Origin of the sequence: Acetobacterium bakii, assembly GCF_001263355.1 — a bacterium.
Lineage (GTDB): Bacteria > Bacillota > Clostridia > Eubacteriales > Eubacteriaceae > Acetobacterium > Acetobacterium bakii.
The window spans coordinates 1-45,181 of sequence record NZ_LGYO01000039.1 but is presented as its reverse complement, the minus strand read 5'-3'; the positions used below and the strand labels follow the sequence as shown (position 1 = coordinate 45,181).

Annotated in this window: 42 protein-coding genes and 2 pseudogenes; 5 read left to right on the top strand and 39 right to left on the bottom strand. The window is 39.1% G+C overall.

The features are described 5' to 3' along the window. The first annotated feature begins 76 nt into the window (after positions 1 to 76). On the top strand, positions 77 to 418 hold the full coding sequence (locus tag AKG39_RS21000) for a DUF1638 domain-containing protein (protein ID WP_479714967.1): 342 nt from the start codon (positions 77 to 79) through the stop codon (positions 416 to 418). Continuing rightward, on the top strand, positions 372 to 698 hold the full coding sequence (locus tag AKG39_RS20995; RefSeq protein ID WP_479714966.1) for a DUF1638 domain-containing protein: 327 nt from the start codon (positions 372 to 374) through the stop codon (positions 696 to 698). The genes AKG39_RS21000 and AKG39_RS20995 overlap by 47 nt, the downstream gene beginning before the upstream one ends. 357 nt (positions 699 to 1,055) lie before the next feature. Here the strand turns inward: AKG39_RS20995 and AKG39_RS14450 are convergent, their stop codons facing one another. The 9 genes and pseudogenes from AKG39_RS14450 to AKG39_RS20915 all read right to left on the bottom strand — a co-directional run. After that, positions 1,056 to 2,285 (bottom strand): hypothetical protein, encoded by a 1,230-nt coding sequence (locus AKG39_RS14450; RefSeq protein WP_242852625.1) that lies wholly within the window; start codon positions 2,283 to 2,285, stop codon positions 1,056 to 1,058. Further along, positions 2,248 to 2,793, bottom strand: coding sequence for a hypothetical protein (locus AKG39_RS20535; RefSeq protein ID WP_050741114.1), 546 nt, complete (start codon positions 2,791 to 2,793; stop codon positions 2,248 to 2,250). The genes AKG39_RS14450 and AKG39_RS20535 overlap by 38 nt, the downstream gene beginning before the upstream one ends. A gap of 194 nt (positions 2,794 to 2,987) precedes the next feature. Next, entirely contained in the window at positions 2,988 to 3,653 is a 666-nt protein-coding gene (locus tag AKG39_RS14440) for a hypothetical protein (protein WP_050741113.1), read from the bottom strand. Continuing rightward, positions 3,613 to 4,878 carry an MFS transporter gene (locus AKG39_RS14435; RefSeq protein WP_050741112.1) on the bottom strand — a complete coding sequence of 422 codons (1,266 nt, stop codon included), beginning with the start codon at positions 4,876 to 4,878 and terminating at the stop codon, positions 3,613 to 3,615. The genes AKG39_RS14440 and AKG39_RS14435 overlap by 41 nt, the downstream gene beginning before the upstream one ends. Further along, positions 4,868 to 5,050, bottom strand: coding sequence for a hypothetical protein (locus tag AKG39_RS14430; protein ID WP_050741111.1), 183 nt, complete (start codon positions 5,048 to 5,050; stop codon positions 4,868 to 4,870). Before AKG39_RS14430 ends, AKG39_RS14435 begins: the two co-directional genes overlap by 11 nt. 28 nt (positions 5,051 to 5,078) lie before the next feature. Then, positions 5,079 to 5,726 carry a 5-methyltetrahydrofolate--homocysteine methyltransferase gene (locus tag AKG39_RS14425; protein WP_050741110.1) on the bottom strand — a complete coding sequence of 216 codons (648 nt, stop codon included), beginning with the start codon at positions 5,724 to 5,726 and terminating at the stop codon, positions 5,079 to 5,081. 55 nt (positions 5,727 to 5,781) lie between these two features. Then, positions 5,782 to 6,180: a hypothetical protein gene (locus AKG39_RS20990; RefSeq protein WP_479714965.1), complete on the bottom strand. Its 399-nt coding sequence runs from the start codon at positions 6,178 to 6,180 to the stop codon at positions 5,782 to 5,784. Positions 6,181 to 6,183: 3 nt separating this feature from the next. Further along, positions 6,184 to 6,708: an AAA family ATPase gene (locus AKG39_RS20985; RefSeq protein WP_479714964.1), complete on the bottom strand. Its 525-nt coding sequence runs from the start codon at positions 6,706 to 6,708 to the stop codon at positions 6,184 to 6,186. Positions 6,709 to 6,911: 203 nt separating this feature from the next. Then, positions 6,912 to 6,986: pseudogene (locus AKG39_RS20915) on the bottom strand (adenosylmethionine decarboxylase); the annotation flags it as partial. A 1,008-nt stretch (positions 6,987 to 7,994) separates the two neighbouring features. Here AKG39_RS20915 and AKG39_RS14410 point away from each other — a divergent pair. Then, positions 7,995 to 8,258, top strand: a complete 264-nt coding sequence (locus AKG39_RS14410) for a type II toxin-antitoxin system prevent-host-death family antitoxin (RefSeq protein ID WP_050741108.1) — start codon at positions 7,995 to 7,997, stop codon at positions 8,256 to 8,258. A 58-nt stretch (positions 8,259 to 8,316) separates the two neighbouring features. Next, on the top strand, positions 8,317 to 8,616 hold the full coding sequence (locus tag AKG39_RS19410) for a type II toxin-antitoxin system RelE/ParE family toxin (protein ID WP_242852626.1): 300 nt from the start codon (positions 8,317 to 8,319) through the stop codon (positions 8,614 to 8,616). A gap of 837 nt (positions 8,617 to 9,453) precedes the next feature. Here AKG39_RS19410 and AKG39_RS14400 read toward each other — a convergent pair. From AKG39_RS14400 to AKG39_RS14270, 27 genes and pseudogenes are all read right to left on the bottom strand, one after another. Then, a complete protein-coding gene (locus tag AKG39_RS14400) occupies positions 9,454 to 10,197 on the bottom strand; it encodes an MBL fold metallo-hydrolase (protein WP_050741106.1) in 744 nt (247 codons plus the stop codon). A 194-nt stretch (positions 10,198 to 10,391) separates the two neighbouring features. Further along, a complete protein-coding gene (locus tag AKG39_RS14395) occupies positions 10,392 to 11,141 on the bottom strand; it encodes a sulfite exporter TauE/SafE family protein (protein ID WP_050741105.1) in 750 nt (249 codons plus the stop codon). Positions 11,142 to 11,223: 82 nt separating this feature from the next. Beyond that, positions 11,224 to 11,450: pseudogene (locus AKG39_RS14390) on the bottom strand (MOSC domain-containing protein); the annotation flags it as partial. 75 nt (positions 11,451 to 11,525) lie between these two features. Beyond that, positions 11,526 to 12,485: a GTP 3',8-cyclase MoaA gene (gene moaA, locus AKG39_RS14385; protein ID WP_050741103.1), complete on the bottom strand. Its 960-nt coding sequence runs from the start codon at positions 12,483 to 12,485 to the stop codon at positions 11,526 to 11,528. Between the two features lie 59 nt (positions 12,486 to 12,544). Further along, on the bottom strand, positions 12,545 to 13,576 hold the full coding sequence (locus AKG39_RS14380) for an XdhC family protein (RefSeq protein ID WP_050741102.1): 1,032 nt from the start codon (positions 13,574 to 13,576) through the stop codon (positions 12,545 to 12,547). 36 nt (positions 13,577 to 13,612) lie between these two features. Further along, positions 13,613 to 14,638, bottom strand: a complete 1,026-nt coding sequence (locus tag AKG39_RS14375) for a molybdopterin-binding protein (protein WP_050741101.1) — start codon at positions 14,636 to 14,638, stop codon at positions 13,613 to 13,615. Next, entirely contained in the window at positions 14,635 to 15,738 is a 1,104-nt protein-coding gene (locus tag AKG39_RS14370) for a histidine phosphatase family protein (protein WP_050741100.1), read from the bottom strand. The genes AKG39_RS14375 and AKG39_RS14370 overlap by 4 nt, the downstream gene beginning before the upstream one ends. Before the next feature lie 16 nt (positions 15,739 to 15,754). Continuing rightward, positions 15,755 to 16,591: a TylF/MycF/NovP-related O-methyltransferase gene (locus tag AKG39_RS14365; protein ID WP_050741099.1), complete on the bottom strand. Its 837-nt coding sequence runs from the start codon at positions 16,589 to 16,591 to the stop codon at positions 15,755 to 15,757. Between the two features lie 133 nt (positions 16,592 to 16,724). After that, the gene (locus AKG39_RS14360) at positions 16,725 to 17,648 is read right to left on the bottom strand and encodes an NTP transferase domain-containing protein (RefSeq protein WP_050741098.1); all 924 of its coding nucleotides are present in this window, start codon (positions 17,646 to 17,648) and stop codon (positions 16,725 to 16,727) included. Positions 17,649 to 17,715: 67 nt separating this feature from the next. Then, the gene (larAH6, locus tag AKG39_RS14355; protein WP_050741097.1) at positions 17,716 to 18,966 is read right to left on the bottom strand and encodes a nickel-dependent malate racemase, LarAH6 family; all 1,251 of its coding nucleotides are present in this window, start codon (positions 18,964 to 18,966) and stop codon (positions 17,716 to 17,718) included. A 17-nt stretch (positions 18,967 to 18,983) separates the two neighbouring features. Beyond that, complete coding sequence (locus AKG39_RS14350) at positions 18,984 to 20,156, bottom strand: NAD(P)-dependent malic enzyme (protein ID WP_050741096.1); 1,173 nt, start codon at positions 20,154 to 20,156, stop codon at positions 18,984 to 18,986. Positions 20,157 to 20,201: 45 nt separating this feature from the next. Beyond that, on the bottom strand, positions 20,202 to 21,452 hold the full coding sequence (locus tag AKG39_RS14345) for a phosphoglycerate kinase (RefSeq protein WP_050741095.1): 1,251 nt from the start codon (positions 21,450 to 21,452) through the stop codon (positions 20,202 to 20,204). Between the two features lie 13 nt (positions 21,453 to 21,465). After that, the gene (locus AKG39_RS14340) at positions 21,466 to 22,494 is read right to left on the bottom strand and encodes a type II glyceraldehyde-3-phosphate dehydrogenase (protein ID WP_050741094.1); all 1,029 of its coding nucleotides are present in this window, start codon (positions 22,492 to 22,494) and stop codon (positions 21,466 to 21,468) included. 19 nt (positions 22,495 to 22,513) lie between these two features. Further along, positions 22,514 to 23,893 (bottom strand): dihydrolipoyl dehydrogenase, encoded by a 1,380-nt coding sequence (gene lpdA, locus AKG39_RS14335; protein WP_050741093.1) that lies wholly within the window; start codon positions 23,891 to 23,893, stop codon positions 22,514 to 22,516. Positions 23,894 to 23,906: 13 nt separating this feature from the next. Beyond that, positions 23,907 to 25,250, bottom strand: coding sequence for a 2-oxo acid dehydrogenase subunit E2 (locus AKG39_RS14330; protein WP_050741092.1), 1,344 nt, complete (start codon positions 25,248 to 25,250; stop codon positions 23,907 to 23,909). 11 nt (positions 25,251 to 25,261) lie between these two features. Next, the gene (locus AKG39_RS14325; protein ID WP_050741091.1) at positions 25,262 to 26,245 is read right to left on the bottom strand and encodes an alpha-ketoacid dehydrogenase subunit beta; all 984 of its coding nucleotides are present in this window, start codon (positions 26,243 to 26,245) and stop codon (positions 25,262 to 25,264) included. A gap of 13 nt (positions 26,246 to 26,258) precedes the next feature. Further along, the gene (locus AKG39_RS14320; protein ID WP_050741116.1) at positions 26,259 to 27,185 is read right to left on the bottom strand and encodes a thiamine pyrophosphate-dependent dehydrogenase E1 component subunit alpha; all 927 of its coding nucleotides are present in this window, start codon (positions 27,183 to 27,185) and stop codon (positions 26,259 to 26,261) included. 65 nt (positions 27,186 to 27,250) lie between these two features. Next, positions 27,251 to 28,201 (bottom strand): 3-hydroxyacyl-CoA dehydrogenase family protein, encoded by a 951-nt coding sequence (locus AKG39_RS14315; protein ID WP_050741090.1) that lies wholly within the window; start codon positions 28,199 to 28,201, stop codon positions 27,251 to 27,253. Positions 28,202 to 28,254: 53 nt separating this feature from the next. Continuing rightward, positions 28,255 to 29,103, bottom strand: coding sequence for an MBL fold metallo-hydrolase (locus tag AKG39_RS14310; protein ID WP_050741089.1), 849 nt, complete (start codon positions 29,101 to 29,103; stop codon positions 28,255 to 28,257). Positions 29,104 to 29,196: 93 nt separating this feature from the next. Beyond that, the gene (locus AKG39_RS14305) at positions 29,197 to 30,066 is read right to left on the bottom strand and encodes an FAD binding domain-containing protein (RefSeq protein ID WP_050741088.1); all 870 of its coding nucleotides are present in this window, start codon (positions 30,064 to 30,066) and stop codon (positions 29,197 to 29,199) included. Next, positions 30,056 to 30,562, bottom strand: a complete 507-nt coding sequence (locus tag AKG39_RS14300; protein WP_050741087.1) for a (2Fe-2S)-binding protein — start codon at positions 30,560 to 30,562, stop codon at positions 30,056 to 30,058. The genes AKG39_RS14305 and AKG39_RS14300 overlap by 11 nt, the downstream gene beginning before the upstream one ends. Next, complete coding sequence (locus tag AKG39_RS14295) at positions 30,552 to 32,930, bottom strand: xanthine dehydrogenase family protein molybdopterin-binding subunit (RefSeq protein ID WP_050741086.1); 2,379 nt, start codon at positions 32,928 to 32,930, stop codon at positions 30,552 to 30,554. The genes AKG39_RS14300 and AKG39_RS14295 overlap by 11 nt, the downstream gene beginning before the upstream one ends. Before the next feature lie 380 nt (positions 32,931 to 33,310). Next, positions 33,311 to 33,967: a GntR family transcriptional regulator gene (locus AKG39_RS14290; protein WP_050741085.1), complete on the bottom strand. Its 657-nt coding sequence runs from the start codon at positions 33,965 to 33,967 to the stop codon at positions 33,311 to 33,313. Between the two features lie 245 nt (positions 33,968 to 34,212). Then, on the bottom strand, positions 34,213 to 34,671 hold the full coding sequence (locus tag AKG39_RS14285) for a (2Fe-2S)-binding protein (protein ID WP_050741084.1): 459 nt from the start codon (positions 34,669 to 34,671) through the stop codon (positions 34,213 to 34,215). Further along, positions 34,668 to 35,546, bottom strand: coding sequence for an FAD binding domain-containing protein (locus AKG39_RS14280; RefSeq protein WP_050741083.1), 879 nt, complete (start codon positions 35,544 to 35,546; stop codon positions 34,668 to 34,670). Before AKG39_RS14280 ends, AKG39_RS14285 begins: the two co-directional genes overlap by 4 nt. Next, on the bottom strand, positions 35,539 to 37,818 hold the full coding sequence (locus tag AKG39_RS14275) for a xanthine dehydrogenase family protein molybdopterin-binding subunit (RefSeq protein WP_160316200.1): 2,280 nt from the start codon (positions 37,816 to 37,818) through the stop codon (positions 35,539 to 35,541). The genes AKG39_RS14280 and AKG39_RS14275 overlap by 8 nt, the downstream gene beginning before the upstream one ends. A 17-nt stretch (positions 37,819 to 37,835) precedes the next feature. Then, a complete protein-coding gene (locus AKG39_RS14270; protein ID WP_050741081.1) occupies positions 37,836 to 38,864 on the bottom strand; it encodes a D-cysteine desulfhydrase family protein in 1,029 nt (342 codons plus the stop codon). 227 nt (positions 38,865 to 39,091) lie between these two features. Here AKG39_RS14270 and AKG39_RS14265 point away from each other — a divergent pair, with 227 nt between their 5' ends. Continuing rightward, entirely contained in the window at positions 39,092 to 40,141 is a 1,050-nt protein-coding gene (locus AKG39_RS14265) for an AraC family transcriptional regulator (protein ID WP_050741080.1), read from the top strand. 162 nt (positions 40,142 to 40,303) lie between these two features. On the opposite strand, the gene AKG39_RS14260 is transcribed toward AKG39_RS14265, so the two are convergent. The 3 genes from AKG39_RS14260 to AKG39_RS14250 form a co-directional block, all read right to left on the bottom strand. Next, a complete protein-coding gene (locus AKG39_RS14260) occupies positions 40,304 to 40,816 on the bottom strand; it encodes a DUF1097 domain-containing protein (protein WP_050741079.1) in 513 nt (170 codons plus the stop codon). Positions 40,817 to 41,029: 213 nt separating this feature from the next. Continuing rightward, positions 41,030 to 43,219 carry a methyl-accepting chemotaxis protein gene (locus tag AKG39_RS14255; RefSeq protein ID WP_050741078.1) on the bottom strand — a complete coding sequence of 730 codons (2,190 nt, stop codon included), beginning with the start codon at positions 43,217 to 43,219 and terminating at the stop codon, positions 41,030 to 41,032. 1,377 nt (positions 43,220 to 44,596) lie between these two features. Continuing rightward, the gene (locus tag AKG39_RS14250) at positions 44,597 to 44,956 is read right to left on the bottom strand and encodes a hypothetical protein (protein WP_050741077.1); all 360 of its coding nucleotides are present in this window, start codon (positions 44,954 to 44,956) and stop codon (positions 44,597 to 44,599) included. Between the last annotated feature and the right edge of the window lie 225 nt (positions 44,957 to 45,181).

The following is a 45,181-nucleotide window of genomic DNA, read 5'->3' as shown; positions in this document are numbered from 1 at the left end:
CTATTATCTTACCAAACACACACTAGATTGTTTCTTTAATATAATTAAATTAATCTGAGATAATAGAGGTAACTATGTGAAAAAAATAGTAATCGGATGTAGCGTAATCCGGAAGGAAATAGAGAAATATTATGATAAGTCATCGGATTTTGAGTTCGACTGGCTAGAGGATCACCTCCACAACATTCCTGAAACACTTCATAGTAAGCTACAATCAGCGATTGATAAACATATTGACGCTGATGTAATTTATCTTTTGTATGGCCATTGTGGACAAGCATTATGTGGTATTCAAGCGCGGCAATGTCCTGTTATTTTACCAAAGGTTGAAGATTGTATCGAAATTTTACTCTGTCATAATCCGGACGTTAATGAACTGCGACGAACATCCTATTTTATTTCGCAGGGCTGGTTATGAATATGACCGTATTAAAGAAAAGCATGGAGAAAAACGTGCCTTACGTGTAATAAAAGCTATGTATAAAAACTATCGTTATCTAATGTATATTAATACTGGAATTGAAGAAGATCGGGTGCGACATGATTGTTCTACCGTTGCCGATCGTTTGGGTTTGCAGCTCGAAGAAACTTCCGGTGACATTCATCTCATTTTAAATATGTTAAATGGTATAATAGATGATCGCTTTCTAATCATTCTACCAGAAGGTTATATTACAGAAGAAATGTTTCGAAAATAGCGCGTAAGTTGCTTCTAATAACTGAGTCGTTAGATGAGGAAGATTCGGATTTTTATATCGAGTTTTTATTAAATATCTTCCTGCAATTCCATTTTGTGAAAACAAAGCATTTCTTGATCCGTTGCTTGCGGAAAATCCTAATGTTCAGATAATTTGTAAAATTTGATAATAAATAGTAATGGCGGCCATCAGGCCGCCGTAGTTATTTTTTGCAAATGTTTTTAAAGAACGCTTACTTTTCACATTACCTTAAGATTGGGTTCTTGCCGAAGTTAAACATCATCGATCTTGCTTTTATTTTATATCTTAAGTTCTTTCTTTTTAGTAACATGTTATAGAAATACAAACCTAAAAAATTCAATTAGTAATTACACGTTTTAAATAAGCAGCAATAATATCTCCAAAATGATTCAGTTCTCTAGTAAAGATAAAATCCTTGCCATAAATATGTTTTTCCGCTTTTAGGTCTTTTTCATCCCCAGTAAAAATACCCAGAATTAGTATTCCCCTTTGTCGCTCAATTCGAACTTCTTTTGCAGTATCTTCAACACCTCTACCTCCAGAATATGAAGTTACTCCACGAAATTTCTTACTACTGTTCCTTGTAGCTAAATGAATATCATTTGGTTTTCCATCGCTTAAGACAATTAAAATCTTATTCTCCTCTTCCCGTTTATAAAGCGTATCACATACACCCTTTATTGCAAGACCATCTCTGTTGCATCCCTCACAGGCATATTCAAAAATATTTTCATTCTGCTTTAAATCATCATCATAATCGCGGTAACGTTTAAGAATTGTATAATCAATATAACTATTAAATCCATTTACACGGCAAGGAATTCCAGCCTCAACAATAGCGCGTACAATGATGTAAGCTTGAATGGCTACTTTTGATTGTTTCAAAAATTGGGAATGGCTACTATCAATCATCAAATCAACAACATACTCCCCTTTGTTATTGCTTTCCATGCTTTTAAATAGTCTAGTTGATGGAACACGCCCGACACGCCACAACTTTTGGACATTAATTGTCCCAGAGTCACTGGAAATAGAGTACTTTGACCGTTCTGTTTTTAAAGTTTGTATTAATGACTTTTTTAATCGATTTATTGTTGATACATAGATTTGCTGTTTCTCTTCATAAACAGACCGATTCTGTTTCAGGCATTTTCGGGCATGTTTTAAACGTATTTGATTATTATTTCTACTACGTATCAATCCTTCTGTATAATGAAGCTGACAATCTCGATGCGCCTCTTTGCATAATCGACTTTCAAGTCTACTTACTACTGCTCCTTTAAGATATGATTCTCCACAATTGAATTCAACTTTATGACTTTGCTCCTCTACAAGTTCTTTGTCGTCATATCTGAACTCAGTCCGTCCCTTTCCATTCACTGTTTTTTCAAGTTCTGTTATTTCACTTATTTTTTCATTTGAAAGCAGTGAATTTAGAGCTTTTTCAGTAAATTGTCTAGTTTTAACCAATGATCGAGGGTGATTCTCAAAAATGCTTTGTATGTCAAATGGAATATATTCTCTTATCTTAAAAAATTTTGATATAGACTTCATCAATTTTTTCAATTAAATATTGAATATCTTTTGTTTTTGCTACACTTATTAATTCGAATGCTAATTCACGAATGTCCTGTCTTTCCGTTATGATTTTGCCTGCCAAAATCGCAAACACTGAAAAATCAAGTTCATCTGACAAACAATCAGTAATTGGCGACTTTAGTAAATTAATTATCTCTAAACAGGCTTCTTTTTGTATGTCGGCAATACCCGTTCTTTCCACTGATAGGAGATTAATCGCCATAGCATTAATTGCAGGTAAAAGAATTGTTTGAAGTTTTTCCCTGGAAAACCCGGTATAACTCCTCCACTCAACGTATTGGTTAATTAGCTGCCAGTCAACATATTTACGACGGCCACCTGCTATGATACCAAAATATAATGCAGCGTTTTTTGAGAGATTTGTCTTTTCATTTCTTGACATTTCAGCCTCATAATTACCACAAATGGTCCACATTAGATTGATGACGCGATTGTCAAATTCATAATCTTCATATTCCCAGCAATTTTCTGCCATGACTCATTCCTCCCCTCAAAATACTTGCAAATGAAATAAGTATTAAATCTAAAAATATTGCACAAAGACAGCTACTAAAGGTTCCCTTTGTGCAATTAACGAAAATTAACCTAAAATAAATAACATACTTTTCATAAAATTCACTTCAATCTTTATAGGTTATTTTTTCTTCCATTTTATCTCCTTCTTTTCTTTCAACTGAAAATTCTCAAATATTCGATTTTATTAAAGGGTTTCTTCCTTCCAATGCAACTTATTTTTTCACAAAGGTTGCAATTAATATAATCTTTGTCCCCATGATATAAAATACCTGAAACAGTGTTTAATGGAGTCATAAAACAATCTTTTTTTAATGTTACACCTATCTCACCTACATTATTAATTATCTCAAATAAAATGCGGTTGTTTTCTACTGGCCAGTCCGGAAGGGAACCTGGACATAATTCAGCGATATCTTTATAACCAAAGATTTCAGATACGTATTTTTTCACTTCATTCCGTGTTTCCATTAAAATTGCATATTTTAAAATATCAACCACTGATGCCGGATATTTTCCTTTTACAGCATCTAACTCATCCCCAGCAGTAACAATATTTATGAACACTTTTTCTGTTTGACGTAATTTATCAAATAATAATTTACTTACAAAAGTTTGTCCCATCAATGTTACACATCCCTGCTCCACCTTTTCAACGTTACACCATTTTAGAATAGCTCTCGACTTTATCATTTCACCAGTATTTTCGATTATTTCGATAATTGTTTTATATGTTTTTGAGTCCGTGTGAAAATCTTTGAAAACCTCCATTTCATTTATTTCATACGCTATCTTGATTGGATTCAAGACGATTTTTTCCATATAAGGGCACCTCCTCGTTTCGATCGGATTTAATGAATATACAAATCAAAACAGTGAGTATAGACATCACAAGCATTAATTGATAGGCTAATGAAAAACTTCCAGTCATTTTTTTAATGTATCCACCTGCATAATTCCCTATCATAGACCCCACCCCTAATGATAAATTCATCAATCCAAACAATTTTGCGGTTTTTTCTGGTGGTAAGACTCTGGCCACATAGGTTGGATGCAAACCAAAAATGCCATTGTATGTTAGTCCAAAAATAAAACAAGCAAAAAGTGCAGCAGCTCCGTTGTGAATAAAGACAACTGACGCTATTGATAGAATTGAAATTCCATATGCAATAATCATTGCCCGTTTGGCCGAATATTTATCCGCAAAAACTCCTGCAATAAAACCACTAAAAATACCTACGAAACCAAAGATACTCCAAGCAAGTCCAGACATTTGCTCATTTAGCCCTAAATCTTCTTGCATCAACGGTACTATATAACTTTGGAATGGAATCAAATAAAGCCCTGATAAGATCAACAATGCAACTAATATGATATAATATTTGATATATTTACCCGATGCATCATTACCCAAAGCCACATTTTCCGTTTCGTATTCAGCTTTTTTATTGACTTTTTTAATCTGTAAATCAGGTGCACTTTTTAATTTATAGATCCAATAGACACCAACTGCTCCTAAAAGCAAACTGATAATTCCGAAAACAAACCAAACGGTTTGCCAGGTATCATTAGTTAATATGTAGGGAATCAAGAAGCCGTTTAGAATTAATCCAAACGATGTTCCACTCGAAATGATCCCAAGACTTTTTCCTCGATTATCTTCTTGAATATTCTTGGCAACAAACTCTACCATTGGTATCCATGATGTTGCCGCAAAAATACCCTGAAGTGTTACAATAACTAACAAGAGCCATGGATTATTTACGAATGCCAGCACAAAAACACTGATACCACACAGGATTACTGATGAGGAAATCAAGAACTTCACACTAATGTAACTACATAAAATACCACCAAGCAAAGAAAAAAGAAGATAAGCGGCTTGATGACATGCATTAATACGTCCTACAAATTCGTAGTCAATATTTAAGCTGCTCACAATATCCGGAGTAATCATTGAAAAAATATAGCGCCCAAATGCAAATGTAATCGTAATAAAGCCAGTCAGACAAATGACATAAATCAGTTCTCTTGTTCTATTCGACATGGCGTCCACCAACTGCCTCATACACCTTATCTTCAATGCCAATTCCTTGTCCTATACCTTTTTCAGCGTATATAATAAAACCTTCTTTTAGATAGTCTTTAACCCTTTCAGGGGTTAAAATGGTTCTATATTCATCAATACAATTCTCTTTTACAAAGGATATCGATTTCATTTTTTACCTCTTTTCTTTCTTTTTGATATCAACATATTTTTTCAAAATCACTTCGAAATTCACATTCGAAATTGCTACAAAACTTGCAGTCATGGTCTTTATCTGCAGTAATTATATTTTGATCTGCTCCGTAGACATAACCCATCGTTTTTGGTGGATTATACATATACCCCTCGGTAATACTAATATCCAACTCATAATTATCAACCCTTTCTAGAATAATTGCCTGATTTTGTATTGGAATATAATAATCATCCGGACAATATCGTTCTGTTAAAGAAAAGTTTCTTTTTCGATAAATTTCTTCACGTATAATGTGATAAAAGTCATCTGAAGCGTTGAACAAAAGTTGATCGGCAATTTGGTCAACCATCATACCTTTTAAAAAGTTCTTTTGCTCAAAATAGCTAGTACTGAAACTACTAATTTCTGAGCCCAACGTAAGCACCACATAAACGAGATGACTGACTTCACTCAATCCTTCGTGAATCAGACGGCCTATATCTGCTGCCTCGTTTAATGTAAAGGTACCTTTTGCAATCGCATAAGTTGGTATTTCTTGCTCCAATTCCTTATACACTCTATCAAACTCATCATAATGATTTGAATCTTTTGAAATATGCATTTGTTGAAAAACAGCAGCCTTATTAAAACGTAGTGGTATTTCATAAACCATATTCAACCACCTTTCTTTTTGCTCATCAATTATCAATGAGCAACCTTTTTATGATTTAATTTTGCGGAAAAACATCATTTGATTCCCACATATCTCGAATCCGAGTCCGAACCACATCCATTACAATTTCTTTTTCATACTGGTCGAAAGTTTTTCCAATTATTCCCATACTAATAGCATTTACTGGTTTAAGACCACGTCTAATCGTTTTCAGGCTTGCAATTATTCCTCTTAAGTCAACAGATTTTGTCGATATTTCCGAATTCATTGCTTTTTCTTGTAAATCCAAAAATACGCCAACAAACTGAGTTAATAAATCAGTATTTGCATCGGGAAAATTCATATTGAGAATTTGATGAATCGTTTCCTTTCGGATTTGGGGGATCTGAATAGTCATAAATCGTGAAACCAAAGCCTCATTTAAATCTTTTGTCCCGGCATAATCATAATTCATAGTTCATATAAAACGTGTTGCTGGATGGAGATGAATTTTTTCATAACCAGGGACATCAATTACTTTTCGGTAATCTAATGCCGAGTGTAACACAACCAGTGCATCATTTTTAGCCATGTTAATCTCATCAAAAATACCAAAACCACCATTTATTGCACATTCATAAACTGAACCCCTTCGAAGCTTTACCTCATTTTCAATAAAAGTATCCGTTCCAATTAGACTGGCACTATCAGTATTAACATGAAATGAGGTGCTCCATTGAGGTCTTCCAAATAATTGACAAATATTATCAGCTAGTACATTTTTACCAGTCGCCTTTTGACCTGACAATAAAAGATTTTCGCCTTCTAAAATTGCAGTTATGCTCATTTCCCAAATGTCTTTTCCAATAAATATTTCTTTAGTCACAGGGATGCGATCAATTATTTCTTCGCATAACACATGTTCCTTTTTAAAGTAAGCCACATCATCTAAAAGACTTTTTCGAATCCCTTGTTCAATGAGTTTTTGATCAATTTCTTTCATAATATTCCTTTCGATTCAATTACACACCATAGCAATATTTATGTTATTCATATATACGCTCTGGAAATATCTTAGATGTTCCTATTTCGTGTTTTTGTAAACCTTGTTGTGTTTCAGAAATAACATTTTTGTCAGAATGTAATGTTTGAATACCTGTATTGATAGTCACTCTAGGATCACAATGCGTTCCACATGTAAAAGCATCAATAAAAAAGTGCGTTATGCTCTGGATAAATGTGTACCGAAACATGTGATTCACGGAGCAATGCTAATAAAGCAACACCATTTGCTTAAATATTATTGTCATAATTCCTAAACATTTTGCTTTTGATTCTTCGAACCCCTTAGTCAAAATCTCTTCAAGCTGATCAATGCTGTTAAGATTTTCATATGACACACCATAAAACTCACCAAAAACATGAGTGCTTGTAAACGATTGCTTTTTAAAGTTCAACAATTTCTATACTTACTTTCAAAATAAAACCTCTTTCACTTTCTGAATTTGTTATCAAAACACAACACGAAAACATTACATTTTTTCTCTTCTTTGTTATCTATAAAGCAATTTTTATGCCAATTTATCGATCTGAATTTAATTATTCTTCAATCAATCATTAAAATAAGATATCTATGAACAGTATTTAAGACAATTTTTCATTATAACTAACTTTATCTACTTAGACCAATCATATTATTGCAACACCTACCGCATAATATAATTACACGCAACATTATTTGCACAATTAATAATCAGCAATTTGATGCCATTCTTTAGAACAAGTGCAAATCTATTTGCGCTTAGAGTGTCGACAAAGTCATAAAATTCGAATATAATTCTGTTACTTTGTTTTTTTTGATGGAATGATCATGCATTCAACACCTGTTATTATTGATGAAACTGTGATTTTCTTGGTATAACGAAAGCATCGAAAGCGGGTGGTGAAAAGGATGTTAATGTGAAAAAAGATTAAGAATGCAGTCAGATACAACTCGCTTCAATGGATACCATGGTTCCCCTGGATCATCTCCTACGATAAATATTCCACTGGGGTAGTACACTCTTTCACGTGATTCAGAGCAAGCTATCCGGAGAGCAAGTGCAATTTTTCCACCCCGGTTACAGCGTGCAATCAATTAACGCGTTAATATCAGGTTAATCCTAACCATCCTATACCTTTGCGGCACATGCGTCCCCTTGTCCAAAATATAATCCGATATTGGCATAATTACCATTGGCTATATAACAAAATATGTGTATAATTTTGTTATATAAGGAGGTAATTACCATGCCAACAATAAAATCAAGTGCTGAACTACGAAACAATTACAATGAAATCTCAAGATTTTGTCATAATTATTCGGAACCCGTTTTTATTACAAAAAACGGAAAAGGCGATCTTGCGGTAATGAGCATTGAAGCCTACGAGGAAATGAATAATCTTTTTGAATTATACGGACTAATAAAAGAAGGAATGGATGATATTGCAAATAGCAATACCCGTCGCTTCTCTGAGGCAATCTCTTCCATCCGGAGCAGCCGTAACCGATGACTTATGACATCTACATTACACTGCCGCTGAACGAGATCTTTTAAGAGCCTCAGACCATATTGGATTTGTTCTCAAAAATCCAAAAGCTGCCGATGACCTACTGGATGAAGCTGAAGCACAAATCTACTCCCTTGCTGACTTCCCCGAGAAATTTAAGCTGGTGGATGATCCGGTTTTAGCTTCCTGGGGAATTCATTTTGTTATGGTGAAAAGTTACCTTGCTTTTTACATTATATCCGAAGAAACACACCGGGTTACCATTGTGCGTTTTCTGTTTCAGAAAAGCAATTGGACAGCCATCCTGGGTCAAGGCTTCTTATCTCATTGCTGTAACAATCAACAGTCCTGCCTGCCATAAAATGGCAGGTTATATTTCCCAGGTGATCGGTAACTGTTTTCTGCAAGAGGAAATTCCTCACAAATTTACTCGTTATCCAAAATATCGTAAAAAAAATGCGACAAAAAGTAGGATAAAAGCACGACAAAAATAGAGGTAAAATAGCCAGAAATAGCCAGAATTTTTCGATTTTTCACAGTCGGTCATACTTTTAAGTGAATACTAAAAATAATAAATAAAAAAAGAATGGCTATTTAAAGCCATTCTTTCAACAAAATAATATTTTTTACTGGAGCTAGCGGGCGGAATCGAACCGCCGACCTACTGATTACGAATTGGATTACATGGTTGTATTTTAGTATCTTAAAAGCTATTGTAATTTTAGAAACCGCAATTCTAAAGGACTTTCCTGCCATTATATTAATTATAATCAATTCTAAATTGAGTTTAATTTATTCCTGATGTGCATAAATTGTTCATGTCTGTCTTTTTATTACTTCAGGATATCATCACTCTTAGATGACAATATTTATCCTGCCATTATATCCTTTATGGTTTTAATAATGCTTTCAAATTCAATGTCTTTGGCATATTTGTATTTCTCTCTATATGAATTCCAGATATTAAGTATATCCTTGCTTTCGGAAACATCGTTTAGATACTTCTCATAATCTTCAATATAAATTGTACTGTTTCTTTCCTCAGCTTTCTTCCAAATGGCTTTTTCAATTCCGACTTATCGAAATTCGCTTTGTTTAACATCACAAGGATGTACCCTTGGACATCTGGTATCAGTCAAATAAATCTTTCTCTTTACTCAATATTCAGTTTATTGTAGCCTATCCAAAATGTCTCTTATTACACTTTTATAAACTCTTCACAACTTAACAATAATTTTGTTTCTGGCATTTCTGTCTCATATCTTTTCAAATCACGTTTTGCGATTTTGATATAATTCTTTATATCTTCATTCTCAAAAGGCAGGTGATAGATAAGCAATTCTTTAGGATTGACCTTATTGATTAATGCTCTCCCCATCCGATTGTTTAAAAACAGCCAGTTGACAATGAGTATATCGATTCGTTGGCCGGCAAGCATGGTTTCTAATTCTGAGCATCGAAAATCCGTATCCCCCATCACTAAAATGTGACACTCCAAAAGATTGATCTGATATACATAATGGGCAACATCGCGATACTCTTTCCCATCATGTAAGGTTTTATATGCAATCAGTTTTAACCCATTGTCTTCCAGGATCACTCTTCCTTCCCAAAATTCAGTATCTAAATAAGTGATATTCCCTTTTGTATTTTCCAGACTATCACCATCTTTAGGTATGACAATCATCCGGGGCGTATTCAATAAACAATAATCATCTAAATACTTCCCATTAAAGTGATCTTTGTGACGATGCGTAAACAGGATATAGCCCATATCCTCATAAATGCCATGTCCCTCGATGATATGATTCAGTACCTTTTCAGGGACCGGACTGAAACCAAACGGTTCAAATGAATGGATCCCATCGATCAGAACTTTTTTTTCTAAACCAGTAATCAGTAAACCAGCATTGGCAATATATGTAATTTTTATTTCATTCACTGGTATTCTCCTCCTAACATTCACAAATAATAATTATTAATTATTATTTGCCGCCAATGAAACTCATAACTCAAAGACTTCTGTTCATCAAGATATTTTTCTAATCAAACCACTGGATGGCTTTTATGCCTGCAATAAACTTCTGGAGACTCTAAATCATCGAAATGTAAAAGCCAGAATCTTTATGGGAATTCTTAAAAAAAGAGCTTTATGGATATAATTGCCGTCATTCCAATTATCAGATATCTAAATAATCTTTCATTTATTCTTTTGATAATGAATGCTCCTAAAACAGCACCGATGCCGATAAATGGAATCATAAGTCCCGTTAATGCAAATGTTTGTACCGTAATATTTTTCCACACGAATACTTGCATCGGGAGTTTGGTTATATTTACGATAAAAAAGAACCATGCAGTGATTCCCAGAAAATTTTCCTTTTTAACACCTTTTGCCAGCAAATACACACTGAAAATCGGTCCTGCGGCATTTCCGATCATTGACGTAAAACCTGCCAGGATTCCAACCAGAGCATACAGCCAGGTCTTATCAGGGATTTTTATCTGATCAGCTTTTTTTTCAAAATAGATTAATAAAAACAGACAAAGTAAAACCGATATTGCAATAAGGCTTTTAAATTGTTCATCATTGATATAGCCGCCGATAACCAAACCGAGTATCAGACCCAGAAATGTCCATGGCAATAATTTTAAAATATCTTCTTTTTTTGCGTTGCGTTTATAATAAAGCAGCGCAAAAATATCCCCTACAATCAGCATGGGAAGAATGATTCCCGTTGATGCTTTTCCACCAAACACTGCAGCTAATATGGGGATTACCAATGTGAGTAAACCACTGATGCCAGTTTTCGATACACCAATTAACAGTGCTGCAAAAACAATCCAAATCCACTGGACAAGTTCTAAATCCGGAAATATTCCCATTGTAATTTCTCCTATTGTTCGTTATTTGTGACTTTACCGTTGTTATATTAAATTCTTTAACTTAACATTTCCGGATTTCGCTACCCTCGGTGGTTATATTTTCCGCAAACTTCCCTGATCCAGCCCGTCCACGCCCATGGCGATCATTTTATCAATGCTTTCCTGACCCAGCAGGCTGATCTGTCTATGCCAGTTGCTTCCGTAGGCATCACCTTTGATGCCAAAATCAACCATGCATTCGCCAACCTCGATGGGTTGTTTGATCACAGCTTTTTTAGTACTAGTGTTGACTGCTATTACCTTTGCCATTCTTATTCCTCAATTCTTTCATAAATTTCATGTTTAAAACGGTTTTCCCAATACTTTTACGTCAATTAAATGAAATCAGCCGCCAATCATATTCATTTTACGCGAAGATGAAAAGGCCTCGCCGAAGTGATGTCCCCTTGGTTTATCAGCAATGATTTGTCTGATGATCTTTTCAAAGTTTTCTGGTTTAAGACCAAGAGCATCTCTAATGTCTGCTTCTCCGTTATTTCCCAGACAAGGCCGTATCTTTCCGTCAGAAGTCAACCGAATGCGGTTACAGTCCGAGCAGAACTGGTGGGTCATGGGTGAGATAAATCCGATTTTTCCAACATATCCTTCCATCCGGTAGTAAACTGCCGGCGATCCTTTATCTGTACGCTCCAGATACTGAAGGCCTGGTCGGGCATTGATGACGTCATCATTGTGAATGATCTTATCCGCATTCTTTTCACCGAAGCTGCCCATGGGCATGAGTTCTATAAACCGAACTTCAATTGGTCTGTTCCGGGTTAGTTCAATGAGCGCATCAATTTCATTATCATTGATGCCTTTAATCAGAACGGTGTTGATTTTCACCGGGGTCATACCCAGTTCCAATGCCAGATCAATTCCTTCCATGGTCTTCTTGAAATCGCCGCCGCCGGTAATGTATCTAAATTTTTCTTCGTCCAGGGAATCCAGACTGATGTTAAGCCTATGAAGACCTGCCACATTTAAATTTCTTGCCATCTTAAGCAAATTAACGCCGTTGGTGGTCATGCAGATATCCTCGATGCCATCAATTCGAGAGATTCTGCTGATGATCTCGCAGACATCCTTCCTCACCAGAGGTTCCCCGCCGGTAATGCGGATCTTTTTAATGCCTGTTTTAACCATGGCCCGGGTAATCTTTTCGATCTCTTCCGGGGCCAGATTCTCCTCCTGGCTGTCCTTGCAGTTTTCACCATCAGGATCACAATAAATACACTTCAGATTGCATTTCTGGGTAACCGAGATTCGCATATATTCAATTTTTCTTCCATATTGATCCAGCATATTTCTCACCAGCTTTCATTTAACCTAACTTAATTATGGGATTTTGTATTTTTTAAATTTTATTCAATTATTTCCATAAATACTTCGATAAGACCACCGCAAACCATTCCATCTTCCTCTGCATCCACTCCAGTCATGTCAACTGAAATTAATTCAGACTTCCCGGTATTTTCGCTGATCATACTAAAAGCACTTCTTTTAATTTCTGCTTCGGCGCAGCCTCCGCCAAGGGTTTCCACCGTCCGGCCATCTTGAAAAATCAACATCTTTGTTCCCACTTCTCTGGGTGCCGAACCTTTTCTGCTGATAATCGTTGTCAGCACTTTCTTTTGTTGGTTATCCTCGCTGTTATTAATGGCTTTAATCAATTCTTTGGAATAACCGCAGCTTTCTTTTTTCTGATTTTTCACTTGTATCAGTTCCGCCATAATCGATACGGCAATCTCCACCGGTGTTTCAGCATTAATCTTTAAACCAATTGGTGTATGTACTTTTTCCAGATACTTTGCATCCATGCCTTTTTCTTCTAATTGGTCTAAAACTTTTTTGACCCGAAGCTTACTGCCAATCATTCCAATGTAGGCATTTGTTTTTTCTATGATTTTCTCCAGACAAATCTGATCATAGCGATGCCCCCGTGTAACTATCACAAAAGATGTGTTCTTATCGCCTTTTATTTTTTCAAGTCCCTGGTCAAAAGGATCGCAGATAACCTCATTTGCTCCGGCTCGTGCGGCATTATTGGCAAATGAAAACCGATCTTCAATAACCGTAACATGGTAATCTGCCATTAAACCGATTTTTATTATGGGTATGGCCACGTGGCCGCCACCGCAAATAACCAGTTTCTTTTCAGTGCCTAATATTTCACAAAATATCCGATTTCCACCAATGCATAGCATTCCAGTTTTGGTTTCTTTAGAAATCGATATTAGATTATTTCCAAAAATGCCGTCTACTTTTGATTCAAAAATAATTCTACCTTTTGAAATAAACGCTTTTTCTCCGAAGTTTTCACCTTCCACCACGGTAGCAATTATATTTTTATAACTGGAATTGCTTTCGCTGATTTTCTCATAAAGTCCGCTCATACTGTTTTCTCCATCCAATTTTTAGCTATCACTTATTTACACACCTTTTCCAAAACCACAGTTTGGAAATGTACAAAGGTCACAGTTCAGACAGAGTCCGCCCTGCCCCAACATGGTAAAATCTCGAATTCTAAGACGTTCATCCGTCATGATTCGGGGCAATACCAAGTCAAAGATGGTTCGTTTTGCATACATAACGCAACCCGGAAGTCCGATAATCGGGATATTGCCTTTGTAATAAGCCAGTAAAAACATGGCTCCGGGAAGTACAGGTGCTCCGTAAGTAATCATTTTTGCGCCGGTATTTTTGATGGCAAGGGGTGTTCGGTCATCGGGATCCACACTCATTCCGCCGGTGCAGATAATCATATCTGCGCCTTTTTCCAAAAGTGTCATGATGGATTCGGTAATCATCTCGTGATCATCATTTGAAACAATATGCCCAATGATTTCCACATTAAATTCCGCCAGTTTATCTTTGATGACCGGAGTAAAGGTATCTTCTATGCGCCCATGGTAAACTTCGCTACCGGTTGTAACAATGCCGACTTTTTTGTGCACGTATTTTTTAATTTCAAAAATCGATCCTTCCCCACATACTTCTTTTGCACGATTCATTTTACTTTCTTCAATCACCAGCGGAATCACCCGGGTACCGGCCAGAAGGTCACCTGCTTTTACAGGAAAATTACCATGCCGACTGGCAATCATCATCTCGCCCAGGGCATTGACCTTATTCATTTTTGCCGAATCGATTTTTAACACGCCATCACAGGTCGCAATCAGCTCGATTTTTCCTTCCTTTATTTTAGAAGGTTTCATATGCTCACCCTTGCACAGTTCATAAAGAATCTCAGCTGCATCATTTTCATGGAGCATGCCTTCTTCCTTTTCCCACACATACAGGTGCTCTTTCCCAACCGATAACAACACCGAAATATCTTCTTCTCTCACCGTATGGCCCTTTGAAAATACCGCATCTTTTGTGACGCCTTTAATGATTTGTGTAATATCATGACAAAGAACACTGCCAACTGCATTTATTGTTTCAATTAATCTCATTGTTTTTCTCCATATTCTGAATTATTTATTGCTTCTTCTACCATTTCTTCTACTTTTTTTGCCTGAAAATAAGATTGTCGGTGTTTTACTTTAGCCACTAAACTCCTGCATTTTTTTCTGCTTTGTTCAAATCGTTCATCAATGGTCACATATTGGCACTCCTGCACTTTTTTATCCGCCAAATAGACAATGACATTTTCGGTGATATGAGTTTCGTCGTATAAAGGTAACTGATGATGGACAGCAACCACATTGGCAACCAGAGAATAACTTTCTGAGCTCATCCAGTCAGCACCTATTTTTGAATGATCCTTTTCTGCTCTGGCTATATCATGAAGCATCGACGCTGCTTTGATTAAATTTCTATTCAAATCAAAATTTTTAACGATTAACTGATCTGTCCATTCCAATGCTAGTTCCATAACTTTTCTGGAGTGGGCAATAATTTGTTCCGATACATTGAATTTTTTTAACATTTCGTCACATTGTTCTAATGTGGGAATTATTTCAATTCTTTTCCCGGCAAACTTTACATTGAATGTGCCATTTATTTCTTCTATTAGATTGACGCTTCCATAGGCCTGTGAAATTTCCTGGGCATTATCCAATTCTAAACCTAACCACTTGCTTAGAAGTCCTTGGTTTACACAGGCATGGGCTACGATTGCCAGGTCACCTTCATGCTTCTCCAACAGTTCCTTTAAACACGGTTCAGTTCGCATTAAGACGTCATTAAAGGATTCTCCCCCGGGAAACGGCAATGTTGATAAATGTTTCCCTCGCTGTTCATAATATTCAGGATATTTTTTCTTGATTTCCGGAAATGGTAAACCATCCCATAGCCCTGTGTCAATTTCCTGAAGTTCATCCGCAATAACTATCGGGTATTTCCCGTTTGAAATTATATCCGCCGTCTCACGGCTTCTTGCCATCGGGCTTGAAATTAATGTTAATATTCTGTTTTCATCAAAGTATCTTGAAAGCTTTTTTGCTTCTATTTTTCCTTTTTCACTCAGCGACAAATCATATTTACCAAGACAGCATTTTAGTCCATCTGGAAAATTTGGTTCGCAATGACGGATTAAATAGATATTTCTCATTTCCTACTCTCATTTCTTATGGTTTCATTAAAATAGCAGTGCCGTGGAAATCGCAGAGAGGAATTAAAAATAAGTTTTGCTCATTTAAATATTCATCGACTGCTTTTTTTACCCCGGGAAATTGCATACTGTTATAATCGTGGATTAACAGCACGCCACCGGCGCTGAGACGGGGATAAAAATACTCTAAACCGCGGAGTGTGGGTTCATATAAGTCAGCATCCAGATTGACCAGGGCATACAGAATTTCGTCCCTGGGAATCGTCTTTGGAAATCGGCCTTTTAAAATAATAGCCTGCTTCGGATAAGGCAGATTCTTGCGTATATATTCCTCGCTGGTATCAGAAAAATCGCCTTCTTTTGCTTTTGACAAGCCCTTTTCGATTCTCAAATCTTCTGCCTGAAAGCCCTCGAAAGTATCAAAAAGGTAGAGTTTACGCTCTTTAAAATTTCGATTCAACTCACTGGCAAATTTTCCCTGATAGACTCCTAATTCAGCAATGGCACCCTCAATATTTCTTCTTTTAATTTCTTCTGCAATCAGCCGAAGTTCTGCAAGCCTGACATCATATTTATTTTTAAAATCACTTGCATGTTTGATGCTGCCTTCAAAACCAAAGGTTCTGATTTGCTTTTCTATTTCACTGGCCGCATCCATATTTAATGTTCCTGTCCAAATGATATCCAGATTAAAATCCATTATTTGATCTGGCTTACTGATCACTAAACCGGAAAGATGTGATCCCCATTTCGCAGGATTATTATCAAAACAAGTAACAATTTCATAATCACTCGCGATCAGGTTCATTAACGCAGTTCCACCTTGTCCGGCTCCAAAAATACCAGCTTTCATCTACTTGTGACCTCCTCAGCTCGAATCATTTATTAAATAATTCTGTATTTATAAAACGTTTTCAGCTATTCGTTAATTATTTTGAATTGCTTTTAAAATTGCGGTTCGAATGTTTTGCTAAAACAATTCGTTTTTAAAAAAAATATTTTTCAAATATCTGATCCACTTTATCCTTTGATTCACTTTCAAATTTTTCGTATTTTTCTAAAAATTCAATACCTTCTAATGTTAGGATGGTTTTACCACCATTGCTGCCGCCTCTTTTTCGATGAACGATGGTGTACCCCAGCTGTTCTTCAACCTGATTAATCATTTTCCAACCCTTACTATAGGAAAGATTCATTTGAATGCAGGCATTTTTAACCGATTCATTTGTATTGATGAGTTGCAGCAACTGAGCCGTGCCCATTCCGAAAAACGATTCTTGATTTTCGATTGATACGCGTACTTTGGGTTTTAACTTTCTTTTATAATATAAATCTAATAATTTATTGAAATCGTCTTTTGTATCCACATCAATTAAAATACCTTCATCTTCAACTTCCACATTGATATGTTCAAAGTTACAACTCTCAACAGCTCCCATTAATCCGCGATTGCCCGTATATTCCAAGATCCTGGGTATGACTTGGGTGTTAATCATTAGCGGATGTCCTTTGATTCCTTTATGTATGGGACTCACGAAAACACCATCTGTTTTTATGATCTTTTTCACTGTTTCACAGGTAAATAATGGAATATCAATGGGTGTGATTAAAATCCTTTTACATTTTTTCTCTAAATATTTCAAGCCGATTTTTGCGGAATCAAACATCTGGGTCGTTGCAAAATCTTTATTATGAACACAGATAACGCCCATTTGATTCACCTGTTCTTCAATAATTCTGGCTTTATTGCCGGTTACCAACACAATATTTCTTATTCCGGCATTCTGAAATGTTAATATGATCCGTTCAATTATAGTAAGCTTTCCGATTGGCAATATCGGTTTAAACTCGCCCATGCGCGATGACATGCCTGCTGCTAAAATCACGACGCCTACATTTGCTGCCTTCATTCAATCACCTCATTTAAAGATTGCTGACTCCATTTAATGGGAGTCAGCTTTTCTTGAATTACAAAAATTATTTACTTAGAACCGGCAGGGTTGAACCGCCAAATGGCATGACCAGAACTTTAGAATCATAGCCAAGATTATCAAAGGCTGATCGTAAAGCTTCCTGTACCGATGGATAAGGCTTCATAAAAATGGATTTCACAAGTTCCGGTTCCATTTTCGAAACAAAGTAAATATCACTTTTTTCTAAAACCATTGCGATAGCTGCCGCTTTATGTCCGCCGAGTTGAAAATCATTTTTGATTCTTTCAATCAGTGACTGAGAATCCGGCGCTGCTCTTAGCCATTTTTCAAAGGTCTTTTCACCGAAGCCTTCTTCACAGGAACCAACCAGAATAATAATGCCCCCCTTGCGGACTGCATGCTTGGCGTTATCAAGCGCCTTCTGTGTTTGGTAAAGATTCAGATCTTTTGGAGCACCGCCTTGAGAAACAATGACAATATCAGCTAATTCTTCAATTTTCTTGCTGTAAATTCTATCAAGAAATTTACAGCCCTCTCGGTGTGCTTCAATATAGTGTCCTGCCACAGCATGGATCACGTTCTTCTTCTCATCCAAAACCACATTGACAATAAAATCGATAGGACAATGCTCAATGGCTTCTTCCAAATCCATTCTTACCGGATTATTATCGATCTTTCCTGCCACAGCCAGTGGGTCCACCATGCAGCTGTGATTCATTTGGATGGCTTCTCGTGTGGAAACTCCTGGCATTATGGCCTTGGCGCCGCCACTGTAACCCGCAAAATAATGGTATTCGATATTTCCCAGACAAATCCGCCGATCTGCCTCTGCCACAATTCGAGTAATATCTACCGGAGTTCCGAGCCTGGTTTTTCCCATGTGCACAAAATCTTTTGAATCACCATCCACACACTTGATTGTGGAATAAATATGATCGCCCACTAATTTTTTCATTTCTTCCGCCGTGTGTTTTCGGTGACTGCCCAGAGCAAAGACTATGGTAATATCTTCACTTCTAACACATTTCTCTTTTAGTTCTTTCAAAATTCCAGGTAATACAATATATGAAGGTAACGGGCGCGTGATATCGCTGGTAATGATTACAATTTTTTCGCCCTTTTTAATAATGTCCTTTAATCGTGGGGTTCCAATTGGATTATTAAGGGCATAGCTGACCGCCTCACTACCCACTAGGGATTTCTCAATTGAATTTGACTTGAGTATCCCTAATAAATTTTTATCTGGAATGTTAACTTCCTGTTTTTCTTTTCCAATTACAATTTCTATTTTCATCAGATTACTCCAGTCTGCTAGATGCGGCTAACGCCGCTATCTTTGGCAGCCTTTGCTACTGCATTGGCCACTGCGTCTTTAATACGAGGATCAAATGCATTTGGAATAATATAATCTGCTTTTAATTCTTCCTCAGTTACCAATCCTGCAATGGCATAGGCTGCCGCAATTTTCATGGCGTCATTGATATCACTGGCTCTTACATCCAATGCACCTCTGAAAATTCCAGGAAAGGCCAAAACATTATTGATTTGGTTTGCAAAATCACTGCGTCCGGTGCCAACAACTGCAGCACCGGCCTTTAAGGCGAGATCCGGCATAATTTCAGGTGTGGGATTCGCCATTGGAAATAAAATGGGATCTTTTTTCATGGAAGCAACCATTTCTTCGGTTACTGTATTGGGTGCGGAAACGCCGATAAACACATCCGCATCCTTCATCACATCAGCAAGACTCCCTTTTACTCTTTCTTTGTTTGTAATTAATGCAATCTCCTGCTTGTCCTGGGTAATCCCTTCCTGACCGACGTAGATAGCACCTTTTCTATCACACATGGTGATGTTTTCCAGACCAACCTTTAAAAGAAGTTTTGCAATGGCAATCCCAGCTGAACCGGCTCCATTCATAATCACTTTCATGGTCTTGATGTCTTTTCCCGTTAATTTTGCAGCATTTAACACCGCCGCCAAGGTAACAACGGCCGTTCCGTGCTGGTCATCATGAAATATTGGAATGTCACAAATTTCTTTGAGTCTTTTCTCTATTTCAAAGCATCGGGGTGCTGCAATATCTTCAAGGTTAACACCGCCGAAGCTTCCTGCTAAAAGGCTGACAACTTGTACAATTTCATCAACGTCTTTGGAACGGATACATAGGGGTATTGCATCCACATCCCCAAATTCCTTGAATAAAACACATTTTCCTTCCATAACCGGCATACTGGCTTCAGGGCCGATGTCTCCCAGTCCCAGAACCGCAGTTCCATCACTGATAACAGCAACGGTATTCCAGCGTCCGGTTAATTCATAACTTTTACTGATATCCTTCTGAATTTCTAAACAAGGCTGTGCTACCCCCGGGGTGTAAGCCAGGGATAAATCATCCTTATTGCTAACTGAAACCTTTGAGCTGACTTCCAGTTTGCCCTTCCATTGATAGTGTAGTTTTAATGACTCCTGTGCATAATCCATTTTAATAACCTCTCTAAATTTCCTACTTACTTGTTATGGTGTTTACTATTCTTTAATTTCTGAACCATGCATCAATGCTTTGACAACCGGCAGGGTTTCTCCTGTTAAGAACCGGATCAGGGCGCCGCCGCCGGTGCAAATGTAATTGATTTTGTCGCTTAAATTATATTTATTGGTTGCTGTGATGCTGTCGCCGCCGCCAACAACGGTGTAGGCCGTTGTTTTTCCCAGAGCGTCCCAAACATTTTTTGTTCCGTATTCAGTGATTTCCTCTTCAAAAATCCCCATGGGTCCATTGGTGAAAACTGTTTTGGCACCAAGGATGATTTCCTGAAATTTTTCTGTGGATGTATGACCGATGTCCACCAGCATTTCGTCAACCGGCAAGTCAGAGAGTTTAACTTCTTTTCTGACCCCGGCTTCGAGGTAGGCTAAGTCAGAGGGCAATTCAATTTTATCTTCATATTTAGACAGCAGGTCTTTTGCATCTTCGATATATTTCTCGAACCCTCTTTTTTTGATGAAGGCTTTGGATTTTTCTCCGATGTCAAAACCTTTTGCCAGAAGCATGATGTTTCCCACCAAACCGCCGGCCAGAACCGTATCGGCAATTCCTTTTCCTAGGACACTGTTCATCATAATGAAGGCATCGGATATTTTGGCGCCGCCTAAAACAAAGACTGACGGCCTTCCCGGATTTTTCGTAATGCTTGAAAGCACGCTGTACTCTTCTTCAAATAATCTTCCCATTGCAGAAGGCAGTACTTGCTCAAAACCGCAAAGGGAGGGTTGATCCCGATGAGCTGCCGCAAAAGCATCACAGACATATAAATCGGCCAAAGGGGCAAGTTTTCTCACCAATAGTGTTTTTGCCTGATCCTCATGGCTTAATTTTAAATTCATTTCGAATAACGTTTGTTCCTCAGCTACAAAACGGACATTATCCAGTAAGAGAATTTCTCCGGCATTCAAGGATTCGATGGCCATTCTGGCAGTGGGACCGCAAACATCATCAATGAATTTTACATCCTTATTCAGCAGCTCTGATAAAACCTTCGAATGGGGTTCTGTGGTATAAAAGTTCTCGTATTCGATGTCGCTTCCCTGATGGGCCAGAATAACAAGCTTTGCACCCTTATCGGACAATTCCCGGATGGTGGGAACGCAGGCCTTAATTCTCGTGATGTCTTTTAATGTATTTTTTTCCTTGTCCACCGGTTGATTAATATCCACCCGAAGCAGCACTGTTTTGCCAGAAACTTCGAAGTCATCTAATGTATTAATTCCAAACTTCATTGATTGGTTCCCCTTATCGACAATGACAATTTAAATATTTGTTTGTCGCTTCCGTTCCTTCTTCTCGTGTTTTTTGCAAGCCGGTTGCCGCTCTGATGGCATCCATGGTCTCAGGAATGGTGACACTTTCCTGGGGAATGTTAATGGCAAACATAATATCGTTTTCGCTTTCTACGATACAGTCTTCCCATAAACCAATTTCATACATATCGCCTCTGGTGTTTCCTAAATCTCTGGCATATCGGAAGAAAGACGCATTTCCCTGGAAACCATCATCAATTTTCACCACTCGAATTCTCGGATGTTTTTTAAAAGCTTCCAAAGCCATTTCCTTGGTGATTTTTTTCTTGCCGGTTGCTAATACCGTAATGATATGGCCATGGGTTACCGGTGTATGAACCAGAATTCCAGTTGCATCAACGTGTGGCATGATGGTCATTAAATCCACAGCCTGATGTGAAGGTGCCTTATCCACCTGGAGTGCATTGGTTAAACCGCGGTGATAATCACCGGGATCGGCAACACGTCGGATTATGGTAATGGCAACTCTTTCGACTCCGCCACAATTGCGGTCCAGACAATCAACGGCTCGAATAAGGCCGGTTGTATTACAGCTTGTGAGTTTTAAATAATCCTGATCCACGCCCTGTTCGTAATTGGCATAGCCGTGAAAGAACACATCTGCCACTGAATTTTGTTCGCCGCCCTGGAAAATTGCCTTGACGCCTTTGGCTTTATAAATTTCTTTATTTTTAACGCCTACACCACCCGGTGATGAATCCAGCATAATATCGACCTGATCAACCAAATCTTCAAAGCTTCCTTTTATTGGAATATCCAATGCTTCGAACTCTGGTTTGCGATTCATATCAACCAGAAACAGGTTATAAGGCATGCCTTTTTCTTTTAATGCCCTTATCGAAAGTGTCGGTGCCAAATCGGCTACCCCAACCAATTCCATATCTCCCTGAAGTGCAACTGCATCTGCCAGTCTCTGACCGATAACGCCGTACCCTGCTACCCCTACTTTAATTTTTTTCATATTATTTTCCTCCTGAATATTATTTTTTTGGCAGTGTATTACAGCACAGGTCTTCCACATCGTGGGCCGCTTCCATTACGATTTCGCAAACCGTAGGATGAGGATGAATGGTATTTGATAATTCTTCAATGGTGCCTTCACATTCCATGATCACCGCAATTTCGCCGATGATATCTGTTGCTCTGGGTGCCATGATCTGTGCCCCATAAATTTCTCCGGTTGCTTCATCGCAGATAATCTTTATAAGGCCTTTGCTGTGGCCCATGACGCTGGCTTTACCGTTGCCGCCGACACCGAACCGACCGACTTTTATTTTTTTCTTAGCTTTGATTGCCTGGTCTTCACTGAGTCCGACCCAGGCAATTTCAGGGTTGGTGTAGACACAGGAAGGAACCACATCGTATTTCATCAGCTTTTCTTTGCCGATGATATTTTCAGCTGCAACCATACCCTGTTTTGTGGCGACATGGGCCAGCTGGATTTTCCCTGTGATATCTCCGATGGCGTAGATATTCGGTACATTTGTCCGCAGATGAGCATCGACATCAATGAATGAACCGTTTCGTCTGATTCCAACAGTTTCCAATCCGATGTTGTCGATTTGTGCTTTTCGTCCCACACTGACAATGCAGCAGGACCCGGCGGCACTTTTAGGCTGATCGCCTTTTTCATAATTTACAGTGATTTCGTCGGTACCTTCGATGGATAATACCTTTGCTCCGGTAATAATCTCTACACCTTTTCTCTTAAGAATACGGGAAAGTTCTTTGACGATTTCCTTATCGATTCCCAAAAGAATCTCCGGCTGCATTTCCAAAACCATAACCTTTTTTCCCAGAGATGCATACAATGTCGCAAATTCGATGCCAATGATTCCGCCGCCGATTATCACCAGGCTTTCGGGACATTGTTTCATTTCCAAAACTTCATCGCTGGTCATGATGGATTTATTGTCAATCCCTGGTATGGGTGGTAAAAACGGGCTGGAGCCTGTTGCAATGATGATGTGATCTGCGTATACGGACTCTCCGTTTATTTCTATTTCATTGGAATTTTTAAGAACACCAAAACCTTTAATGACGGTTACTCCATGGGCTTTTTCAAGTCCTTCAATTCCCTTTCTTAATCTTCCGACAATCTTTTCTTTGTAAGCTGTTAATTTTTCATAGTCAAATGCGATATTATCAAAAAGAACTCCAAATTCTTCTGCACCTTTTGCTTCGTCGAAAAATTCTGCTCCATGAAGCAAGGCTTTTGTTGGGATGCAACCACGATTTAAACAGGTTCCGCCAAGTTCTCTTGCCTCTATGAGCACTGTTTTGAGACCGTACTGGGAACAGCGAATCGCTGCTTCATACCCCCCGGGACCTCCGCCTAAAACTGCAACATCATATCTCATAAAGTCGTTCTCCTTAAATTAGTAACATTGGATTTTCCAGTAATTCTTTGATCCGTTTGAGGAATTGAGCAGCCGGTGCACCATCCACTGTGCGATGATCATAGGTCAAGCTGAGTTGCATCATCATTCTGATGACAATTTCATCATTGATAACAACCGGTTTTTTCGCCAATTTTCCAACTGCCAGTATTCCGGCTTCCGGCGGATTAATAATGGCGGTAAATCCGTCAATATCAAACATTCCCAGATTCGAAACGGTAAAGGTCCCCCTGGTATAATCTTCCGGCTGAAGTCGGTTTTCTTTTGCTTTTGATGCCAGTTCACTGGATTCTTTTGCAATGGCATCCAGTGATTTTAAGTGAATATTTTTTATGACAGGTACAATTAAACCCTGATCGATGGCCACAGCCATGCCAATATTTACATATTTTTTTAGTATAATGCCTTTTTCAGTCCAGGATGAATTCATCATTGGAAATTCGGTTAAAGCTTTTGCAGCACAGCGTAGGACGATATCGTTGTAGCTGACCTTGGTTCCCATGGCTTTAAACTGCTCTCTTAGTGAAACAGAATTTGTCATGTCAACGGTGATGCGATGGTTGGCCTGGGCCATTTCGCTTAGGCTTGTTTTCATTCGCTCAGCGACAATTTTTCGCATGCCTTTAATTGGAATCAATTCTTCATCCAATTGAGTTACATCAGTCTGAACGGGAGTTTGACCGGCTGATAATGATGCCCGTACATCTTCAGCTAATACCTTGTTGCGAGCCCCAGATCCCTGAATATTATTGATATCAATGTTTTCCAGCTCTGCAACTTTTCTGGCCAGTGGTGTTGCCGCCGTTTTCTGTATTGGATTGGCTGCGTATTCCAGCACATCTTTTTCAATGATCAGACCCTCGGGTCCCGAACCATCAACATCGGCATAGTCAATACCTTTTTCCTCTGCCAGCATTTTAGCCCGGGGAGATGCAAATACTTTTCCGGTTCTTGGTACTTTAACCGCTTCCGCTTTAATGGATTCTACAGTTACCTCATCCGCTGTTTCATTTTCAGATTCGACGTTTTCGGCCACCGGTGGTGCTCCCATTGAATTTAACAATGCCGAGTAATCCTCGCCTTTTTCTCCAATAATTGCGATGGGTTCGGTAATCGGAACGACATCTCCTGGACCACGCAGTATTTTTAATAACGTTCCATTGGATCCTGCATCTATGGTGATCGTTAATTTATCGGTTTCCATTTCAAATAAGGGCGATCCTTCGGTGACTTCTTCTCCCTCATTGACCAACCATTCCATGATCGTGCCCTCGGCCATTTGGAGGCCTTGCTTAGGCATAATTACAATTTCTGCCATGTTCTAACCTCCTATTTTTTATTGCATACTTTTTTTGCTGCTTCGACTATTTGTTCCACACTTGGAACCACTGCATTTTCCAATTCAATATTAAAAGGAAGCGGACAGGCTTTTGCGCCCAGGTGGATTGGAGCTGCATCCAAGTATTTAAATGCTCCTTCAACAACCTGGGAAACCACTTCTGCTCCCCAGCCGGCTACCTTATGGGCTTCATGGACCACAACCAGCTTCCCTGTTTTCTTTACCGATTCAATGATTGTTTGCGTATCAAAGGGAACAAGAGTTCTTGGATCGATAACTTCTGCATCTATTCCAATTTTTTCAAGTTCTGCCGCAGCTTCCAATGCTCTGCTTACATAAAGCAATGATCCAACGATGGTGACATCCTTGCCCGCTCGTTTAATGTCAGCCTTTCCGAAAGGAACGCAAAAATCCGGGTCATCCGGTACTTCAAATTTTGAAGCATACAATGCCTTATGTTCGAAAAACATAACCGGATTATCGTCACGAATGGCGGTTCTGAGTAAACCGGCCGCATCCGCTGCGTTGGAAGGACAGGCTACCTTAATTCCCGGAAAGTGCATAAAAATGGTTTCCAGGCTCTGGCTGTGCGTTGCCGCATTTCCCCGGCCAATACCCTGCTGACCACGGATAACCAAAGGAATTTTTGCTTTTCCACCAAAGATATAACGGGTTTTCGCTGCCTGGTTGATAATCTGATCTGCTGCCACCAGGGTGAAATCCATATACATCAGTTCTACGATTGGCCGCATGCCTGCACAGGCCGAACCCACACCGGCGCCTATCATTGCGGCCTCGGAAATAGGTGTGTTTCTGATGCGGTCCACTCCAAATTCTTTGTAGAGATCTCTGGTGCATCCAAAAATACCACCCAGTATCTCAATATCTTCTCCCATAACAAAAACATTTTCATCACGGCGCATTTCTTCTGCGATTACATCGCGTATGGCTGTTGCGTACGTTTTTTTACTCATCTTTGCTCCTTTCTTAACATTCATAAAAAACATCGTCCATTACGTCGGAAGGATCCGGGTTTGGACTGTTAATTGCAAATTCTGCTGCTGCATCTGCTTCGATTTTGGCATCTTCTTCGACTTTATCCAGTTCTTCTTCGGTAAAATCGCCTGCTTCGACCAGTCGTTTTTTAAATAACTGAATCGGATCCTTTGTATCCCGCCACATTTCGACAACTTTTTTATCGCGATAGGTTTGAGGATCTCCGGTCCAGTGGCCAAGCGTACGATAGGTTTTACATTCGATTAATGTGGGGCCATCGCCTGCCTTTGCCCGTTTCAGTGCTTCTTCAAATGCTTCATAAACTGCAAAGACATCATTGCCGTCAACGGTTACCCCAGGCATTCCATAGCCAACAGCACGATCGCTGATGTTTTCAACAGAGGTTGACTGACTAACCGGTACTGAAATGCCGAAGCCATTGTTTTCACAGACGAAAATAATCGGCAGCTTCCATACGCTGGCCAAATTTAAACTTTCGTGGAAGGTTCCTTCATTGGATGCGCCATCCCCAAAGAATGAAACGGCGACTTTATCCGTTTTCTGAAGCTTCGCCGCCAGCGCTGCACCTGTTGCAATGGGAATTCCGCCCCCAACAATGGCATTTGCTCCCAGGTTACCCTTGGTAAAATCCGCAATATGCATTGAACCGCTTCTGCCTTTGCAGTAGCCGGTTACCTTGCCCATTAATTCAGCCATGGCTTTATCCAGCTCAGCCCCTTTGGCGATGCAGTGACCATGACCACGATGGGTACTTGTAATATAATCTTCATCTCTCAACTGAGAACAAACACCAGCTGCAACAGCCTCTTCTCCGGCATATAAATGAACTGAACCACGCAATTTATTTTCTTCGAATAATTTCAGGGCTTTTAGTTCAAAATATCTGATTTTATTCATGGTCTCATAGATCCAAAATTTTCTTTCTTTAGATATCACTTTGTAACTCCTTTCAATTCTTACTCTTAATCCTCTTCGGGTAAACTCCAATTGAAAAATTCAAAATATGGCTTTGCCGCTTTCATCCGAAATGCTTCCATATCCACCTTTGACCAATCGTAAACACCTAGGCCGGTTTTTTGACCAAGATCGCCTTTTTCAAATCGGGACCGGATATAATCCTGGGTTTTGTCGGCATTGGACAGATCCGGGAATAGATAATCATCGATGCTGACAATCATATCCAGTCCGGCATAATCAAAATGTTCGAAAATACCAATGGAGGTGTATCGGGGAATAAAACTGTATTTAAGGGTTTTATCGATATCTTCGGGCGTGGCAATGCCCTGCTCTACCATGTGAACTGCCTCCCGGTATAAAGCATGCTGCAGGCGGTTGCCGATAAATCCGGGAGCGGCTTTTTTCATGACCACTACCTTTCTTCCTGCCGATTCTAAAAAGTCATAAATGACCTCTATGACACCCTTATCCGTCCACTGACCAGGAACGAGTTCCACACAGGGAACCAGATGCGGGGGATTCCAGGGATGTGCAACAACCAGTTTTTCCTTCTGTTTTAATCCTTTTGCAAGATCATCCACTGAAATCGCCGAGGTTGAGGATGCGATAGCCTTAAAGTTTAAACAGTTTTCTTCAATTAACTGATACACACTGTGTTTAACTGCTAAGTTTTCCACAACACACTCAAAAATTAAATCTGTATCTGCAATATCCTTGTAGGATGTTGTAATGTTCAGAATCTTTTCACAGGCCTTGTATTGTTTTTCGGTCACCAATTCTTTTTCGATTAAATCATTAAAACAAAGACTGTATCTTTCTTTGCAGGCTATTATTTCTTCATCATTGTAAGCCAGTATGGTTGTTTTGTAGCCATTTCCGGTAAACAGCACTGCGAGGCTGGCTCCGATCATCCCGGTTCCAATAATAGCCACATTTTTAATTGAATCAAGTTTCATGGTTTATTTTCCTCCTTTTTTAAATTAATTTCATTTGAAACATATTTCAATGCTTATCCCTGGGTCAGGTATTTGTAACACTTGAAAATATTTGTTGTTTGAATGTAGGGCATCATTTCATCCTGGCCAATATCAACAGAAAAACGATCTTTAAAACTGATCTTCTGAACACATTCTTCCACAGACCAGCCTTTTGCAATGCCGTCAGCTACTGCCGCAAGCCATTCGTAAATAAATGACATCTGTTTTAAGATATAGGCCTTATCAACAACGGGTCCATGACCCGGTACAATGTAGTCCACATCAAGGGTATAAAGAAATTTAAGTGATGTCAGTAGCTCATCGATGTTCGCAGAATGCAGCCAAGTTTGGCAGTAGGCAAAGATGGTATCTCCGACAAATACAGTACGTTCTTCGGGTACATGAACAGCGATCTGCGAGTCTGAATGACCGGGTGTATGATAGAGATGAAAGCTGTGGTTACCAACATGCATGGTCATATCTTTGCTAAAGGTAATTTGCGGCAGATTAACCAGATAGTCTTCCCGTGATGGCATCAGGGCCAGGCCTTTGGTATCCTGACGAGTTAAAACATCAATACTGTAGTCGTATCCGTCCATATCCCCGGGGACCAGAAAAAAATCTTTTTCGATTGCTTCGTGGGCAATAATCGGGCACTTGTCAGCAAACCAGTGGTTACCAAAAATATGATCAATATGGGGTTCGGTATTGATGAGGTATTTTATCGGACCTTTTTCCTCGGCGAACTCAATCATTTCAAGCAGGTTTGTCAGTAACTGTGCGGTATCAATAAAGACTGCTCCTTCGGTTGTAAAGACAATGCTCGGATTGCACCCCCGTATTTTTGTTTCCGTGTAAATATTAGGTGTCAGTTTTTCCATTTTAATTTCCTTTCCATTTCCAATTTTAGGTGTGACTCTTATAAAAAAGGGAGCAGAGATGCCCTAGGGCATCATTTCTGCTCCATAACTTTCTTAGTTTTTCTGAGCTTCCTGCGCCGCATCTGTTAAAACATGTCGAACCCAAACCCTGACCATTTCTGTTCGATACTCTTTTGTTGCCCGAGCATCGGTTATTGGTGTACATGACTCCGAAGCGATCACTGCAGCTTCTTCAATTAATTGATCTGTTAATTTCTTTCCGGTTAAAAAAGCTTCGGCTTTTGGAACCCGCATAACAGTTGGTGCCACACCGCCTAAAGCGATTTTGACATCCACCACTTCACCTTGAGCATTCAATGTGATTTTCCCGGCAACGCCGATAATTGCAATATCGGTATCGCCACGGATTGAATATTTCTTATAAACCGCGCCCGTTTTATCAGCGTAATTAGGCAGTTTAAAACTTACTAGTATTTCGTCTTTTGCTAAAACTGTTTTACCAGGTCCAGTGAAGAAATCTTCCAGAAGAACACTTCTTGGGCCATTTTTGCCGATGATATTGGCAATTGCGCCGGAAACAACCAGACTAGGAACGGTGTCCGCGCTTGGGGAAGCATTACAGGTGTTTCCGCCAAGGGTGGCAATATTTCGAACCTGCATACTGGATACATTTCCGGCTCCGGTTTTAACAATTTCCCAAGCATCCGTCAATAGTTCTAATTTAGAAACGTCCATCAGACGAGCCATGGCTCCAATATAAAGACCATCTTCTTTTAAGGTAACTTCGCTTAATTCAGGAATTGCATTTAAACTCACCACTGCTTTAAGTTTAAAAACTCGGCTTCTCATACGAATGACGAGATCGGTGCCACCAGCCAGAATTTTTGCATCCGCACCCTGTTCGTCTAAGATCTGAATACATTCTTCAATTGTTTCTGGTTCATGGTATGAATTAAATTTCATTTTTTGCACCCCCAGCATTCATCCGATCTCGTGCGATTTCTACCGCTTCAACAATTTTTACGTAACCGGTACAGCGACATAAATTTCCATGTAAGCCTTCTCTGATTTCTTCTTCGTCTGCGTCAGGATTCTCATTCAAAATCGCAATCCCGGATAAAATCATTCCCGGTGTACAAAAACCACATTGAATAGCGAATGTATCAATAAACGCCTGTTGCATAGGGTGAAGAATCTCACCATTACTCACACCTTCAATGGTTGTTATTTTTTTATTTCGCACCTGGCCAATCAACATCGAACAGCTTTTTGCTGCTTTTCCATCTAATAGAATGGTGCATGCTCCGCAGTTCCCATCATCGCAGCCTTTTTTTGTGCCGGTTAATCCGAGTTCATTTCTTAACACGTCAACCACTGTCTGGTCTGGTGAAACATGCAAACTAACAGGTTTGCCATTTACTTCACAGTCAACTTTAATAAAATTTGATTTATTTTGCATTATTAGCCTCCTTATCCTTAATTAACTTCAAAATACTTTCTGCGGTCATAGGCATTTCCGTTGGCCGTACACCAATCGCTTGATAAATTGCCGAAGCAATGGCTGGTCCAACAGGAATCATAATGGATTCTGCCATCCCTTTAGCATTAAATGGACCATCTGGTAATGGATCCGGTAAAATTGCCCGCATAAAGTTTTTTTGAAGCGGTGTTTCCAATGTTGTTGGCAAACGATAATCTGACATGTTTGGATTCATCATTTTTCCATCCTGATACATGTGATGATCCATAATTGAGAACCCAAGGGCCATGATAACACCGCCATCAATTTGGCCTTCAACGAGTTTAGGATTAATCGGATTTCCGGAGTCTGCGGTACTCATTAGTTTAAGAATTTTTATTTGTCCCGTTTCTTCATTAACTGCAACCTCTGCCCCAAAAGCACTGAACTGGTACCAGTTCCACATTCTTGGTGTTCTACCATCTTCATGTCCAGGTCCAAACCATGGCACTGCAGGTGCTGGACAGAATACACCTCTTCCTCTAACCGGTGTTCCTTTGAGAAGTCCCCAGGTCTGCTGGGTGAAGAAGTCAAATGGTTTGAATAAATCCGCAATATCAATTACTTCAGTGTTTGATCCGACAATATATGCTTTGCCATCTTTAATAGTAATCTGTTTTTTCGCCAAACCGACTTCACGACCTGCTGCTTCTTTAAGCTGATCAATGGCATCCTGGCAGGCAATAATGACCGCATTCCCGGTGGTATAGGTTGTTCGGCTGGAAGCTCCAAAATTATCAAACGGTGTTATGGCTGTATCTGCCCGTGTCATCTTTACTCTGGCAATGTCAATTTTAAATTCTGTAGCTGCCATTTGTCTGAGCGCCGATTGCACACCCATCCCCTGTTCGTCACAGCTTACAAGGATTTCAATACTGCCATCACTGTGAACCAGGCAATCCGCTTCTGCACGACCCAACGGTGTGTTTTGTTTTCCGGCTGCGGCAATGCCTTTTCCGTATTTCCATGGGCCATCGTCCTGTTGGCAGGGTTCATCAATTTTGATGCCATCTGCAACCGCTTTTAAACATTTTCCGAGACCGATACTGGTAACTTTTTCACCATAAGCATTGGTTTCGCCATTTTTAATCATATTCTTTAACCTGATTTCAAGAGGATCCATGTCTAATTTTTCGGCTAAAACATCCAAAAGATTTTCCATTGCCCATTCAGATTCTGCACATCCTAACCCTCGATAAGGGGCACATGGGACTGTGTTAGTACTCACTGCATAGGAGTCACAGTGGACATTTGGAATGTTATAAACACACATTAAACCTGATGATGATAATCGACCGTCAAAGTAGCCTCTAATTTGTGCTCCAGCATCCTCAACAAGTTCAAGTTTTTCTGCAATAATGGTCCCATCTTTTTTAGCTCCCAGTTTTAATTTGGTATAAACTGGCCAGTTTGATGGTGACGAGGTGTACATTTCTTTTCTTGTGAGTACATATGAAACAGTTCTTTTCGTTCTTAACGCCATTAAAACTGCCAGTGGCTCTACTAATGGAAATAGACGATTTCCAAAGCTGCCGCCGGTAACAGGCTGGATGACTCGAACCTTGGATGATGTCAGTTGCGGATACATGGTCAATATGTGATTTTTAATAACGCCGTGAACACCACAGCCATTGGTAATAATTTTCACACCGCCATCTTGTTGGTATTCAACAATGCTGCCATTGCATTCAATTTGGGATGTGGATTTTTTACCAGCCTGGTATTCTTCTTCAACGATTACATCGGCTTCTTCAAAAGCTTTATCAACATCGCCGTGTCTCAGTTTATAGCTGCCCATGACATTCGGACCTTCTGGTTGTGGTCCTCCGTATCCGGCTGCAATCTCTAATTCTGGGCTTGTAACTGGAATGGCATCGACTCCCATGGCCAATCGTTGATCGGTTACATATGGGAGCATTTCATATTCGACTTTTACCAGCTCCAATGCTTCTTCAGCAATTTCAATACTTTCTGCGGCAACAGCAACGACTGCCTGTCCGGCCCAGATAACTTCATATCTCGCAGGATTTCCGTAGTAAGCCGATGCATAAGGGAGATCCGACCATGGAATATCGGTATCGCTTCCTTTTACGACTGTTATTACACCTGGAAGGGCTTCTGCCGCACTCACATCAATACTTATGATTTTTGCATGGGCATGTGGGCTTCGTAAAACCTTTACATGTAACAAATCTCTGTATTGGATTTGGTAATCCTCAAAGTATTTTGCTTTACCGGTTGCTTTTTCAAATGCGTCAACTCTTTGAACACTTTTACCAATATAATTGGTATTTTCACAATCAGACATAATTAAACCTCCAAATTTAAAGTAAAAATTTTAAAATACCAGAAAAGCTAACAACAGAATCTTTGCATTTATTAAGTGGCACTTGTAAGGACCAGAACGAAATAAGCGTTTTTAACCCATTGCTATTTAATTACAATATTTTAATTTTTCCTTGCACAGCATTAAACATAAAATATTATATATAATCGATTATATTTTATAAATGAATATTACCACCTCTTTTTCGAAATGTCAAACACTATTTACAAATTTTAAAGATTTAATTTATGGCAAAAAAAATTCTATTTAACAGAATTTTCCGCAATGACTTCTAAAATAATCATTGTTGAATTTCTATCAAACAGAATTCGTTCTTTATATTTAGTTATTTTTAAACGATGCTAACCATTAATTTTCATTTCATTGATAAGTACATCAAAGTGCTCACTGACGGATGCCAATGCCACTTCCAAATTTCTCTCTTTTAGTGCCTTATATAAGCAATCATGGCGCTCTGCCAGGGATTCTAAAGTAAGATCCGACATCCATGCACTAATACTGGTGTACTCCCGGATCTTGCATTGTTTCCAGAGTTTAATCAGTAATTCATTTTGGGAGATCTCCATTATCTTCTCATGGAACAAACTATCTTTTTCAACGAAAAGTTCAAATTGCTCGTCCTTAACCGCTTGTATCATTTCATCCATAATAGTATGAATTTCTGCCAGCTGCTCATCCGTAATTAATTCAACTGCATAACGCATTCCCGCTGATTCCAAAGCTTCTCTAACATAATACGAATCGATGATATCCTTTTTATTCATTTTCCGAACAAAAGCACCCTGATAAGGGCGATTTTCGATATAACCCATCATTTCCAAATCTCTTATGGCTTCTCTGACCGGTGATTGGGAAACACCTAACTTTTTAGCCCAGCGTGTTTCAACCACCCGTTCACCGGGTTTTAGTTCCTCACTGAGAATTGCCTGTTTAATGACTTCTCGTATTTCATCGCTATATAACGTTTTTTTTCTTAATTTTCCATCAAGTTCCACCACAATAGACCACTCCTTGCTATATCAATCATTTAATGCGTTAATTATAACACATTTTCAAGAGATGTCAAAATTATCTATTATCGTTTATGGATTTTATATTTTTATTTTAGCGTATATATTAGTTGTATTTAATTTTTAAAACCTGTATGTCTTCCTAATTTTAAATAAAAAATGCCTTCAACATCATTCGTAATTAAACACAACTAATTTTCTATTTCCAACGATCGCCAAAAATATCCGCTAAATTATACTGCATCTTCTACCGCTGCAACGATATTCTCATAACCTGTGCACCTGCAAAGATTTCCAGACAATGCAACCTTGATTTCATCTTTTGTTGGCTTTGAATTTTTCATTAGCAGAGACTTTGCACTCATAAGCATACCGGGTGTGCAAAACCCACATTGCACAGCGTGGTTGTCGATGAATGATTGTTGCAAGCGATCCAATTGCCCATCCTGTTCCAATGCTTCAATGGTTATAATCTCAGTGCCATTCACCTGGGCTGACAGCACCAGACAGGAATTTACCGCAAGACCATCCATAATTACGGTACAGGCTCCGCATTCCCCGGTGCCACAGCCTTCTTTTGTTCCTGTGAGAAACAATTCTTCCCGGAGCAGATTCAAAAGCGTCATTTCCGGATCCACATCCAAACATATTTCTTTGTTGTTTAAAACAAAGGTTATCGCTAATTGTTTCATTTTTTATCCTCTTCTTTCAAGGTCTTTTTTATCAGGGCTTCCGTAAACCTGGCTATCACCGGTAATTTATAAGCGCTTGACGCTCTTCTTCCGGTTTGTTCCAATACATAATCTGATGCCAAGCGACCTGCTTCGTTTAAAGTATCATCACTCAATTTTTTTCCAGTTAAATAATCCTCAACAACAACAAACCGTTCTGGCCTTGATGTTGCGGCACCAATGACCAGGCTTATTTGCTCAACCCTGTCATGAGCCATTTTGATCAGACAGGCTCCATTCAATCTTGATATAGCCAGAGCATTTCGTCTGCCAATTTTGTCAAATCGGGTTTTAGTCTTTTCTGATGGCAACTTTAACACAATACTGGTTAATATTTCATTGTTTTTGAGGGCTGTTTTACCCTTATTTAAAATAAATACTTCTATGGGAAGCGTTCGACTCTGAATCTCTCCATTTTTTCCTATGGATTGAAGGTTCACCTGTGCTCCGAGGCACACTAGAGGCGGTATCCCGTCTGCTGCCGGGCTTGCATTGCAGATATTCCCGCCAATGGTTCCTCTGTTTCTAATTTGGGGAGCACCAACGGACAGGGCCGCCTGGCAAAGAAACGCGACTTTTTCATGCAATATTTCGGAGTCGCATATAGCCGAAAAAGTCGCCATGGAGCCAACACTTATGATATCCTCATAAACATTAATAGTTTTAAGTTCGTTAATTTTTGACAAATCGATGAGATCACCCTTTTTTGTATCTTTACCACTGCGCTTTGCAATGATCAGGTCTGTGCCGCCTGCCAGCAGAGCAGCCTCTTCAAAATCCCGTTTGTATTCCAGTGCCTGTTTTAAATTTTGGGGTTGAAAAAATACACTACTCATTGCTTCCACCTCTTTTAATATATCCCAGTCTTTCACTTTCTTCAATGGCGGCAAGTACGCTTTCCAGGTCTGCTGGAAGCTTTCTCAGCCGTACTCCCAATGCGGCTTCAATGGCGTTGAACACTGCAGGGGAAACCGTAGCGGTGGATGATTCACTGACGCCTTTGACACCCAATGGATTATTGGCGGGTTGTGCTTCCAATGGAATTGCCCTGATATTAGGCGAATCCATCACCGTCTGCAACGAGTATTTATCAAAATTTGTGGTCATCAGTTTTCCATTTCGCGTGGTGATCTCTTCACTCAGGGCAAGACCCAAAGCCATGGAAACACCTCCGGCAATCTGAGCCTTGGCTTCGGCTTCGTTGATAATCCGTCCCATGTCGTGTATAGCCACTACATTGATCACATCCACTTTCCCGGATACAAGATCAATCTCAACCTCAGCGCCACAGGCACCGTAATTAAAGGAGGCATAGGTTTCACCCCGATTATTTTCAAAGTCCCACCAAACCGGCGGCAATGACCACCAACCGTGACCGTACACCCCGGGTATAACCGTGTAACATAGGTTAACCGCATCTCTGAAGCTCAGGCTACGAGTCTTGTATGGGGTGTAGATGCTATTATCACAGAAAATAATCTCCTCAGAATCAACCTCCCACTGTTCGGCTATGACCTTTGCGATTCTGATCTTCGCATCATTTGCGGCAACCAGTGCCGCATTCCCTGAGGTAATGGTTCCTCGTGAACCAACGGTGGCGCCGCTGTCGATCACATAGGCAGTATCCAGGGGGCTCATTTTTAAATGCTCAATACTGACTCCCAATGTTTCACTGATAATCTGTAATACCACATTGGTGCCACCCTGCCCCTGTTCGGTTATCCCACTGTACACAGTGATGGTTCCGTCTTTCTCGACATTAAAATTCACGGCAGCGGCATCTTTTTCTTTGAAACCCGCCCCCATGGCTTCTCCGCGAAAGATACATGAAATACCCCGACCTCTGACTTTTCCTGGGTGTGCCGGTGCTGGTTTTTCATGCACCGGAAAGGCTGCTTCCAGTTTATCGAGGCAGGCCATGAGATTTACACATTCCAGCTTTTGACCGGTGGCCGTAATGGAACCTTCGGTAAATCCATTGATCCGACGGATTTCCAGGGGATCGATTCCCAATTCTTTGGCCAGTTCATTCATTAGGGATTCCGATGCAAAATCAACCTGGGGCGAACCAAAACCACGTACCGCATCGGAAACCGTGTTGTTTGTAAATGCCCCCTCGATAATTGTCGAAATATTTTCAATGTTATAAGGCCCGGCGGCTTCTACAGTGGCCCGCCAAATGGTGGCGGCACTCTTTGTGATATAGGCCCCCACATCTGCCAGTCCTCTGATCTCCATGGCGGTAATATGACCATCACGCCTTGCTCCTACCTTATACTTCAACTTAAAAGGATGTCGTTTCGTTCCCTCCTCCATGACTTCTTCACGGCTCCAAACCATTTTACAGGGTCGCCCAGTAATCATGGCTGCCATGGCAACTCGGGCTGCCATCACATTGATATCCGAATCTTTCCCGCCAAAAACGCCACCCTGGGTAGGTTGAATAATTCTGACCTGATTATCCTGTAATCCGCAGTAGGATGCAACCGCCCGCTTGATATTAAAGGGACCTTTCCCAGGACAGTATATTAAAACACCATCTTTGTCCGGTATAGCAATGGCACCATCCGGCTCGATAGCAGCATGCATGGCTCTTTGGGTGGAATATGCTCTTTCAATGATGACCTCAGCTTCGGCAAAGCCGACAGCCACATCGCCCTTTAAGGTCTTATGGCTGGCGGCAAAGTTTGTATCCCCATGGAGAATAGGAGCTCCATTTTTTAAGGCTTCCTCAGGATCCATAACAAACGGAAGTTCCTCATACTCAATCTCCAGAAGTTTAACCGATTTAATGGCTGCTTCTTTAGAATCTGCAACCACAATGGCCACACCATCACCGGTATATTTGGTTTCCTGATCTGCAAGCACTGGTCGGTCTTTTGGTTTTTGGTTGACTCCCGGAACATCTTTTGCCGTGTAGACGCCCACAACCCCTTTTTCTTTTAACGCTTCCGTGCAGTCAATATTAATAATTCTGGCATGGGCAAAGGGAATTCTAACCGTTTGAACATAAAGCATTCCAGGAAAAGACAGGTCATTCACATACTTAGCTTTACCGGTAATTTTTCCATAGGCATCCTGTCTGTCATAAATTTTTCTTTTAGCCATCATCTTTTCTCCTCGTTTTATTCTATTTCCAATACTGATGCATAATCATAGGAGGTGTTTAATCCCCCGGTATGGATAAAAACAACCTTTGAGCCTTTTTTGATTTCGCCAGTTCGGATTAATCCAATGAGTCCCGCCATGGTTTTTCCGGAGTAAACGGGATCCATCATGATGCCTTCGGTTCTTGCCAGCAATTCGATGGCTTCTTTGAGTTCATCCGTGGGCTGTGCATAGGCTTTGCCATAATACTCTTCATAGCAAAAAATCGTGTCCTTGTCCGGCCCTTCAATCCCTAAAAAATGCGCTGTCTGGTCTAATGCCCCGTAAAGTGTTTTTATTTGAGCCTGCTTATTTTGAAACACATTAATCCCTAATATATCAATGGCATACTCGGCGGCATCAAATCCAATTAAAAGTCCCATTTGTGTGCCGCCGGTACCGCTTGGACATACCAGCGTATCAAAATCAATGTCCATTGCTTTCGCCTGCTTAATGATCTCTTCGGCACAGAGAACATAACCGCAATTTCCCAAGGGACTGGTTCCTCCTCGTGCCAGAATATATGGTTTTTTACCAACCACTTCAAGATCTGCTTTCATTTGCCGAGTCAATTCCATGTCACCCAACGGGCCTTTGATTGGTTCTATGGATTGTTCAATTCTTGAAGCTCCCCCAAATTCATACAAGTGCTTATTCCGGTCATTCTGAAATTGATAGGAATGATCCGACCAGTACTCCATAATCAGCTCCGTGTTCAGGCCTTCTATATTTGCAAGAAATAGCGCCATTAAATTGTGGTTACATTGAAAGGTGCTTCCGGTAATTATGGTATCTGCACCCGACGCCAGGGCTTCGTGAAACAGGAACTCTAATTTTCTTAATTTATTGCCTCCAAAAGGCAGCAAATCATCCCGCTTCATATAGATCTCAACTTCTCCGCCCAAAGCTTTTGACAGATTAGTCAATTTTTGAAGAGGAGTTGGACAGTGCATATAGTTTCTTTTTGGTATTTCATGAATTTTCTCAAAAACATTTTTACTGCTCATATTGTTTTTCCTTTTCTTATTTTCGGATTTATTAGTTAAACTTTATCAATTTTAAGCTGATAAATCATTAGCCATACTTGTTCAACCTTGTTGCAAAAGTTATCATTAGGATATTTAAAATCAAATCCTTCGTTGCCAATAGACAGCGGGAACAGCATAAAAGCATTAGACATAAATTGCATTACAACATACAATAGGGAAAAGACCTGGAAATTGGAGGGCGTGTTATGTTTGAAATGACAACCATTGAAAAAATTTATAAATATCTTTTTGAAAATCACATAAATTCTGACGATATCAGTCCTAAAGAATTGAGTGATGTATTAAAACAATTTGGGGAAGACGAATTTCAATCCGATCCTGTTCAAAATCTGTCTAGGGACAACACGACCTATCCCGAGAATCTTTTTATTCAGTCCCATTCAGATATTGCGGTGGTAAGGCGCCCCAGATACCGACCGCATCATAAAATGCACCAGCATGATTTTATTGAAATTACCTATGTCTACCATGGCATTTGCACGTTTATCGGACCCAATCATGATAAAGTCAGTCTGAAAAAAGGTGATTTACTCTTATTAGCAACGAATACCAAACATCAATTACATACCGATGCCGATGATAGCATCGTTTTTCATATTGCTATCCGGCGGAGCACCTTTGACAAGGCTTTTATTACACTCCTTGATAGCCAGGATGTTCTTTCCCAATTTTTCAGCCGCGTTATCTATGGGTCAACCCCAGCTTCTTATGTTCTTTTTGAATTAACAGACGATAAAAAAATAAGCAATCTCTTTCTGGAAATGACTCATGAAATGGAACAATTCGATAATACATCCCGCCGTATGCTGAATATCTATTTTGAATGGCTTTGTGTCTATTTGATAAGAAGCTATGATTATAAAATCTGGATTGAAAATTTACAATCGCCTCCCAAGGATATGGTGAAAATACTTAACTATATGCGGGATAATATTAAATCAATCACTCTTAAAGAAACAGCCCGTGCATTTAATTACAGCAAATCTTATTTCTGTAAGATTATTAAGCGATATACCGGAAAAACCTATGGCAGTATCATTACCGAACTACGCATGCAAAAATCCTGTGAGCTTCTTAAAAATGAGCAGATCAGTATTGAAGAGATCGCATCGATTGTCGGCTATGAAGATGTCAGCAGTTTCTACCGAAGTTTCAAACGCACCTATCACATAACGCCTTCACAGTTTCAGCAACAAAATAAAGCTAAAGCAGAAATAAATAATCTCAGCAAATAAATACAAATATTTTTTAGATCTTTAGTTTTCTTTTGAATAATTAGAAAAGACGCATTGCCTGACAACTTAAAAGTTATCCAGCCATGCGTCTCTTTTGATGCAGAAAAAATATAACTCTTACTCATGCGATTTTAAAGTTATTTCTCTGTAAAAATTATTTTGTTATGCTTTTTGTTCCTCAGCTGCCTTTTCCGGATATTTTTTACCAATCAAACCTGCAATTGGACCTGCTGCTTTTTCTGCAACCCATCCCATTGCTGCACCTAATGCCAATGCAATCACTACACCCAAAATATTACCAGTTGGGAATTCTGCAGATGCTGTGCCAAATAAACAGGCTGCTCCAATAAATGCTCCGGGAATAAAAGAAAGAATATCAATTTTGGCCTGGATACACATCATCAGAACGGCAATGAATACTGCCACTCCCATAGCCAAAGGAGACGCCCATGCACCTACAATAAAGAATATAAAATATGCCCAGAATACGCCGGCCAGATTTGATGCAAGACCCTTTACGAACCCCAAGTTTTTTCCACCTGCTGCGAAGAAACTTGCTTCTCCGGCAAAGGCCACCCACACAATTACTGGCAACACAGCTGCTATGAAAGCTAAATGTGTAAAAATTCCTGCAATAACCCCTGCTGTAAGACCAATCGCTACTAAATAACCCATTATAATTCCACCTTTCAATTTTACCTTTTCGGTAATAAATAATATGATTCCGCCTGGTGTCTTTTCTGATCGCATAAGTACCGATTAATAGTTCATTTAGCTGTAAATTCAATATCCATCATCTTCACAGTGTATTATATATAATCGATTAAGCATAATATACAATATATTATTGTAAACGTCAATCATTATTTAATATTTATTTCAAGCCCTTTAAATTTGTTTCAATCGAAAAGCATCCACCATTTTTTTAAGTAGTTCTGCCTGGCCGGAAAGCTCTTCACTGGCCGCCGCACTCTCTTCTGCTGTAGCCGAATTGGTTTGAACAACCATTGACACCTGCTCAATTCCCTGGGTAATTTGGACAATTTCTAATGCCTGATCATTGGATGCCCGGGCAATATTACCGACTAAATCAGTGACTTTTTCAATTTTATTTAGAATTTCATTTAAGCTCGCTGCTGTTTCATCTGCAATTTTGGTTCCTGCTTCCACTTTTTCAATGGAGCCTTCAATAAGGCTGGTGGTTTCTTTAGCTGCCTCTGCACTTCTTGCCGCAAGAGTCCGAACTTCTTCTGCAACCACAGCGAAGCCTTTCCCATGTTGTCCGGCTCGTGCTGCTTCCACTGCGGCATTTAATGCCAAAATATTAGTCTGGAATGCAATATCGTCAATAACTTTTATTATTTTTGAAATATTCTTGGAGGAGTCATTAATTTCCACCATCGCTGTGACCATTTTTTTCATCTGTCCATTGCCAACTTCCGCATTGAATCGTACATCTAAAGCTAATTCATTGGCTTTAGATGCATATATGGCATTTTGTTTAGTTTCTCCCGCAACTTCTTCTATGGATGCTGAGAGTTGCTGAATTGAACTGGCCTGTTCTGTGGTTCCCTGAGCCAACCCCTGACCACCGTCTGAGATTTGGTGTGCCCCTATCTCAACCTGTTCGGCTGCTATATTGATATCGGACATCGTTTCACTTAGGCTTGTGGTGATACCATTAAGCGCACTCTTAATCGGCAGAAAATCGCCCAGATACTCGGTTGTGATCACCTGATCCAGATTTCCGTATCCCATTTCTTCTAGGGTCAGCGTGATTTCGAACACATATTGCTTTAAAAATTCGATGGTTTGATTTAAATCTTCTTTTATTCGGGCATGATCCCCCTGATAATTCCCGATCATTCCGGTATTTAAATTTCCCTTGGATAATTTTTTCAAGGTATTTGACGCTTCCAGAACCGGTGCAATGACAGCGTCCAATATTTGGTTGAAACCGTCGATCACCCTTGCAAATTCACCATTGAATTTAGTGACTTCACCGCGATTGCTGAGGTCTCCTTTTACAGCGATTCCAGTCATTTTTTCAGTTTCCTCCACAAGCATAATAATATTTTCAATCATACCGATGAGACTGGGGATGATTCGATCATTCTCACTTTGCCTAGGTACTTTTCTGAGGGCTTCCAGATCTCGCATATCGCCATTTGCAATATTGCTGGAAATCTCCACAACCCGTACCAGTTTGGAATTAACGGCATTTATGGATTTGGCAATATCAGCGTAGACTCCAACAAAATTGCCTTCAATACTTTGTGTAAAATCATTTTTACTCATAAGTAAAAGAATACGATTACTTTCTTCCAAAGCACCTAAGCCTCTGATGCAGGAATTAATATTATTTTTCAGAACCTCAAATTCCCCCTGATAGGATTCCGATATTATTTCAGTAATTTCGCCTTGTCCGATGTGACAAATATAATCTGAAACCGTCTTTACCGGTTCGGTTAATACATCCATAGCATTATTAACACCATTAATGATGTCTCGATAACCGCCACTAAATATATTCACATCTGCCCTTACAGAAAGCTGACCTTCAAATCCGGCTTTGGCAAGCATCGTTATCTCAGTCCGTATATTGTTTAGCGATCCCATTATTTTATATAATTCACTGGTTATTTCTGTTTGATTATTGGAATCGTCTGGCTTTATTGAAAAATTGCCGTCTGCAATTCTTTTGATTGGTTCAAAAATATCATTTTGAAGGTAGTCCATAAACTGATTCAAATGAAATGCCATTTCCCCTATTTCATCATTTGTTTCACCTTCCATACGTAAGCCTAACTGTCCCAGACTCAATTTCCCCAGAAGTTCATTTGCTTTTATAATTGGTTTTAGTATTCGTTTGCAGAACAGATGGGTTGCAGCTCCACCTAATAAAATAATTACAATTGATGTTAATACCATTCCATATATTCGACCTGTTGAAAACTCCAGCTTAGTGACAACAATGTTTACAGCCAATACCGACATGGTAAGAAGTATCAATACATAAATTTGCAGCTTTTTAGCTAACCTCATATTAAAATCCCGATTTCCATTACTTTTCTCCACTTAAAAACCTCTTTCTTTAATAAATTTAAATCAATCTAACCGCTTTATCTATAATCGATAATCGTTAATGTTTTAATTATAACTAGATCAACCTAACATTTCCACAATTATTTTAATATAATCAGAAAATATGAACAGCAGACATCTTATGACTTCAATTTACACCGAAGTAATTTTGTATCAAATTATAAAATCTCATCAGTTATTTTTGTTTTATATGACGTAAAATATACGCAATATCTTTTCAATCATTTTTATTTTCTAGTCCGCACTAAAAAAAAGACAAGCCGTTTAACAAAAGAAACTAACTTTGGAAAGAACCGAAAAAGTTCCCTCCCAGTGAAGAATTTCCCCTTGCAGAAAACAACCATATTCTCCCGAAAAGTCAGTAGGTCATTTATTCAAATAAAGTCAGTAGTCCATTTTATTTTTTAGGTATTTCCGGGTAAGTCTACCAATCTATTCGTGAAAACTTCTTTCTTTATGATATTCCTGTTCTTTTCCTTTTTCATCAATCAACCTTCATCATGAATGTGTATAAGATTCTTTGGCATTACATTTTAAAATTTCATACATTGTTCATTTGATTTGTTTAAAAGCATCCATCACATTGGCTTTAAAATAGCATTTCAACTGTTTTTTTTGTTACAGCTATCCAATTGTTATCAACCTGAGTAATGAGCTATTTTATGTTGGCATTTTTTGTACAACGATACCTTTTCCTCGACAATTAACAGGTATTTTTCATTGTAAATTTAGTGGTGTATATTCATTATAAAATTTTCAGAGAATTTAATCGTCTGAATTTTATAGACAAAAATGATCAAAATACGCATTTTTTTGAACGTTTTTATTTCTGATGTGCATAAATTGCATGTTTTCAGCTATTTTTCTTGCTTGAAGGTACAAAAAAAAGAGCCGATAAACGGCTCTCTCATGCTATTCTTACTGGAGCTAGCGGGCGGAATCGAACCGCCGACCTACTGATTACGAAGCAGTAGGTAAATGGCATATTAAAGCCATTTTTGGGCTATATACGACATTTTTAAGACACTTTCCATCGCTTTCTCAAATGTTTGTCAGTATTCTACTAAATTCTATTTGATTCTACTTATTGCAATCTCACTGTTAAGCCATTTCGACGACTATTTATTAATTATATTTTATTTCTGGTGTGTGCAACAGTCGCTTGCATCCTTCACGAACGTTCGTCTTATCAATAGCTCCGATGTCGTTCCCCTTATATAATGCAATTGTTAATAATACTTCACCCATAATTCGATCTGAATCATTACTCTGTAAATTAAAACGACTAATAAAAATAAGATCAGCAGTAACTTGGTTGCTGCTGATCTTATTTAATTTATTTAATAAATCTTAATGAAAATTCACTATATAAATTAGGAATACTATTAATAACGTAATGGTAACTATTGCTCCTTTTATCAATTCATACTCTGGTGTCCCTTTTTTAAGATTTACATGTGGTGCTATAAATAAACCCATTATAACCAGAAAACCTAGACTGATAAAAATTTTAAATGTACTGTTATTATAAGCACCTACAATAGGGGCTCCAATATATAGCAAGTACATAAACCATCCTGCGACTGCGAAAAAGACAGCTGCTCGCGTCATGATCTTAGATTTGCTTTTCCCTCTACTTCTTACCAAATCAAAGGCAAGCCATATGGTATAAATGGTTAAAAGAACACCAAATATAATTGATTTCTCCATCTTTTTTCTCTCCTTTTATTACTTTGTTAATACACGCTCTATTTCTCCTGCTGCCATTGATAAGGCAACACCTGTTGCTATCACTGCAATTCATTTGACTATAAAACGCATTAACCGCTTATCTTGATGCTCTGCCCTATTTTCATCACACAATCAAGAGTATCCTCAAACTTTACGCTTCTGGCAAACTCATTCTCCTTTTGATAATTTTCCCAAAGAGACTGT

What these genes read in the sequence shown, in the direction of transcription:
- AKG39_RS20995 (WP_479714966.1), top strand. Translation starts at nt 372, where the DNA reads ATGAACTGCGACGAACATCCTATTTTATTTCGCAGGGCTGGTTATGAA.
- AKG39_RS20535 (WP_050741114.1), bottom strand. Translation starts at nt 2,793, where the DNA reads ATGGCAGAAAATTGCTGGGAATATGAAGATTATGAATTTGACAATCGC.
- AKG39_RS14440 (WP_050741113.1), bottom strand. Translation starts at nt 3,653, where the DNA reads ATGGAAAAAATCGTCTTGAATCCAATCAAGATAGCGTATGAAATAAAT.
- AKG39_RS14435 (WP_050741112.1), bottom strand. Translation starts at nt 4,878, where the DNA reads ATGTCGAATAGAACAAGAGAACTGATTTATGTCATTTGTCTGACTGGC.
- AKG39_RS14430 (WP_050741111.1), bottom strand. Translation starts at nt 5,050, where the DNA reads ATGAAATCGATATCCTTTGTAAAAGAGAATTGTATTGATGAATATAGA.
- AKG39_RS14425 (WP_050741110.1), bottom strand. Translation starts at nt 5,726, where the DNA reads ATGGTTTATGAAATACCACTACGTTTTAATAAGGCTGCTGTTTTTCAA.
- AKG39_RS20990 (WP_479714965.1), bottom strand. Translation starts at nt 6,180, where the DNA reads ATGAATTATGATTATGCCGGGACAAAAGATTTAAATGAGGCTTTGGTT.
- AKG39_RS20985 (WP_479714964.1), bottom strand. Translation starts at nt 6,708, where the DNA reads ATGAAAGAAATTGATCAAAAACTCATTGAACAAGGGATTCGAAAAAGT.
- AKG39_RS14410 (WP_050741108.1), top strand. Translation starts at nt 7,995, where the DNA reads ATGCCAACAATAAAATCAAGTGCTGAACTACGAAACAATTACAATGAA.
- AKG39_RS14395 (WP_050741105.1), bottom strand. Translation starts at nt 11,141, where the DNA reads ATGGGAATATTTCCGGATTTAGAACTTGTCCAGTGGATTTGGATTGTT.
- moaA (WP_050741103.1), bottom strand. Translation starts at nt 12,485, where the DNA reads ATGCTGGATCAATATGGAAGAAAAATTGAATATATGCGAATCTCGGTT.
- AKG39_RS14380 (WP_050741102.1), bottom strand. Translation starts at nt 13,576, where the DNA reads ATGAGCGGACTTTATGAGAAAATCAGCGAAAGCAATTCCAGTTATAAA.
- AKG39_RS14375 (WP_050741101.1), bottom strand. Translation starts at nt 14,638, where the DNA reads ATGAGATTAATTGAAACAATAAATGCAGTTGGCAGTGTTCTTTGTCAT.
- AKG39_RS14370 (WP_050741100.1), bottom strand. Translation starts at nt 15,738, where the DNA reads ATGAGAAATATCTATTTAATCCGTCATTGCGAACCAAATTTTCCAGAT.
- AKG39_RS14365 (WP_050741099.1), bottom strand. Translation starts at nt 16,591, where the DNA reads ATGAAAGCTGGTATTTTTGGAGCCGGACAAGGTGGAACTGCGTTAATG.
- AKG39_RS14360 (WP_050741098.1), bottom strand. Translation starts at nt 17,648, where the DNA reads ATGAAGGCAGCAAATGTAGGCGTCGTGATTTTAGCAGCAGGCATGTCA.
- larAH6 (WP_050741097.1), bottom strand. Translation starts at nt 18,966, where the DNA reads ATGAAAATAGAAATTGTAATTGGAAAAGAAAAACAGGAAGTTAACATT.
- AKG39_RS14350 (WP_050741096.1), bottom strand. Translation starts at nt 20,156, where the DNA reads ATGGATTATGCACAGGAGTCATTAAAACTACACTATCAATGGAAGGGC.
- AKG39_RS14345 (WP_050741095.1), bottom strand. Translation starts at nt 21,452, where the DNA reads ATGAAGTTTGGAATTAATACATTAGATGACTTCGAAGTTTCTGGCAAA.
- AKG39_RS14340 (WP_050741094.1), bottom strand. Translation starts at nt 22,494, where the DNA reads ATGAAAAAAATTAAAGTAGGGGTAGCAGGGTACGGCGTTATCGGTCAG.
- lpdA (WP_050741093.1), bottom strand. Translation starts at nt 23,893, where the DNA reads ATGAGATATGATGTTGCAGTTTTAGGCGGAGGTCCCGGGGGGTATGAA.
- AKG39_RS14330 (WP_050741092.1), bottom strand. Translation starts at nt 25,250, where the DNA reads ATGGCAGAAATTGTAATTATGCCTAAGCAAGGCCTCCAAATGGCCGAG.
- AKG39_RS14325 (WP_050741091.1), bottom strand. Translation starts at nt 26,245, where the DNA reads ATGAGTAAAAAAACGTACGCAACAGCCATACGCGATGTAATCGCAGAA.
- AKG39_RS14320 (WP_050741116.1), bottom strand. Translation starts at nt 27,185, where the DNA reads ATGAATAAAATCAGATATTTTGAACTAAAAGCCCTGAAATTATTCGAA.
- AKG39_RS14315 (WP_050741090.1), bottom strand. Translation starts at nt 28,201, where the DNA reads ATGAAACTTGATTCAATTAAAAATGTGGCTATTATTGGAACCGGGATG.
- AKG39_RS14310 (WP_050741089.1), bottom strand. Translation starts at nt 29,103, where the DNA reads ATGGAAAAACTGACACCTAATATTTACACGGAAACAAAAATACGGGGG.
- AKG39_RS14305 (WP_050741088.1), bottom strand. Translation starts at nt 30,066, where the DNA reads ATGAAATTTAATTCATACCATGAACCAGAAACAATTGAAGAATGTATT.
- AKG39_RS14300 (WP_050741087.1), bottom strand. Translation starts at nt 30,562, where the DNA reads ATGCAAAATAAATCAAATTTTATTAAAGTTGACTGTGAAGTAAATGGC.
- AKG39_RS14295 (WP_050741086.1), bottom strand. Translation starts at nt 32,930, where the DNA reads ATGTCTGATTGTGAAAATACCAATTATATTGGTAAAAGTGTTCAAAGA.
- AKG39_RS14285 (WP_050741084.1), bottom strand. Translation starts at nt 34,671, where the DNA reads ATGAAACAATTAGCGATAACCTTTGTTTTAAACAACAAAGAAATATGT.
- AKG39_RS14280 (WP_050741083.1), bottom strand. Translation starts at nt 35,546, where the DNA reads ATGAGTAGTGTATTTTTTCAACCCCAAAATTTAAAACAGGCACTGGAA.
- AKG39_RS14275 (WP_160316200.1), bottom strand. Translation starts at nt 37,818, where the DNA reads ATGGCTAAAAGAAAAATTTATGACAGACAGGATGCCTATGGAAAAATT.
- AKG39_RS14270 (WP_050741081.1), bottom strand. Translation starts at nt 38,864, where the DNA reads ATGAGCAGTAAAAATGTTTTTGAGAAAATTCATGAAATACCAAAAAGA.
- AKG39_RS14265 (WP_050741080.1), top strand. Translation starts at nt 39,092, where the DNA reads ATGTTTGAAATGACAACCATTGAAAAAATTTATAAATATCTTTTTGAA.
- AKG39_RS14260 (WP_050741079.1), bottom strand. Translation starts at nt 40,816, where the DNA reads ATGGGTTATTTAGTAGCGATTGGTCTTACAGCAGGGGTTATTGCAGGA.
- AKG39_RS14250 (WP_050741077.1), bottom strand. Translation starts at nt 44,956, where the DNA reads ATGGAGAAATCAATTATATTTGGTGTTCTTTTAACCATTTATACCATA.